Genomic DNA, 46,845 nt, shown 5'->3' with positions numbered 1-46,845 from the left:
GATGGTCTTCGGGTGAACGCGTACGGCGATCTCGTCCAGCGCGACGGCGAGTTCCTGCCGCCTGCGGATGATGTCCGCCTCGATGTCCGCGGGGGTCCTGGCTTCCGGCACCGAGCTGCCTCCGTCGCTGTCAGTCCTGCGTCCTACCGTGTGTCAGCGGCCATCCTGTCAGCTCGCCGGGGCCGCTGCCCCACGGCACCCCCGATCGACGGCCTCCGGCTACGCTCGGGCAGGGTCGGCCCCGCCGCCACCGCGGAGACGTACCGCATGTGCAGGTGCGTACCGCGGCGGCCGCCGGAGGAAACCCACAGGAGACGAAGGAGCCCCGATGAGCGCACGACTCGAGCCCGGCGACACCGCCCCCGACTTCACGCTGCCGGACGCCGACGGCAAGGAGGTCTCGCTGTCCGGCCACCGGGGCCGCAAGGTGATCGTCTACTTCTACCCGGCGGCGCTGACCCCCGGCTGCACCAAGCAGGCCTGCGACTTCACCGACAACCTCGAACTGCTGGCCGGTCAGGGCTACGACGTCATCGGCGTCTCCCCCGACAAGCCGGAGAAGCTGGCGAAGTTCCGCGAGCAGGAGTCGCTGAAGGTCACCCTCGTCGGCGACCCCGGCAAGGAGACGATGGAGGCGTACGGCGCCTTCGGCGAGAAGAAGCTCTACGGCAAGACCGTCACCGGCGTCATCCGCTCCACCGTCGTCCTGGACGAGGAGGGCCGGGTCGAGCGGGCGCTGTACAACGTGAAGGCCACCGGGCACGTCGCCAAGCTGCTCAGGGACCTGGGGCTGGCTTCGGAGTGATCGTGCGCCGCCTCCGGAACGGGTCCGTATAGGGAGGTGGAGCGGGTGGTACCCATGGGGAATGAAGCACGAAGACCAGCCCCCGGATCCGGCCGCGCTCAAGCGGCACCGGTACCTCTTCCGCGCCGTGCGCCGCAGACGGGATCCGAAAGTCCGCCTCAGCGACATCACCGTGACGGACGAGCCGACGGTCAAACGTGCCACCAAGGCCGCCGCTGTCGGTAATGCCATGGAGTGGTTCGACTTCGGGATCTACGCCTATCTCGCGGTCACCATCGGCAAAGTCTTCTTCCCCGGCGGCGGCAGCACCCAACTGCTCGCCTCGTTCACCGCCTTCGCGGCCTCCTTCCTGGTGCGGCCGCTGGGCGGACTGTTCTTCGGTCCGCTCGGCGACCGCATCGGGCGCAAGAAGGTGCTCGCCCTGACGATGGTGCTGATGGCGGCGGGCACCTTCTGCATCGGGCTGATCCCCTCCTACTCCTCCATCGGCCTCGCCTCGCCGGTACTGCTGCTGCTGTGCCGGCTGGTGCAGGGCTTCTCCACCGGCGGCGAGTACGGCGGCGCCGCCACCTTCATCGCGGAGTACGCGCCGGACAGACGGCGCGGCTATTTCGGCAGCTTCCTGGAGCTGGGCACTCTCACCGGCTACACCGGGGCCGCCGCACTGGTGCTGGTGCTGAACACCGCGCTGGGCGACGACGCGATGCTGCGCTGGGGCTGGCGCATCCCGTTCCTGGTGGGCGGGCCGATCGGGGTCGTGGGGCTGTATCTGCGGATGAAGCTGGACGAGACCCCGGCCTTCCGGAAGCGCGCCGAGCAGTTCGCGCCCGCCCCCGAGGCGGGCGCGGCGGAAGCGGGCGAGCCGCGGCTCTCGGAGAACGTGCCGCAGAAGGAACTGCGGTCCATCTTCTCCGAGCAGTGGCGCACCCTGCTGCTGTGCATCTGTCTGGTGGCCGCCTACAACGTCACGGACTACATGCTGCTCTCGTACATGCCGGCCTATCTGACCGACTCCCTCGGCTACGAGAACTCGATGGAGCTGGTCGCGGCCATCATCACGATGGTGGCGATGGCGGCCGTCATCCAGCGGATCGGGCACCTCAACGACCGCTTCGGACGCAAGCCCGTCCTGATGACGGGCATGGTCGGCTTCTTCGTGCTGACCGTCCCGGTCTTCGCCCTCTTCCAGCAGGGCAGCTTCGCCGCGGTGCTGGTCGGGCTGCTGGTGCTCGGCGCCTGCCTGGTGTGCCTGCTGGGCACGATGTCGGCCACGCTGCCCGCGCTCTTCCCCACCGATGTGCGCTACGGCTCGCTCTCCATCGGCTACAACGTGGCGACCTCGCTGTTCGGCGGCACCGCGCCCGGTGTGATGACCTACCTGGTGGACAGCACCGGGGACAACCTCGCCCCGGCCTACTACGCCTCCGGCGCGGCGCTGCTCGGCATCATCGCGGTGGCCATGATGAAGGAGACGGCCCAAAGACCGCTGGCCGGCTCGCCACCCTCGGTCAGCACCGCGGAGGAGGCCCGCGCACTGGCCCGGGCCGAGAACCACGAGCCCACGTTCTGACCCGTCGCACCCCGTCCCCCCCCCGGCGCGCGGGAAGGCATCCGCCCTCCGCCCCGCTCCGGGCCCGCGCCGGTGCGCCCGCCCCCGCCCCGGTGCGCGGCCACACCGGCGCAGTACGATACGTGCGCGCGCGAGTGCCGGAATTGGTAGACGGGACGGCTTTAGGTGCCGGTGTCTTCGGACGTGGGGGTTCGAGTCCCCCCTCGCGCACCCTGAGGGGCTTCAGTCCGAGCCGAGCAGCTCCCGCACGGCGGGGGCCAGCGCGCGGAACGCCTCGCCGCGGTGGCTGATCGCGTTCTTCTCCTCCGGTTCGAGTTCCGCGCAGGTCCGGGACTCGCCCTCGGGCTGCAGGATCGGGTCGTAGCCGAACCCGCCGGCGCCCGCGGGGGCGTGCCGGAGGGTGCCGCGCAGCCGTCCGCTGACGACGCGTTCGGTGCCGTCGGGCAGCGCGAGGGCCGCCGCGCACTCGAAGTGGGCGGCGCGGTGTGCGGTGTCGATGTCGGCGAGCTGGGCCAGCAGCAGGTCCAGGTTGGCGCCGTCGTCCCCGTGCCGGCCGGCCCAGCGTGCGGAGAAGATGCCGGGTGCTCCGCCGAGTACGTCCACGCAGAGCCCGGAGTCGTCCGCGACGGCGGGCAGCCCGGTGGCCCGGGCGAGGGCGTGCGCCTTGAGGAGCGCGTTCTCCGCGAACGTCACCCCCGTCTCCTTGACGTCGGGCACCTCGGGGAAGGCGTCCGCGCCCACCAGGTCCGGTTCGAGGCCCGCGTCGGCGAGGATCGCCTTCAGCTCGACGACCTTGTGGGCGTTGCGGGTGGCGAGGATCAGGCGCTGGGTGCTCATGGCCACCCAGTATCTCCCCACCCGGGGGGTGGTTCAGCCGGGGGTGCAGACCTGTGTCAGTTCGTCGGCCGCGTCGGTCACCGGCCCGGTCCGCGGGGTGCGTCCGGCCTCCACGTCGGAGCGGACGCTGTCGGCCGCCTGCTGCAGCCGGGAGACGGACTCGGCGATGTCGCCGTCGTCGGTCTCCTCGGATATCGCGGCGAGGTTCTTGTCGATCCGGTCCAGGGCCTGCTTCGCCTGGGCCGGGTCCTCGCCGGCGTCGGAGACGGCCTGCCGGAGGTCGTCCACGGAGCGGGCGACGGTCACCGCCGTACCGGCGCAGTCCAGTGTCCGGTCGACGGCCGAGCAGCCCGCCACCGCCGGTACGGTCAGCACGACGGCCGTGACGGCAGCCGCTGTCAGAGCAGTTCTCCTGCGTGACACCTCAGCGTCCCCTCCCCGAGACTGGTCGGGCCGCACGGTTCGACACGTGCGGCCCGCACCCCGTCAGACGCGTAAAGCGGGAGCAAAGTTCCCCGGACCGCCCGGAATTCCGGGCCGCGACCGCTGCGGTTCAGTGCCCCAGTGCCGTGCGCTGCGCACCGTCGAGCTGGGCGCAGCCGGCGACCGCGAGATCGAGCAGCCCGTTGAGCTCCTCGCGCGCGAAGGGCTCGCCCTCGGCGGTGCCCTGCACCTCCACGAAGCGGCCGTCGCCGGTGCAGACGACGTTCATGTCGGTCTCGGCGCGCACGTCCTCCTCGTAGCGCAGGTCGAGCATCGGGACTCCGTCGACGATACCGACGCTCACGGCGGCGACGGTGCCGGTCAGCGGCTTCGCCTTGGCCTTGACGAGCTTGCGCTCCTGGGCCCAGGCCACCGCGTCGGCCAGTGCGACGTAGGCGCCGGTGATGGCCGCGGTGCGGGTGCCGCCGTCCGCCTGGAGGACGTCGCAGTCGAGCACGATGGTGTTCTCGCCCAGCGCCTTGTAGTCCACGACGGCACGCAGCGAGCGGCCGACGAGGCGGGAGATCTCGTGGGTGCGGCCGCCGATCCGGCCGCGCACGGACTCGCGGTCGCCACGCGTGTTGGTGGCGCGCGGCAGCATGGCGTACTCGGCGGTGACCCAGCCCTCGCCGCTGCCCTTGCGCCAGCGGGGCACGCCCTCGGTGAGGCTGGCGGTGCACAGCACCCGGGTGTCGCCGAAGGAGACCAGGACGGAGCCTTCGGCGTGCTTGCTCCAACCGCGCTCGATCGTGACGGGGCGCAGCTCCTCGGCCGTACGGCCGTCGATACGTGACATGGGGGCGAGCGTATCCCCGGCCGGGGGCGCGGGCCGAACGCGGGCCCGGGCCGCCGGACGGCGGACGGGCCCGGCCGGGGGTCGGCTCACATCATGTCTTCGATCTCCGCCGCGATGGGGTCCGCGTCGGTGCCGATGACGACCTGGATCGCGGTCCCCATCTTGACCACGCCGTGGGCGCCCGCGCTCTTGAGGGCGGCCTCGTCGACGAGGGAGGGGTCGCCGACCTCGGTGCGGAGGCGGGTGATGCAGCCCTCGACCTCTTCGATGTTCTCGAGCCCGCCGAGTCCGGCGACGATCTTCTCAGCCTTGCTGGCCATGTCCTTCTCCTGTGTTCCCGCCCGGTGGACGCTGTGGCGTTGCTGGCATCGGTGGATCTTTTGTCACGTTAGCCCACGATCAGCCCAGCTTTGCGCGCGCCGGTGCGCTGTCTGGCGAATGATGACGCTTACTGGTGGCGCGAGGGCGTCGGCCGCCGCACGGCGGACGCCCCGCATCCAGTAGTGGTCTACACCAGTATGCGTCAGTCGCCCGGTCGGCGGACGAGCGGCCGACCAGTCAGGAGGGGCCGTGAGCGCCAACGCCGCAGCCGGGCCGGGGAGGAAGTGGACCTCCGGATTCTTCCAGGGCCTGCAGAAGATGGGCCGCAGCCTCCAGCTCCCCATCGCCGTCCTCCCGGCCGCCGGCATCCTCAACCGGCTCGGCCAGCCGGACATCTTCGGCGACGACGGGCTGGGCTGGACGGATGTGGCCAAGGTCTTCCTCGGGGCGGGGAGCGCGCTGCTGGACTCGGCGCTCGGGCTGCCGCTGCTGTTCTGCGTGGGCGTGGCCATCGGCATGGCCAAGAAGGCGGACGGCTCGACCGCGCTCGCCGCCGTCGCCGGCTTCCTCGTCTACTACAACATCCTCCAGCAGTTCCCCGACTGCCCCTCCGGCACCAGCTACGACGCCGAACTGGGCACCTGCCTGGCCAAGGACAGCACCGCCGCCGGTGCCGCCTCCTTCCAGAACCCGGGGGTGTTCGGCGGCATCATCGTCGGGCTGCTGACCGCGTGGTTCTGGCAGCGCTTCCACCGGGTGAAGCTCGTGGACTGGCTGGGCTTCTTCAACGGCCGCCGGCTGGTGCCGATCATCATGGCCTTCGTCGCGCTGGTCTTCGCGGTGCTGTGCCAGTGGGTGTGGCCGCCCGTCGGTGACGGGCTCACCAGCTTCTCGAAGTGGATGTCGGACCTGGGCGCCTGGGGTGCGGGGATCTTCGGCATCGCCAACCGGGCACTGATCCCGATCGGGATGCACCAGTTCCTGAACACCTTCATGTGGTTCCAGTTCGGCAGCTACAAGAAGCCGGACGGCGAGATCGTGCACGGCGACATCAACCGCTTCCTGGCCGGCGACCCGGACGCCGGGCAGTTCCTCACCGGGTTCTTCCCGATCATGATGTTCGCGCTGCCCGCCGCCGCACTGGCCATCACGCACGCGGCCCGGCCGGAGCGCCGCAAGGTCGTCGGCGGCCTGATGCTCTCGACGGCGCTGACCTCGTTCGTCACCGGGGTGACCGAGCCGATCGAGTTCTCCTTCCTCTTCGTGGCCCCGGTGCTCTACGTCATCCACGTCCTGCTGACGGGCGTCTCGATGGCCCTCACCTGGGGGCTCGGCGTGCACGACGGCTTCAGCTTCTCCGCGGGGCTGATCGACTACGTCATCAACTGGAGCCTGGCCACCAAGCCCTGGCTGATCATCCCGATCGGACTGTGCTTCGCGGTGGTCTACTACGTGATCTTCCGGGTCGTGATCTCCGTGTTCGACCTCAAGACTCCCGGGCGGGAGCCGGAGGAGATCGCGGAGGAGATCGAGAACGACATCACCCGGTAGCGGCGCTCCGCGCGAGCCGGGCCTGCCCGGCGCCGGCACCTGCCCGCCGTCGGCTCCGACGGCCGCGGGCAGCAGCCGGACGTTGCCCAGATCACCCGGAAGAGACCGTTCCGCCGTGCGCGGGGGCCGTGCTACTAATGGTCTACACCACTACGTGGACTAGACCACCAGCGGGCTGCCTCCTCCCTGTGCAGCGCCCGCTCCACCTGGAGGAACACCCCCATGAGTACGGACACCGCTGCTCCCGCGAAGAAGCGGGGCTCCGGACTGTTCCAAGGACTGCAGAAGGTCGGACGCAGCCTGCAGCTGCCCATCGCAGTCCTCCCCGCCGCAGGCATCCTCAACCGGCTCGGCCAGCCCGACGTCTTCGGCGACGAGGGGCTGAAGTGGCACGACGTCGCCGCCGCGTTCGCCGGCGCGGGCGGCGCCATCTTCGACAACCTGCCGCTGCTGTTCTGCATCGGCGTCGCCATCGGCTTCGCCAAGAAGTCCGACGGCTCCACGGCGCTCGCCGCGCTCGTCGGCTTCCTCGTCTACAAGAACGTCCTGGAAGCCTTCCCCGTCCACGAGGCCGTGGTCAAGGCGGGCGAGGACACCCCGGCCGTCTACAACGACCCCGGAGTGCTCGGCGGCGTCCTGATGGGGCTGATAGCCGCGGTCGTCTGGCAGCGCTACCACCGCACCAAACTGGTGGACTGGCTGGGCTTCTTCAACGGCCGCCGGCTGGTGCCGATCATCATGGCCTTCGTCGGCCTCGTCGTCGGCGTGGCCTTCACCCTGATATGGGGGCCGATCGGGGACGCCATCACCGCGTTCGGCGAGTGGATGACCGGGCTCGGCGCCACCGGCGCGGGCATCTTCGGTCTGATCAACCGGGCGCTGATCCCGGTGGGCATGCACCAGTTCCTCAACACGGTCGCCTGGTTCCAGCTCGGTGACTTCACGAACGCCTCCGGGGACGTCGTGCACGGCGACATCGCCCGGTTCTTCGCGGGCGACCCGAGCGCGGGCCAGTTCATGTCCGGCTTCTTCCCGATCATGATGTTCGGACTGCCCGCCGCCGCGCTGGCGATCGCGCACTGCGCCAAGCCGCACCGCCGCAAGGCCGTGACCGGCATGATGGTCTCGCTCGCGCTGACCTCGTTCGTCACGGGCATCACCGAACCGATCGAGTTCACCTTCATGTTCATCGCACCGGTGCTGTACGTGGTGCACGCGGTGCTCACGGCCCTCTCGATGGCGGTGACCTGGATGCTCGGGGTCCACCACGGCTTCAGCTTCTCGGCGGGCTTCATCGACTACGCCATCAACTGGAGCCTGGCCACCAAACCCTGGCTGATCATCCCGATCGGACTGTGCTTCGCGGCGGTCTACTACGTGATCTTCCGCTTCCTGATCGTGAAGCTGGACATCAAGACCCCGGGCCGCGAACCGGACGACGAGGTCGAGGACCTGACCAAGTGACAAGCGCCGGCGTGCCGCGCGGCCTCCGCCGCCGCGGCACGCCGGCCGGTCTTCAGACCTCGTACACCGCGCCGGCCCGGGCCATCTCCACCGGCCCGGCGAAGACCGCCTTCGCATCCCGCAGGTTGATCTGCGGATCCGTCCACGGCGGTACATGGGTGAGCACCAGCCGCGCGGCGCCGGCCCGTGCCGCGACCTCCCCGGCCTCCCGCCCGTTCAGATGGAGACCCGGGATCTGCTCCTTGCCGTCCGTGAACGACGCCTCGCACAGGAACAGATCGGCGTCCCGCGCCGCCAGTTCGAGCGCCGGACAGGGCCCGGTGTCACCCGAATACGTGAGGACCCGGCCGCTCTCCTCGTGCTCGACGCGGAACGCGTACGCCTCGACCGGGTGCTCGACCCGCTCCGTGCGCACCCGGAAGGGGCCCGCCTCGAAGCTGCCGCCGGGCGTCAGCGTGCGGAAGGTGAAGACCTCGCTCATCGAGGACTCGGACGGGGTGTCGGCGTAGGCGGTGGTGAGCCGCTGCTCGGTGCCGGGCGGGCCGTACACCGGGAGGGGCGCGCAACGGCCGCCCTCGTGGCGGTAGTAGCGGGCCACGAAGTAGCCGCACATGTCGATGCAGTGGTCCGCGTGCAGATGGCTGAGCGCGATCGCGTCGAGGTCGTAGAGCCCGCAGTGGCGCTGCAGCTCACCGAGCGCGCCGTTGCCCATGTCCAGGAGCAGTCGGAAGCCGTCGGCCTCGACGAGATAGCTCGAACAGGGCGATTCCGTGGACGGGAACGACCCGGAACAGCCGACGACGGTGAGCTTCATGGAGCGGGAACCTCCGTTGACGGCTGCGGGAGAAGTCCCCATCTGGTTGACGAGGGGACTTCCGAGCGTAAGCCGCGCGGGTCGGGTCGGCTCCTCGATGCGGCGGTGGTGTGGGCGGAATCACCAGCCCGGGGTAGCGTCGTTCCCCGGGCGGTCCCCGCGCAAACGCCGCACGGTGTCGGGAGGGACACCCCGGACACCTCGCAGGCGCGGCGGAGGCGGAACGGAATGGACACCAGGTGGTGGCTGGCGCTCGGCGGCGTCGTGCTGCTCGCGTTCGTGGCGGCGCTCGTGGACGGCCGGGGCCGGCTGGGACCCCGCCGCCCCGCGGGCCCGGGCGGGCGGGGCAGGAAGCCGCGGGCCGGGCCGGCGGCACCGCGCCCCCGGCCCGGGGAGATCTGGCGGACCAGCCTCCCGGACGGCAGCGAGCCGCTCTTCCTCGTCCTGGCGGTGCGCACGGACGGCGCCCGGCTGGCCCGGCTCACGCCGGAGCCCACCGCGTTTCCGGTGCTTCCCGAGGACGCCGCGGCCGGTCCCGCCTATCTGGAGCCGCAGATCCTGGCCGAGGCCGGGCTCGGCCGGCTCCTCACCCGCTGCGGCGAGGTCGACCCGGACACCTGGGAGCGGGTCCGGCACCTGGCTGACTGACCGGGTGCCGGAACCGGAACCGGCCCCGGACCGCCGGGGACCGTGCCGCTACGCCCAGAGCTGGCCCTGGACGGCGGCGACCGCGTCCTCGTCGGACTCGGCGGTGTACAGGCCGGTCGACAGGTACTTCCAGCCGCCGTCCGCCACCAGGAAGACGATGTCGGCGCTCTCCCCCGCCTTCAGGGACCGGCGGCCCACCCCGAGCGCGGCATGCAGCGCGGCGCCGGTGGAGACTCCGGCGAAGATGCCCTCCTGCGCGAGGAGTTCCCTGGTGCGGGTCACCGCGTCCGCGGAGCCGACCGAGAAGCGCGTGGTGAGCACCGACTCGTCGTAGAGCTCGGGCACGAAACCCTCGTCGAGGTTGCGCAGCCCGTACACCAGGTCGTCGTAGCGCGGCTCGGCTGCGACGATCTTCACGTCCGGACGGTGCTCGCGCAGATAGCGGCCCGCTCCCATCAGGGTGCCGGTGGTGCCCAGGCCCGCCACGAAGTGGGTGACGGACGGCAGGTCGGCGAGGATCTCGGGGCCGGTGGTGGCGTAGTGCGCACCCGCGTTGTCCGGGTTCCCGTACTGGTAGAGCATCACCCAGTCCGGGTGCTCGGCGGCCAGTTCCTTGGCCACCCGGACCGCCGTGTTGGAGCCGCCCGCCGCGGGCGAGGAGATGATCTCGGCGCCCCACATGGCCAGCAGCTGGCGGCGCTCCTCGCTGGTGTTCTCCGGCATGACGCAGACTATGTGGTAGCCCTTGAGCCGGGCCGCCATGGCCAGGGAGATGCCGGTGTTGCCGGAGGTCGGCTCCAGGATGGTGCAGCCGGGCCGCAACCGGCCGTCCTTCTCGGCCTGTTCGACCATGTGCAGCGCCGGACGGTCCTTGACGGAGCCCGTGGGGTTGCGGTCCTCCAGCTTCGCCCAGATCCGCACCTCGTCGGAGGGCGAGAGGCGGGCCAGCCGCACCAGAGGCGTGTTGCCGACCGCCTCGAGCGGGGAGTCGTAGCGCATCAGCGCATGCCCAGGCGTCGGCCGGCCGGCCGCGCACCGGAGCCCCCGGCGACGGCCGGGAGGATCGTGACGCTGTCGCCGTCGCCGAGCCGGGTCGAGATGCCGTCGAGGAAGCGCACGTCCTCGTCGTTGAGGTAGACGTTCACGAACCGGCGCAGCTCGCCGCCGTCCACCAGGCGCGCCTGGATGCCGGTGTGGCGGCTCTCCAGGTCGGTGAAGAGCTCACCGATGGTGGCGCCCGTGCCCTCGACGACCTTCTGGTCGCCGGTGTAGGTGCGGAGGATGGTCGGAATGCGGACCTCGATGGCCATGAGAGAGCTCCCGTCGGAGAGGAAAGAGGGCTGGCTGTTCGGCGGGCGGGCTGCGCAGATGCCCCGTACCGCGGGCAGGGGGACTGACGGGGCCCGGGCGCGCAGCGCGGCACCCGAGGGGGCGCACGTCAGGACAGCGGACAGATCGCGCTGGCGAGGCGGCACAGATCGACGTGCAGGCGCGCCACGAGCACACTGCCCGGGGCCTTCTCGAATGCGCTCACGTCGGGGACAACCATGGGCTCATCGTAACGATTCCCGGACGGGAAATCGGATGCCGGTTTCATGATGCGGACGGAACCGTCTCAGAATGCTGGGTGACAGGTCGCTGAGCAGGCGCTCAGTAGCTTTCGACGACCGCGACCTCTTCCTCGGTCACCTCGCCGTCCACGATGCGGAACGAGCGGAACGAGAAGGGCCCCTCGTCGTTGCCGCACTCGGCGGTGGAGACGAGCACGTAGTGCGCACCGGGCTCGTTGGCGTAGGAGATGTCCGTCCGGGACGGGTACGCCTCGGTCGCGGTGTGCGAGTGGTAGATCACGACCGGTTCCTCGTCCCGGTCGTCCATCTCGCGGTAGAGCTTGAGCAGGTCCGAGGAGTCGAACTCGTAGAAGGTCGGCGAGCGCGCGGCGTTCAGCATCGGGACGAAGCGCTCCGGACGGCCCTTGCCGACCGGTCCGGCGAGCACGCCGCACGCCTCGTCCGGGTGGTCCGCGCGGGCGTGGGCGACGATCCGGTCGTGCAGCTCCTGGGTGATGGTCAGCATGGGGGCAAGGATAAGCACGCGCCCGGCACCGCCCGCCGGAGAGGGCCGTCCGGTCGGTACCGCCCGGACGGGCCGGAGGCAGGGGCGGACGCGGCAGCGGTGCCCGGGGCGGTCAGCGGCGGTGTCCGGCGCCGGGGCGGCTCAGGGCTGCTCCGGCTGCTCGGCCGGGGGCGTGGGTGGCACCGGCCGGGCGAAGACGTGCGGGGTGCGGGCCTTGACCACGAAGTACGAGACGGTCAGCAGCAGCGCCCAGATCGGTGCGGCGTAGAGCGAGACCCGGGCGTCCGGGTCGAAGCCCATCAGCGCGATCACCAGGAAGATGAAGGCCAGGGCCGCGATGCCGGTCCAGGGCGCGCCGGGCATCCGGAAGTCCGAGCGGCGCAGCTCGCCCCGGTCGGACCTGGCCCGGTAGCGGAGCTGCGAGCAGAGGATCATGATCCAGGCCCACATGCCGGAGATGGTGGCGAAGGAGACGACGTAGTCGAACGCCTTGGACGGCCACTCGTAGTTGATCCACACGCCGACCGACATCAGCGCGGCCGAGGCGGTGGTCCCGACGAACGGCAGGCCGGTGCCGGAGAGCCGGGTGAAGAGCCCCGGGCCCTGGCCGTTGAGCGCCAGGTCGCGCAGCATCCGGCCGGTGGAGTACATCCCCGAGTTGCAGGAGGAGAGCGCCGCGGTCAGCACCACGAAGTTGACGACGGCCGCGCCCGCGGGCAGCCCGATGCGCTGGAACGCGGCGACGAACGGGCTGGTGCCCGGCTCGAACGCGGTCCAGGAGACGACCGAGAGGATGACGACCAGCGACCCGATGTAGAACAGCGCGATCCGCCAGGGCACGGTGCGGATCGCCCGGGGCAGCACCTTGGCCGGGTCGGCTGCCTCGCCCGCGGTGACGCCGACCAGTTCGACGGCGAGGAACGAGAACATCACGATCTGCAGCGTCATCAGGGTGCTGCCGACGCCGTTGGGGAAGATCCCGTCGTGCTGGTAGAGGTTGCCGACCGACGCGGTGTCACCGGCCTGCGAGAAGCCCAGCGTGAGCACCCCGAGGCCGATCAGGATCATGCCGACGATCGCGGTCACCTTGATCATCGAGAACCAGAACTCCAGCTCCCCGAAGAGCTTCACGGAGATCAGATTGATGCCGTAGAGGGCGACGGTGAACACCAGTGCGGAGATCCACGGCTGGATGTTCCACCAGTAGTTCACATAGGTCGCGGCGGCGGTCACCTCGGTGATGCCGGTGACGACCCAGAAGAGCCAGTAGGTCCAGCCCGTGACGAACCCCCAGTAGGGCCCGAGCAGTTCGCGCGCGTACTCGGAGAACGAGCCGGAGACCGGGCGGTACATCAGCAGTTCGCCCAGCGCGCGCATGATCACGTAGATGACGGCGCCCGCGACGAGGTACGCCAGGATGATGCTGGGTCCGGCCTTGTGGATGGACTTGCCCGCCCCCAGGAAGAGCCCGGTCCCGATGGCCCCGCCGATGGCGATCATCTGGATCTGCCGGCCGCCCAGCCCCCGCCGGTAGCCCTCCGGCGAGCCGCCGCGGGCCGCGTCGGCGGCGCCTTCCGCCGCGGTGCCGGACGCCGGGTCCGGTACCGGATCGTGGTCCTCGACCTCGGAGGTCATCTGGTGCGCCTTTCGCCGTACCGGTCCGGCCCGCTCCGGATCGCGCCCGATCCCCGGCCGGAGTCGTCCGGGCAGGCGGCCGGCCCGCGGTGCGCGGCCGTGCGGCCGGTGCGGCACCCGGGGCCGCAGCCGGACGTGGGGAGACGTACCACGCGGAGCGCCCGGCGACGCAGGACGCACGGCGCGGAGGCGGCGCAGCCGGCGGCCGCACGGGGGGCGGCGCGGCGGAACATCCCGGAGGTCGGCCCAGCAGGCGCGCCGCGGCGGCGTGCGGCGCGGGGGCCGTATGGCACCGCGCACGAATACCCGACCGGGTGAACGGCACCGGAGCGGCGCGGACCCCGGACACCGGGGCGCGCCCGTCATGGCGGTGCCGTGCCGAGGGGACGCTGCTCCCGCACCGCGCCGCGCGGGGTCGGGAGCCGGCCGGGATTCCGCGTCGGGGACCCGGCCGAGGCCCCTGCGGCGACCCCGTGCGGGGCCGCCGGGGCGGGTGGCTCCGCCGGAGCGGCTCAGTCGGCGCCGGTGCCCGGCAGCAGCGTCTCCACCAGGGTCTCCTGCAGACCGCCCAGCCACAGGTAGGCCATCACCATGGGCTTGCGCTCGTCGGTGTCGGGCAGCCGGTAGAGCTCGTCGTCACTGTCGTCGCTCACCTCCAGCCGGGTGCCGATGGCCAGCCGCAGGTCGTTGAGCGCGCCCAGCCACTGCTGGGACTGCTCCGGGGTCAGGGTGAGCACGGCACCCCGCTCCCCCGGCGTCAGTCCGTCCAGCGCCCGCACCATCGCGAGCCCGGCCTCCCGCTTGTGGGCCCGCAGGTCGTTCTCGGTGTAGCGGCGGAACTCCGCGGAGGCGGCCCGGTCCTGCTTGGCCCGCGCGGCCTCGTCGCTGCCGGGCGCCAGGTCCTCGGCGGGCGCGGCGTCCGGCCCGGGGCCGTAGGCGTCGGGGAAGAGCCGGGCCAGCACGGGGTCGGCGGGCGGTTCGCTGGGCCCCTCGGAGAACGGCGGCCAGGAGACCGCCTCGATGCCCGCCAGCTCCTCCTCCATGCTCGTGCCGCCCGCCGGGCCGGAGGATCCGGCGTCCTGCGGGGGCTGCGGCGGGTCGGCGGGTTCGCTGCCCGGACCGATCAGCTCCAGGAGCTGCACCGCGAGGCTGCGCAGGATCGAGATCTCCACCTCGTCCAGCGCGATGGCGGCGCCGCCGTCCCCGGTCGGCTCGAAGTGTCCGGCCATCAGCGGTCCTGGGTGAGCGTGGCCCACAGGCCGTAGCCGTGCATGGCCTGCACGTCGCGCTCCATCTCCTCGCGGGTCCCGCTGGAGACGATGGCGCGCCCCTTGTGGTGCACGTCGAGCATCAGTTTCTTCGCCTTCTCCTTCGAATAGCCGAAGTACGCCTGGAACACGTACGTCACGTAGCTCATGAGGTTGACCGGATCGTTGTGCACGACGGTCACCCAGGGCACATCCGGCTCGGGAACCTCTACGGGTTCCTCGGTGGTCTCCGGGCGCTCGATCTCCGTGGGGGCGACACTCACGGGTCCCATGCTGCCACTCGGCACCCGGGGGCGCCCAAACAGCTCCCCCGAGCCCCGTATATCGTCAAGATGACGAGATCCGGGGTACGCTCGCAGCGACCGGCCCGAACACACGAGGTGAGGCAGCAGTGCTGGATTCCCCAGGGGGGCAGCCCCCGCACGACCCCCGGCAGGAACACGCCCGGCGGATGGAGACGGGGCTGCCGGTGGAGGTACCGTCCACCGCGCTCTTCACCGACCAGTACGAGCTGACCATGCTGCAGGCCGCGCTGCGCGCCGGGACGGCCGAACGCCGCTCCGCCTTCGAGGTCTTCACCCGCCGGCTGCCCGAGGGCCGCCGCTACGGTGTCGTCGCGGGCACCGGACGGGTGCTGGACGCGGTGGAGAACTTCCGCTTCGACAGCCGGCTGCTCGACTTCCTGCGCGAGACCCGGGTGGTGGACGAGCCGACCCTCGAACGGCTGGCCGACTACCGCTTCGGCGGCGACATCCTGGGCTACCCGGAGGGCGAGGTCTACTTCCCCGGCTCCCCGATCCTGCGGGTGGAGGGCACGTTCGCCGAGTGCGTGCTGCTGGAGACGGTGATCCTCTCCATCCTCAACCACGACTCCGCCGTCGCGGCCGCGGCCTCCCGGATGGCGGTGGCCGCGGCCGACCGCCCGCTGATCGAGATGGGCGCCCGCCGCACCCACGAACTCGGCGCCGTGGCCGCCGCCCGGGCGGCCTACGTCGGAGGCTTCGACACCACCTCCGACCTGGCCGCGGGCTTCCGCTACCGCATCCCCACCGTCGGCACCAGCGCCCACGCCTTCACGCTGCTGCACGACACCGAGCGGGACGCCTTCACCGCGCAGGTCGACTCCCTGGGCAGCGGTACGACCCTGCTGGTGGACACCTACGACGTGGCCGAGGCGGTGCGCACCGCGGTCGAGGTCGCCGGCCCGGAGCTGGGCGCCGTCCGGATCGACTCCGGGGACCTGCTGCTGGTGGCCCACCGGGTACGCCAGCAGCTCGACGAGCTGGGCGCGGACCGGACCCGGATCGTGGTCACCAGCGACCTGGACGAGTACGCCATCGCCTCGCTGGCCGCGGCCCCGGTGGACGCCTACGGCGTGGGCACCCAGCTGGTCACCGGCAGCGGCCACCCGACCTGCTCGATGGTCTACAAACTGGTGGCCCGGGCCGACTCCGACACCCCCGGGGCGCCGCTCCGCCCGGTGGCCAAGCGGTCGACCGGCGGCAAGACCTCCATCGGCGGCGCCAAGTGGGCGGCCCGGCCGGTGGACGCGGACGGGGTCGCCACGGCGGAGATCGTGGGCACCGGCGAGGTGCCACCCGAGCTGGCCGAGCACCTGCTCCAGGTGAAGCTGGTCGACCGGGGCACAGTCGTCGGCCGCGAGCCCCTGGACGCCGCCCGCGACCGCCACCGCGCGGCCCGTGCCCGGCTGCCGATGTCCGCGACCCAGCTCTCCCGGGGCGAGCCGGTACTCCCCGTCGAGCACGTGTGACCCCCGGTACGGCGCGCTGCTGCGGCGGCGTCCGCACACTGCCGCCGGGCCCCGCGAGTGTCTAGTCTCGGAGGTGACGGGCGGCGGCTCCCGCGCACGTCCGCCGAGGACGCGGCGGCCCGCCGCTCCCCGGCTCGCCTCTGCCAGCCGACCCACCAGCCGAAAGGTGTGCACCATGCACCGGGCACTGATCGTCGTGGACGTCCAGAACGACTTCTGCGAAGGCGGCAGCCTCGCCGTCGCGGGCGGCGCCGACGTCGCGGCCGCCATCACCGACCTGGTCGGCAACGCCTCGGCCGGCTACCGCCATGTCGTCGCGACCCGGGACGCGCACATCGACCCCGGCGACCACTTCTCCGCCGACCCGGACTACCGGCACTCCTGGCCGCCGCACTGCGTGGCGGGCACCGAGGGCGTGGGCTTCCACCCGAACTTCACGCCGGCCGTCGCCTCCGGCGCCATCGAGGCGGTCTTCGACAAGGGCGCCCACACCGCCGCCTACAGCGGTTTCGAGGGGGCCGACGAGAACGGCGTCGGGCTGGCGGACTGGCTGCGCCGGCGGCAGGTGACCGAGGTCGACGTCGTCGGCATCGCCACCGACCACTGCGTACGCGAGACGGCGCTGGACGCGGCCCGCGAGGGGTTCCGCACCCAGGTGCTGCTCGACCTGACCGCGGGCGTCGCCGAGGAGACCGTCCAGCGGGCGCTGGAGGAGCTGCGCGAGGAGGGCGTGGAGCTGACCGGCAAGCCCGTGGTCGCTCCCGCCTAGAGCCGCTCCCGGCTGGAGCCGCTCCGGCTGGAGCCGCCCGCGCCGCTTCTCCCGCCCACGGCCGCGCGGCCGCCTCCGGTTCGGGGAGCCCGCCCTCGCACGGCTGCCTCCGGCCCCGCGAAGGAGCCGGAGGCAGGGGTCCGCCGTCGAGGGACGCGGTCAGGCCGGGGTGACGCGCAGCAGGGCCGCGATGGGGCGCCAGGAGTTGCGGTCGTCGTCCGGGACGGCCCGCCAGACCAGCCCCTCGGGGTGGTGCAGCACGGCCGTGACCTCGTCCGCGGTGGGCGGTTCCGCGTTGCCGCGCAGATAGATCGCGCGCAGGCCGAGGTTCCGCAGCCGGGTCAGCGCGCGGGCACGGTTGCCGGCGTGCACCAACACCCGGACGCGCTGCTCCTCGCTGGGTCTGCGCGCCGCGGCCTCACGCACCGTGTGCGGTTCGTCCGCGAACGCCGACCAGCGCCGCGAGGCCGGCAGCAGCCCGGGGCGTCCCGGGGCGGGAGCGGCGGCGGAGCGACGGGCTCCGCCTCCGCTGCCGCTCCGCGCGCCCGGGGCGGCGGCACCGGCGGCGGCAGTGTGCGGCTCGCGCGGCACCGGAAGCGTCAGCGCGACGATCACGCTGCCGTCCGGAAGCCTGACGAATCCGCCTCCTGACATGATCACCATCTCCCCCGTGAGACTCGTTCGGGTCGGTCGATACGGGGCCGCCGTGAGGCATCCCCACCATGCATCTAAACGCGATCGAGCGCCGATCGCCAGGGGGTAACGGATGATCATGTTTTGACCTGCAACGATGCAAACAAATTCATACCTGGGTTGCACGGCCGTCGATCACCTGTACCCGACCACCCGTTTGTGGATCTTCAGACCCCCCTGACCGTCCGTAACTGTGCCATCTTGTTGACCGCTTTGCACCATTTTACGTGTTTTGTCGTAGCTGATTGAAAGGGCTACTACTTTCGACGTCGCCATTGGCCCAACCGCTGGCAATGCGGGGAACCGGCCGGAACGTCCAGCTAAACGGAATCCCCAACTCCCCATCAGATAGCGGGTGCGAACACTGGTGCGGGAGCATGCGCCGCGCACCGGTCCGCCCTCCGCCGCCCGCGCCCGCCACGGGCGGCGTGCGACCCTCGCAAGACCCCTCCGCCGTCCGCCAGTTGGGACAACCGGAGTGTTGTGCGCCGGTGCGCCCCCCATGCAACTACGGCGTGGGTCAGCTCACGCTTGCCGCGCTTTCCGCAGGGGCATGCCGGACCGTAGAGTCGTTCGATGGCGCCCCGTTTGTACCGAGGCAACCCGTCGCGCACACCGACCTGTTCACCCGTTCAGACCGTGCCCACTCCCCCGAGGACGGATCCGCCATGCCGCGTCCGCACCCCGCCCAACTCGTCTACGGCTCGGCCACCGTCAGCTGCGCCACGCTCGCCATGCTGCTGCTCTTCGAGACGCGTTCGGGCGCCTGGATCGCCGTGATCGCTCTCGTGTCCCTCGCACTCGGCCTGCTGGTGGCCCTGGCCGTCCCCACCGCCGGACCAACGCTGCGGCGGCGCCGGACCGTTGCCCGCGTCCCCGCCGCCGTCGGCTCCCGCGCACCGGCAGCCCGGCCCGAGCCCGCTCCCGCCACGCGGACGGCCGCCGCCCCGGCCCCGGCCCCGGCCCCGGCCGCGACAGCGGGCCTGGGGGCCCGCAACTGACCGTGCCCGCCGCCCCCTCCCGGGCTCCCCGGCCGCCGCGCCGGGGGGCTCCCGGCGCGCACCGGCCCCGGTCCGGACCGCGGAGCGCGCCGGGGAGGCGGAACCGTCAGTCCGCCGCGACCACCACCGTGCGGGCCGCCTTGTCGTGCAGGCACTGCTGATAGGGCTTGTCCCAGGTGCAGAAGAGCACGTTCACCAGCCAGAACAGCGAACCCACGCAGGGCACCAGCGGAGGGATCTGGTAGACGGCCGCCCGCAGCCAGCCCGGACCACCCGCCGGTACGGCACCGTTCTGCAGCATCGCGACCCGGACGCGCATCAGCTTCTTGCCGACCGTCTGCCCCGAGTTCGTCAGCATCAGCCCCTCGTAGAGGAAGTAGACGAGGGTGTAGCTGAGCTGCGGCCAGTAGTCGATTCCGGTGTCGGTCGAATAGCCGCCCTCGACCACGCCCGCGATGATGCCGACCGGGATGGCGACCAGCAGCGCGTCGATGATCCGGGCCACCAGGCGCTTGCCCCGCGACGCCAGCGGCGCCATCCCCGCCAGCGGGTCCGCGGCGCCCGCCGGTCCCCCGTAGGGGTTGTCGTAGGGGCTTCCGCCACCGCTGCCCGGCCCGCCGGGGCCGCCCGGGCCACCGCCGTAACCACCGCCGTAGCTCTCTCCGGGGCCGCCGCCGGCGGGCGGCGGCGGCGGATTGCCGTACGGCGTACCCGGTCCGCCCGGCGGCGGAGCCCCGGCGCCGGGCGGTTCCTGCCCCGGCGGCTGCCCGCCCGTGGCGGGGCGCTGCGGCTCCTGCCCCGGCTCCTGCGGCTTCCGGAACGGATCGTTCTCCGGCTGGTCCGTACTCATGGCCCGAGTGCACCGCCTGCGGGAGCCCTCCGCATCCGGGGCGGGCTGTTCGGGGGACGGGCAGGTGCGTTCGCCTCCCGTCCCCGAGGCGAACGCACCTCACGGCGGCCGCTACCTCAGTGGGTGCCGCGGCTCGGCGGGCGCCGTGCCGGGCGGGTCCCCGCACCGGCACGCGCCGCACCGGCGGCACCCGCGGTCACAGCCGCAGCTCGCCGCCGCCCGCGCGCCCCTTGGCGACGAACGTACCGGCCGCCTTGTCGTGCCAGCACTGCCGCCAGGGCCGGTCGAAGAGGCACCACGCGGCGTTGACCACGCCCACCACCAGCAGCCCGAGCACACCGTGCACCAGCCAGCGCAGCACGGCCTTGCCGAACGAGGGCTTTCCGTAGCCCTCGATGTTCACCACCGAGAGCCCGAACAGCTTCTTGCCCAGCGTGCGGCCCCACCGGGCGGTCGGCAGCACCTCGTAGACCAGTCCGAAGACCAGCACGACCCCCAGGACCAGCGCCAGATAGCCGCCCGTCGTGCCGTCGACGAGCCACACCCGCTGGGTGACGCCCGCCCGCTCCACGGCCTCCACCTTGGCGTCGATGTGGTCGATCGTCCGGTCCACGAACGGGAACGCGGCCCCGGCGGCCACCCCGAGCGTCAGCACGAGATCGACCAGACGCGCACCGAGTCGCATGCCCAGCGCCCCGGGCCGCGCCTCCTGCTGTGCGACCCGCGCGAACGGGTCGTCGGCGGGCGGCCGCCACGGGGTGACGGCGTCCTGCCCCGCGGACTGCGGCTGGGCGGGCGCCCCCGTCGGCTGCGACCAGGAGGGCGCCGCCGGCTCCGGGAGCCCACCCGACTGCTGGGCGGGCGGGAGCCCGGCCGGGTCCTGCCCCGGCCCGGGCACCGGAGCGAGCCCGGCGGGAGGTCCCTGCTGCGCGGGGAGCGCCACCGGGCCCGCGCCGAGCGCCGTCTGCTGCCCGGGCCGCTCCGCCACGGCCCCGGCGGCCCCCCTGCGCGGGGGCCGGTCGGCCGGGCCCGGACGTCCGGCCCGGGACGGGCGCGGGAGTGCCGCCGGTACCGGACGGATCCGACTCGCCCCGGTCCGGCGCGTATCCGCCCGGAGAGGGGCGGCCGTTCTCCGGTGCCCGGCTCTGTGCCGGGCTCTGTGCCCGGCTCTGCGGCTGGCTCTGCGGCTGGCTCTGTGCCGGGATCGCCGCCGCACCGCCCGGCGGTGCGGACGCCGCGGCGGGGGCGGACTGCTCGGGCGGGTTCACGGCCGTCGGCACCGGAACGGCGCCGGGTGCCCCGCTCTCCGCCGACGGGCCGCCGGGACCGGCGGCGTCCGGTGCCGGGCGGGCGGGCGCCCCGGCCTGCGGGGTCCGGTCACCGGTACGGAGCACCTCGGAGCGGCGCAGGCCGACCGTCTTCTCCCGGCCGCCCGGCTGCGGAGCCTCGGGTGCGGGGCCCGGTTCGCGTTCGGTGCGCTCCGCCGCGCGCGCGTCAGCGCCCCAGTCGCCCCGGGGGTCGGCAGCGGGCGGTCCGAAGCCGCCCTGCGGCGGACCGGACTGTCCCGGGCCGGACTGCGGCCGGGCCGGGGCCGGTCCGGGCGATGCGCCGGACGCCGCGGGCTCCGGGCCCGGGGCCGGCCGCTGCGGACCGGGCCCACCACCGTCGCCGCCCTCGTCCAGGAAGACCGGCCCGGTCTCGTCCGCCGTCGAACGGCGGGGGCTCGGCGGGCCCGCGGGGCCCTCCTGGCCGCCGGTGGCGGGCGGGGCGGGAGCCGCCGCGGGCGAGGACGCCACGGGCGGCGGCGCGGGCATGGGTTCACCCTCACGTGGCTCGGGGCGGCTGGTCCCGGGCACCCAGGACGAGCCGTTCCAGTAGCGGATGTATCCGGGGATGGACGGATCCGGATAGTACCCAGCACGGGGCACCTCACCATGAGTACCGGAGGGTCCCACAGCCCCCAACTCCCCTCACGCACGAAGCATTCGACCGGGCCGCGGTGGTGCGGCCGCACGGCCCGCCGCTCGCGGCGCGGCGGGCTCCTCCTCACCGTCCGGGAAGGACGGTAAGGAGGACAGTAACGAAGAAGACCGCGCGGGGCGGAAGCAGTCGCCGGGTGGCCCGCCTTCGAGGGACCCGCCGGCACCTCGCCGACACCCCGTCGCCCGCGCCCCGACCAGGCGGAATCGCACCCGGTGGGTCGGCCGGAGCGCCCCCGGCGGCCACCTGGAGACCACCTGGAGGTCACCCGCGCGGGGTGCCCGGCGAAAAACTTCCGCGAACCCGTGTAAGAAACCGCGTCCTGCCGCCTCTTGTCCGGTGCGGGCCCCTTCCCGGCGGCCCGCACCGGGGATCCGGGGATCCGGGGAGCACACGAAAGGGCGCACACCATGCACACAGTCGTCGAACGCGAAGTGGAGACGAGGCTCGTCCTCGCGCCGGAGCTCAGCGTGGCCGTACCGGCCCGGCTCAGCTACCGCACGGACGATCCCTACGCCGTCCACATGACGTTCCATATCCACTCCGACACGCCCGTCCGCTGGACGTTCGCCCGCGAACTGCTGGTCGAGGGGGTGGCGCAGCCGTGCGGGGACGGTGACGTACGGGTGTGGCCGACCACCGTGGCGGGCCGCGACGTGCTCTGCCTGGCGCTGAGTTCGCCCAACGGGGACGCACTGCTGGAGGCGCCGAACCAGGTGGTGGCCGACTGGCTGGAGCGGGTGCTGCGGGCGGTGCCGCCGGGCAGCGAGTCGGAGGCGCTGGGCCTGGACGAACAGTTGACCGGGCTGCTGGAGCAGTGACCGGGCTGCCGGGGTGACCGGCGCGGCGGCTGCCGCCCGCCCGGCGGGTGTTCCGCGGGGTGGGCGGCTGCCGGGGGTCCGGGCCCCGGGGAGCCGGGGCTCAGGCGGTGGGCTCCGCGGACCGGGCCGCCGGACCGGCCGGCCCGGCGGGGGCCGCGGGCTCCGCGACGGCCGGTGCCGGGGCCTCCGGACGGGCGGGGGCGGCCGGGGAGCGCCGCGTGCGGCACAGCAGAGCGGCCAGCGCGCCCGTGAGCATCAGTGCGGCTGCCACGTACAGGGCACGGTCGGCGCCGTGGGCGAGGGCCTGCGCGGGGCCGGCCCCGGGTGCGGTGGTGGACACCGCGAGGGTGAGCGAGAGTCCCAGGGACGAACCGAGGTAGCGCGCCGTGTTGTTGGCCCCGGAGCCCATGGCGGTCCGGTCCGCGGGGACGCTCTCGACGGCGAGCCGGGGCAGCGCCGCGTTGAGCAGTCCGCTGCCGACACCCGCGACGAAGAAGCCGGGCACGGTGCGGGCCCAGGAGCCCGCGGCCAGCGCGCCCAGCATGGTCAGCGCGCCGGCGGCGGAGAGTGCGAAGCCGAGGGCGAGTTGGTGGCGGGCGGCGAACCGGACCGGCAGCCGGCGCACCTGGAGGGCCGCGAGCAGCGCCGTGCCGGACCACAGCAGGAAGAGCCAGGAGGTGTCCAGTTCGGACATGCCGAGGGACTGCTGCAGCAGCGCGGGCAGGTAGCTGAACAGGCCGATGACGCCGAGACCGGTGAACAGGGCGCCGCTGGTCGCGGCGAGGAAGGCCGGGCGGCGGAAGAGCGCGGGGTCCAGCAGGGGTGCGCCGGCTCTGGTCTCCACCGCGGCGAAGGCGGCGAACAGGGCGAGGGCCGCGGCGGCCGGGCCCAGGACCTGCGGACGCAGCCAGCCCGCCCGGCCCAGCGTGAGGGCGGCGAGCAGTGCGGTCAGCGCGGGCCCGAGCAGCAGGGCACCGGCCAGGTCCGGGCGGCCGGGGCGGGGGTGGCGGGACTCGGTGAGGACGCGGGCCGAGAAGAGGGTGAGCAGGAGCGCGGCGGCGGCGAAGACCGCGTAGCACAGGCGCCAGTCGACGGTGCCGAGTGCGGCGGCGACCACCGGGCCGATGGCGATGCCGCCGCTGAGGGCCGCTCCCCATGTTCCGGTGGCCCGGATGCGTGCCGGTCCCGCCGGGAAGGCGTGGGCGAGCAGTCCGAGGCTGCTGGCGAGGACGGCGGCTCCGGCGGCTCCCTGGGCGATCCGGGCCAGGGTGAAGCCGAGGGTGCCGGTGGCGAGGGCGCCCAGCGCGACGGTGACCGTCAGCGCGCCGAGGCCGCCGACGAAGACCCGTTTGCGCCCGTGGTCGTCGGCGAAGCTGCCCGCGACCAGGAGCACGGCGGCGAGGCCGAGCGGGGTGCCGTTGAGCAGCCAGGGGCGGCCGGTGAGCGAGGTGCCGAGGTCGGCGGTCATGCCGGGGAGGGTGAGCATCGGCGCCGTGTAGTCCATGAGGACGACGAAGGTGGCCAGGCTGGTGGCGGCCAGCACGGCGCCGGGGCGGGCGGCGGACGGTCTCGGTGCGGTCGGCACGGGGAGGCTCCTCGCAGTGGGCAGGCGGGCGGGGTGGCGGACAGCGGCGGCCCCGTAAGTTCATTCATTGAACTCGGTGGGCCGAAGCAGACTAGCATCCAAAGTTCAATGAATGAATCGACTTCTTGGTAGGCTGACGGTCATGGCGCTCAAGAAGGACTACGCGGCCCAGGACTGCGCGCTCGCCCGCACCCTCGAACTCGTCGGCGAGCGGTGGACCATGCTGGTCGTGCGCGATGCCTTCTACGGCGTGCGCCGCTACAGCGACTTCCTCGCGCACCTGGACATCCCGCGCGCCGTGCTCTCCACCCGGCTGCGCACCCTCACCGAGTCCGGCGTCATGGAGCGGCGCCGGTACGAGGCGTCCCCGCCCCGGGACGAGTACGTCCTCACCGAGCCGGGCCGCCGCCTGTGGCCCGCGCTGTTCGCGCTGCTCAGCTGGGGGCAGCAGTTCGCCTCCCAGGGCGCCCCGGCCCGGCGGCTGTTCGTGCACGCCGGCTGCGGGCAGGAGCTGGATCCCGGCGGCGGATGCGCGGCCTGCGGAACGGCCGCGGTGCCGCCGCAGGACGTGGAGGTGCGCCCCGCCCGCGGCACCGACGGCCCCACGGCCCGCCAGGACCCCGTCAGCCGCGCCCTGCTGCGCCCGCACCGGCTGCTGGAGCCGCTGGAGCTCTAGACCGCCTCGTCAGGCCCTGTCCACCGTGTACACCGGCGGCACCCGCGCTGGAGGCCGGACCGCCCTCGGCAGGTCCTCAGAACAGCTTTCCCGGGTTCAGGATCCCGGTGGGGTCGAAGGCGGCCTTGACCGCCCGGTGGAGTTCGAGGCTCACCTCGCCCAGTTCCCGCGCCAGCCAGTCCTTCTTCAGCAGTCCGACGCCGTGTTCACCGGTGATCGTGCCGCCCAGCCGCAGACCCAGTTCCATGATCGCGTCGAAGGACTCCCGCGCCCGGCGGGCCTCGTCCTCGTCGGCGGCGTCGAAGCAGACGGTGGGGTGGGTGTTGCCGTCCCCGGCGTGCGCGCAGACGCCGATGGTCAGCCCGTACCGCTCGGCGATCTCCGCGGTCCCCTCCAGCATCTCGGCCAGCCGGCTGCGCGGTACGCACACGTCGTCGATCATCGAGGTGCCCTTGACCGCCTCCAGCGCGGTCAGCGCCGCCCGCCGCGCCTGCAGCAGCAGTTCGGACTCGGCGGGATCGGCGGCCGGTACCACCTCGCTCGCGCCCGCGGCCGTGCACAGCTCTCCCACGGCACGCAGCTCCGGGGCGGGGTCGGGGGTGTCGAAGGCGGCGAGCAGCAGCGCCTCGGTGGTCTCGGGGAGCCCCATTCCCGTCATCTCGTTGACGGCGCGCAGCGTGGTGCGGTCCATCAGCTCCAGCAGCGCGGGCGTGTGGCCCGCCGCCATGATCCGGCACACGGCGTCGCAGGCCGCGGCGGCCGAGGGGAACTCCGCCGCCAGCGCGAGCTGCCCGGGCGGCTGGGCGCGGAGTCCGAGGACGGCGCGCACGACGACGCCCAGGCTGCCCTCGGAGCCGACGATCAGCCGGGTGAGGTCGTAGCCGGCCACGCCCTTGGCGGTGCGGCGGCCGGTGGAGAGCAGCCGTCCGTCGGCGAGCACGACGTCGAGGCCCAGTACGTACTCGGCGGTGACGCCGTACTTCACACAGCACAGGCCGCCGGAACCGGTGCCGATGTTGCCGCCGATGGTGCACGTCTCCCAACTGGAGGGATCCGGCGGGTAGCTGAGGCCGTGCTCGGCCACCGCACGGGAGAGCCGGGCGTTGACGACGCCCGGCTCCACCACGGCGATCCGGTCGACGGGGTCGATCTCCAGGATGCGGTCCATCCGGACGAGGGAGAGCAGCAGACAGCCCTCCACCGCGTTGGCGGCCCCCGAGAGCCCCGTTCTGGCGCCCTGCGGCACCACCGGGACCTGCCGGGCGTGCGCGGTGCGCAGCACGTGCCGCACCTGCTCCACGGTGCGCGGCAGCACGAGCGCCGCCGGCCGGCCGGCGGGGCAGAACCCCGCGGTGTCGGCCGCGTACGAGCGCAGGACGTCGGGGTCGGTCCGCACCGCGTCGGCGGGGAGTGCGGACCGGAGCTGTTCGAGGAGCTCGCTCATCCTCTCAGCGTGGCAGCGCACTTGCGCCCGGGGAAGCCCCGCAGCCCCCTGTGCTGGGGGCTTCCCCGCCCACCCGGCGCCCGCACGGCGGGCTACAGGTTGCCGCGGCGTTCCTGCTCCCTCTCGATGGCCTCGAAGAGCGCCTTGAAGTTGCCCTTGCCGAAGCCCATCGAGCCGTGCCGCTCGATGATCTCGAAGAAGACGGTGGGCCGGTCCTGGACCGGCTTGGTGAAGATCTGCAGCAGGTAGCCGTCCTCGTCGCGGTCGACGAGGATCTTCAGTTCGCGCAGCGTCTCGACCGGCACCCGGGTCTCGCCCGCCCACTCCCCCAGCGTGTCGTAGTAGGTGTCGGGGGTGTCCAGGAACCGCACACCGGCAGCGCGCATGCTCCGCACGGCGGAGACGATGTCGTTGGTGGCCAGGGCGATGTGCTGGACACCGGAGCCGCCGTAGAACTCCAGGTACTCGTCGATCTGGGACTTCTTCTGGGCGACGGCGGGCTCGTTGATCGGGAACTTCACCTTGAGCGTGCCGTCGGCCACGACCTTGGACATGAGTGCGGAGTACTCGGTGGCGATGTCGTCGCCGACGAACTCCTTCATGTTGGTGAAGCCCATGACCCGGTTGTAGAACTCGACCCACTCGTTCATCCGGCCGAGTTCGACGTTGCCGACGCAGTGGTCGATGGCCTGGAAGAAGCGCCGCTCGGGGGGTTCGACGATCGGGTCCATGGCGGCGAAGCCGGGCAGGTAGGGGCCGTCGTACCCGGCGCGTTCGACCAGGGTGTGCCGGGTCTCGCCGTAGGTGGCGACGGCCGCCCGGACCACGACGCCGTGCTCGTCCTCGGTCTCGTAGGGCTCCTCCAGGCCGCGGGCGCCGTGTTCGACGGCGTACGCGTAGGCGGCCCGGGCGTCCGGGACCTCGATGGCCAGGTCGACGACGCCGTCGCCGTGCGCGGCGACATGGTCGGCCAGGAACCGGCCGCGCTCGCCGGTGGGGCGGATGACGGAGGTGAACACGAACCGCGCCGAGCCGGACTCCAGGACGTAACTGGCCGTCTCCCGGCTGCCGTTCTCCGGACCGGAGTAGGCGACGGCCCGCATGCCGAAGGCCGTGGAGTAGTAGTGCGCTGCCTGCTTCGCGTTGCCGACGGCGAAGACGACCGCGTCCATCCCCTTGACCGGGAAGGGATCTGCCTGCCGTGCGGTCTCGGGGGTTGCCGGGTCGGTGGTCTTTCCGGATGCAGCAGTCATGGCGGCAGCGTCCCGCCGGGCCACAAGGTGCGCAATAGTTTGCGTTTTGACTGGGCAGATTGTTCAATGGAACACGGGACTGGGCGGACGATGTGTGCAATGTGTGCAGCACCTCAGCGCACTACGCCGACACTCACGGAGAGGCAACCCATGGGCATCGACCGATTGGACGGACGGCTGCTCGAACTGCTCGCCGAAGAGCCCCGGATCGGCGTGCTGGAGCTCTCCCGGCGGCTCGGCGTCGCGCGCGGCACGGCGCAGGCCCGGCTGGACCGGCTCACCTCGAGCGGCGCCATCCGCGGCTTCGGCCCGCAGGTCGATCCGGCGGCGCTCGGCTACCCCGTCACGGCCTTCGCGACGCTGGAGATCAGGCAGGGCCAGGGCGCGGAGGTACGGGCGCACCTGGCCACCGTCCCCGAGGTGCTGGAGCTGCACACCACCACCGGCAGCGGCGACATGCTCGGCCGGCTGGTCGCCCGCTCCAACGCCGACCTCCAGCGGGTCATCGACCGGGTCGTGGGCATCGAGGGCATCGTCCGCGCCTCCACCGCCATCGTCATGGAGAACCCGGTACCGCTGCGCATCGTGCCGCTGGTGCGGCAGGCCGCACAGGACTCCGCCGGGCAGTGACAGCGCACCGGACCCCGCAGCCGCCCGCGGTCAGCAGGCGGGGACCTTGCCGTCGGTACGGATCTCCTCCAACGCGTCCAGCGCGCCCTGGAGCGAGCCGACCGGCACCAGCCGCAGCCCCGAGGGCAGCTGCGCACCGGCGTCGTCGCACTGCTCCTCGGGAACGAGGAACCAGGTCGCCCCGTCGCGCCGGGCCGCCTGCGTCTTGAGCGGGACGCCGCCCACGGGGCCCACCTTCCCGTCCGCGTCGATGGTGCCGGTACCGGCCACGGTGCGGCCGCCGGTCAGCCCGGCGCCGGCGCCGTCCCCGTCCAGCTTGTCGATGATGCCGAGCGCGAAGAACAGCCCCGCGCTCGGGCCGCCGACATCTCCCAGCCGCAGCTTCACGTGCACCTTCTCCGGGGAGCGGTGCAGCCGGCGCAGCGCGGCGGTGACGGCCTTGTGCTGCGAGTCCTTCATCTCCGCCGAGATGCGCTGCTCCGCGTCCTCGGTGTCCCCGCCACCCGGATAGACGGCGTCGCGGGGCATCACGGCCCGGTCGTCGCGGAACCAGGACCGCACCACACCGGGCAGCCGCACGGTGGCCTCGGGCCGGGTCGCGGCGATGGTGACCGACAGCAGCCGCCCCTGGTCGCTCCCGTGCGTCTCGGCGCCCTCGACGGTGATCACGGGTTTGCCGTCGCTGCGGCCGAGCACGTTCGCGGTCTCGCCGGGCTGCGCGAGCGAGAACGGCAGCGGAGCGGACAGCGCCACGACGAACAGCAGGACGACGGGCAGCACGCAGAGCGCGAGCGTGCGGCGGCGGGTACGGCGCGGGCCTTCGGTCCCCGGGGCGCGGGTGCTGGATGCGGACACCCCCGCAATCTACCGACCGGCGCGCGGGCCGGTACGCAGACCCCGCGCCGGGTCCCGTACCGGTCCGCACCCGGACCGCTCAGCGCAGCGCAGCGGCCGCCTCGTCGGCGGCCCGCACCACCCGGTGGCCGACCTGTTCGGGCACCGTCTCGGACAGCATCACCACGCCCACACTGCCCTCGATCCCGTTCACGCCCAGCACCGGCGCCGCGGCACCGCTGGCACCCGCCTCCAGCTCCCCGTGGGTGAGCACGAAGCCGGGACCGCACTCGCCGTCGACACCGCGCCCGGCGAGTATCGCGCGGCCCGCGGCGCCCTTGTCGAGCGGATGGCGGAACCCCGTGCGGTAGGCGACGTGGTAGTCCGTCCAGCTCGGTTCGACCACCGCGACGGCCAGTGCCTCGGTGCCGTCGACGAGGGTGAGGTGCGCGGTGGCGCCCACGTCCTCGGCCAGCGAGCGCAGCGCGGGCAGCGCCGCCTCCCGTACCAGCGGATGGACTTGGCGCCCCAGGCGCAGCACCCCGAGCCCGACCCGCGCCCGGCCGCCGAGGTCGCGGCGGACGAGGGCGTGCTGCTCCAGAGTGGCCAGCAGCCGGTAGACCACGGTGCGGTTGACGCCGAGCTTGTTGGACAGCTCGGTGACGGTGAGGCCGTGGTCGGTGTCGGCCAGTAATTTGAGGACACGCAGCCCTCGGTCGAGCGTCTGAGAGGTTTCCGCGGTCACGACGCCCCCCTCCCTCGGGTGAGTGACGGCAGCCGCGAGGGCGGACGCGTTCGAAAGCCACCTCCCCCGGCCCCCGGCCTGGGTCGGCGCCCCGAGCGCAGCGCTGGAGGCCGCCGGTCGCGGTGGCACTGGAAAGAGCTGTTGCGCAGCGAGCTGGGCAAACTGAGTGTCAACGGGATAACCGGCCGCCCGCGGCACCTCGCCACGGGCTGTGTGTCCGGGAAATTTAGCGAGCAGCACCGCTGACCGGAAGAGTCTGTCCAGAATCCGGGCGCCGCCTGACCGCCTTCGCCGCAAACGTCCCGAAGGTACGGTCTCGTATTCCTTTCGGAACTCCTTCTCCCGCCCGAAGGGCCTTCCGAGCGAATTTCCGTGGAATTTCCGAACGGTTGCCGAATGAATTCCTGTTCTCCGGCCGGACCGCAGGACGGCCGACATACCGAACGGATTCTCCCGGAGGCTCCGGGGACGGCGGCGCACGCCGGGACCCGCCCACCGCGCGCCGGGGGCCGCCCGCACCGGGCCCGGTCAGCTCATCCGGGTGGCCCACTCCCGCACCTTGGCGATACGGGCCTCGATCTGGTGCGCGGTCGCCTCCGCGCTGGGCGGCCCGCCGCACACCCGCCGCAGCTCGGTGTGGACGACCCCGTGCGGCTTCCCGCTCTGGTGCACGTAGGCACCCACCAGATTGTTCAGCGTGCGGCGCTTCTCCAGCAGTTCCTTGTGGGTGACCACGGGCCGCTTGTCGGCGGGCGTCTCCAGCAGATCGGCCTCGCTGTCCGGCCGCTTCCTGCTGTGCGCGATCTGCCGGGCCTGCCGCTTCTGGAGCAGCATCTGCACCTGGTCGGGCTCCAGCAGCCCCGGGATGCCGAGGTAGTCCTGCTCCTCCTCGCTGCCCGGGTGGGCCTGCATGCCGAACTCGGCACCGTCGTACATCACCCGGTCGAAGACCGCGTCCGACTCCAGCGCCTCGAAGGGCAGCTGGTCCCCGTCGGCGCCCTCCTCGTCCTGCTCCCGCTCCGCCTCCTCGAGCAGGTCGGCCTCCTCGGCGTACGGATCGTCCTCGCCACCCTTCTTCGGCTTGTCGAGGACGTGGTCGCGCTCGACCTCCATCTCGTTGGCGAAGGTCAGCAGGGTGGGGATCGTCGGCAGGAAGACCGACGCCGTCTCGCCGCGCCGCCGGGAGCGGACGAAGCGGCCGACGGCCTGCGCGAAGAAGAGCGGGGTGGAGACGGTGGTCGCATACACCCCGACGGCCAGCCGTGGCACGTCCACGCCCTCGGAGACCATGCGGACGGCGACCATCCAGCGGTCGGCAGGATTCTCCGAGGTCCGAAATTCCTCGATGCGCTGCGAGGCGCCGGTGTCGTCGGAGAGCACCACGGTCGGACCGGTACCGGTGATCTCGCGGAGCAGTTTGGCGTAGGCGCGGGCCGAGTCCTGGTCGGAGGCGATGACCAGGCCGCCCGCGTCGGGCACCGCCTTGCGCACCTCCGTCAGCCGGTGGTCGGCCGCGCGCAGCACGGCGGGCATCCACTCGCCGCGCGGCGCCAGCGCCGTCCGCCACGCCTGGGAGATGGCGTCCTTGGTCATCGGCTCGCCGAGCCGGGCCTCGATCTCATCCCCGGCCTTGGTCCGCCAGCGCATGTTGCCGCTGTAGGAGAGGAAGATGACGGGCCGCACGACGCCGTTGGCGAGCGCGTCTCCGTACCCGTAGGTGTAGTCCGCGACCGACCTGCGGATGCCCTCGCCGTCCTCGGCGTACTCCACGAAAGGGATCGGGTTGGTGTCCGAGCGGAACGGCGTGCCGGTCAGCGCGAGCCGCCGGGTGGCGGGCTCGAACGCCTCCTGGCACGCCTCGCCCCAGGAGCGGCTGTCCCCGGCGTGGTGGATCTCGTCGAGGATGACGAGGGTCTTGCGCTGCTCGACCCGGTTGCGGTGCAGCATCGGCCGGACACCCACGCCCGCGTAGGTGATCGCGACCCCCTGGTACTCCTTGCTCAGCGGGCCCGCGCTGTACTCCGGATCCAGCTTGATGCCCACCCGTGCCGCGGCCTCGGCCCACTGCTTCTTCAGATGCTCGGTCGGCGCGACGACGGTGACCTGCTGCACGACGTGATGGTGCAGCAGCCACGAGGCCAGGGTGAGCGCGAACGTCGTCTTGCCGGCGCCCGGCGTCGCGACGGCCAGGAAGTCGCGCGGCTGCCGCTCCAGGTACGCGTCCATCGCCGCCTGCTGCCAGGCCCGCAGCTTGCTGGCCGTGCCCCAGGGAGCGCGGCCGGGGAAGGCGGGCGACAGATGGTGGTTGTTGCTGGGGGTGGTGGGGGTGGTAGTCACGGTCTCCGGGACGACGGGATGACGACGGGATCAGGTACGGCGGCGGCCTGCCGGCACAGCTGCGCCAACCCTACCGGGGGCGCCGGGCGTCCGGAGCGGCGCCGGGTCGCTGCGCCCGGCCGCCCGCCGGATCACCGGGGCCGGGCCCGGGAGAACCGGTCCGGTCTGCCGTTGTCCCAGTCGAGCGTGAGGCTGCGGCCCCGTCGCCGAGCACCGCCCGTCCGGTCATCGCCCTGCCCCGGCAGCTTCCGCCGAGCCGCAGGCCGCGGCTGACGGTTCCGGAGCAGCGTGCCCCGACGCCCTGCACCGTGTAGGAGCCGCCGTTGACGGTGAAGGTGACGGCCCGGCCCCTGACGCGGTACGGGAAGTACCAGGTTCCCTGCACCGCGTCGATCCCCGCGCCGGATGCGGACCCGCGCTGCCGCGGGGTGCCGCTCCCGCCGGGCCGGGTGGCGCCGGTGGCGGACGCGGGAGGGGACGCCGAGCCCGCCGGGCGGCCGGTCGCGGCCGCGGAGTGTTCGTCCGCGGAGTCCTCCTCCGCTGGGGCCGCCCGGCCCGCGCGGGCGGCCGAGGACGCGGCGGAGTGCGCGGCGGAGGCGGCCGCGGAGTCCGAGGGGCCGGGCCGGGCGCCGGAGGGGCCGGCGCTCCTGCCGGCGCCGGCGGCCGGCCGGGTCCGTTCGGTGGCGCCGGGATTCTTTCCGTCCCCTTCACCCGCGCAGCCGGACAGTGCGAACACCAGAACCGCGGCGGCACCGGTGGCGCGTGAGAATCTTCCCCGCACGGGCATTCCTGCTTCCTCTCTGCCGATCTGCTGATCCGCTGATCCGCTGATCATCCGCGAAAAGGGGCTGCCGCCCGGAACGGAATCCTCCCCGCGGAGAGCGCCGCGGCGGCCCTGACAGTGCCGTCGCACCCGGACGGAATTCCGCGGAGTGCTCCGGATGGACGGCACGGTCCGGCATCTCCGGTGCTCGGCGCAGGCGGCTCCCGCACGGCGGCCGGCCGGGTCCGCGGCACGGCGTACGACCGGGCCGGCGAGGCGGCCACCCGATGGCCGCCCGGTGGCTGTCCGATGGCCGCCCGGCAACGAACCGGCTGCCGCGGGGCAACCCTTCACCCGCCTCGCGGGTCTCACGGACGACTGACCAAAGCCCCGGTCCCGGTCCGCCCCCGCAGGCTCAACTCCATTTGCTCTCCCTGCCGCTGGAGTCCGGAGCACAACGACTCAGGAGGACGAGTGCGTCATCTCGACCGTGCCACCCCCCGCACCACACCCGGTCGCACAGCAACAGCAAGCGCCACCGCCGTGGCCGCCCGCGCCGTCGGCGTGACGGCCGCGCTGGCCGCCGGTCTGCTCTGCGCCACCCCGTCGGTGGCGGCACCGGCGAAGAGCGCCGCAGCGCCCGGCGCCACCACGGCGGCCCGGAGCGCCGCCGCGCCGAAGGCCGACTTCGACGGCGACGGATACGCCGAGACCGTCGCGGCGGCCCCCACGGCAACCGTCTCGGGCAAGTCGTACGCGGGGTACCTCACCGTCACCTACGGCTCGGCGAAGGGCGCGGACGTCTCGCGCCGCCAGCTCTTCAGCGCCAACTCCGCGGGCGTGCCCGGCAGCGCGGAGACCTACGGGGCCTTCGGCCGCAACACCGCGGCCCGTGACTTCGACGGGGACGGCGTCGCCGACCTGGCCGTCAGCGGCAACAAGGGCGTCGTCATCCTGTGGGGCGAGAAGGGCAAGGGCCTCACCAGCGCCACACAGATCTCCGGGGTGAAGAGCGTCACCAGGCTCGTCGCGGGCGACTTCGACGGCGACGAGAAGCCCGACCTCGCCGTGGGCACCGGCGACTTCGACCAGGGGCTGACGGTGCTGTACGGCGGCTTCGGCCGGGACGGCGAGGCGGCCAGGAGCGACACCCGCGAGACCGGCCACCTGTTCGGGCCGACGTCGCTGACGGCGGGCGACGTCACCGGCGACGGCGTCGACGACCTCGTCACCACGCACGCCTTCGAGGAGATGTCGGAGAGCAGCGAGTTCTTCCAGGGTTCGGCCGACGGGCTGGCCACCTCCTCCGAGCACGTCACCGACGCCGAGACCGGCGTCATCGCCGACGTGGACAAGGACGGCTTCGGCGACCTGGTGATCCGCACCGTTCCGGGCGGGGTCGTGGAGGACCTGCCGCACGACCACGGCACGCTCAAGGTGCTCTACGGCTCGGCCGACGGCCCGGGCGCGCACCGCACGAGCACGCTGACCCAGAACAGCCCGGGGGTGCCCGGCGTCAACGAGGAGGGCGACGAGTTCGGCAAGGCCCTCGCCGCGGGCGACGTCAACGGCGACGGCTACGCCGACATCGCGGTCGGTGTGCCGGGCGAGGACATCGGCAGCGGTGCCTCCGGCAAGGACGCCGGTGCCGTCGTCCAGCTCCTCGGCGGCAAGAACGGGCTGACCGGGACGGGCGCGAAGAACTGGGACCAGGGCAGCGCAGGTGTGCCCGGAGTGGTCGAGGCCGGGGACCGCTTCGGCGCGGCCCTGACCATGACCGACACCGACCGGGACGGCCGGGACGACCTGGCTGTCGGCGCGCCCACCGAGGACGGCGGCGCCGACGCCGTGGACGCGGGCGCGGTGTGGGTGCTGCGGGGCACCACGGGCGGACTGACGGCCGACGGCGTCGTCTCCTACGGGCCCAAGGCCCTGGGCGCCCCGGAGGCGGGCTCCCACCTGGGCTCCAGCTTCGCCCGCTGATCCGGCGAGGGCCCGGCGGAACCCGCCGGCCCTGCGGACGGCGCCGGTGCCGCGGTGGGGGCCGCGGCACCGGCGCCGGTGCGTCGGAGGGCCCGACTCGCGTGCAGCGGTGAGGGCGCCACCGGGTCGGGACCCGCCACCCGGAGCGCCGACCATCCGGACGCCGCATGGGTTCCGGCCATGGGTTCCGGCCGGCCCGGCCCACTACGCCGAGGGCCACAGCGAGGCCCCCCCGGCAACGACCACACCGACCCCGGGAAGCACCGGGACCGGGACCGGTACATGAAACTGGTCGAGGGCTGACGCGACGGCCGCTCGCAGACCGGCGCCCCGGGCGGCCCCGGGCCGGAACCGCGGCCGGGACCAGGACCTGCGGCCGAGTGGCAACTCCCACCACAGTAGGTGTCCCCCTCCCAGGGCGGCGCTTACCGTGGTGGCATGTCAGCGACCGAGCCCGGCCCCGCGGCCGTACCGCCGGACGATCCCGCCACCCGCCGCCGGGAGACCGTGCTCAGCAGCACCCACCGGCCGCTGACCTTCGGCATCGTCTCCGTCGTCCTCCTCATCGCCTTCGAGGCGACCGCCGTCGGTACCGCCATGCCGCTGGCGGCCGACGAACTGGACGGCATCCCGCTCTACGCGTACGCCTTCTCCGCCTTCTTCACCACGTCCGTGGTCGGCATGGTCGCCTCGGGCCAGTGGTGCGACCGCCGAGGCCCGCTGCCCCCGCTGACCACCGGCATCGCACTGTTCGCCGGTGGCCTCCTGCTGTCCGGGACCGCCGGGAGCATGTGGCTGTTCATCCTCGGCCGCGCCGTGCAGGGCGTGGGCGGCGGACTGGTGATCGTGGCGCTGTACGTCACCGTCAGCCGCGCCTTCCCCGAGCAGCTGCGGCCCACCGTGATGGCCGCGTTCGCCGCCTCCTGGGTGGTGCCCTCCGTGGTGGGGCCGCTGATCTCCGGCACGGTCGCCGAGCAACTGGGCTGGCGCTGGGTGTTCCTGGGCATCCCGGCACTGGTGGCGCTGCCGCTGCTGGTGATGCTGCCGCCGCTGAGGCGCCGTGCCTCCGGACCGCCCCCGGCCTCCGGTACCGCCGGGGACGGTAGCGGCGAGCGGGGCGAGGGTGCGCGGCGGATCCGGCTCGCGGTCGCCGCCGCACTCGGCGCCGGACTGCTCCAGTACGCCGGTCAGGACCTGCGCTGGAGCGCGCTGCCGCCCGCCGCGGCGGGGCTCGTCCTGCTGGCCCGGTCGCTGCGGGTGCTGCTGCCCCGCGGGACCCTGCGCGCGGCCCGCGGGCTGCCCTCCGTCGTGCTGCTGCGCGGAATGGCGGCCGGCTCCTTCATCGTCGCGGAGAGCTTCGTCCCGCTGATGCTGGTGACCCAGCGCGGGCTGTCGGTCACCCTCGCCGGGCTCACCCTCGCCGCCGGGGGCGCGCTGTGGGCGCTGGGCTCCTTCGCCCAGTCGCGGCCCCGGCTGGAACCGCACCGCGAACGGCTCGTCGTCCTCGGCATGTCCCTGGTCACCGTCGCGGTCGGCTGCACGCCGCTGGTGCTGGTGGAGTCGGTACCCGTCTGGTGCCTCGCCCTGGCCATGGGCATCGGCTGCTTCGGCATGGGCCTGACCATCTCCTCGCTCAGCGTCCTGCTGCTGCGGCTCTCGGCACCGCAGGCGGCCGGACGCAACTCCGCCGCGCTCCAGTTGTGCGACGGGCTCTCCAACGTGCTGCTGCTCGCGCTGACCGGCGCCCTGTTCGCCGCGCTGGGCGGCGGCGCGGTCACCGTCACCGGTGCCGGCGGCGCGGACGCCACGGGCGCGGGCGGCCCGGACGCCGCGCAGCCGACGGCGTTCGCGGCCGTGTACGCCGTCTCGGCGGTCGTCGCCCTCGCCGGCGTCGCGGTGGCCCGACGGCTGCGACCTGAACTCCCCGCCGGCCCGGAACCGGCGAAGCGCCGGACGCCCGTTACGGAAGCGACGCAGGAGCCCACCGAGGCGGCAGTGCCGACGGAGTGATCCAGAAGCGGAGAACCCCGCCTCCCGCACCGACCCAAAATCTGCTTATGGTTCTGCCATGTTCGACTCGCGGCACATCAAGACCTTCCACGAAGTGGTGCGCGCGGGTTCCTACTCCGCGGCGGCCCGGGCGCTGGGCTACACCCAGCCCGCGATCACCCAGCAGATGAAGGCGCTGGAGCGGTCCGTGGGCACCCCGCTGTTCGTGCGCGTCGGCCGCCGGATGCGGCTCACCGAAGCGGGAGAGGCCCTGGCCCGGCACTCCGAGGTGATCCTGGAGAGCATCAGCACCGCACGGCAGCAGATGGAGTCCCTCACCCGGCTGCGGGCGGGCAAGGTCACCGTCTGCGCCTTCCCCAGCGCGGGCGCCACCCTGGTGCCCGAGGCCCTCGCCGAACTCGCCGCCGAACACCCCGGCATACGCGTCGAACTCCAGGAGGACGAGCCGCCCGAATCGCTGCGCCGGGTCGTACGCGGCGAGTGCGACATCACCCTCGCCTTCACCTACCCCGGACTGCGCGAACAGGTACCCGAGGAACTGGTGGAGATCCCGCTGCTGGAGGACCAGCTCACCGTGCTGCTGCCCACCGGCCACCCCATGGCCCGGCGCCGCGCCGTGCAGTTGCGCGAGCTGGCCGACGAACGGTGGATCGCCGGCTGCCTGCGCTGCCGGGCCAACTTCCTGCACGAATGCGCCGAACTGGGCTTCGCGCCCGAGATCGCCTTCACCACCGACGACAACCTGGTGGTGCAGAGCCTGGTCGCCGAAGGGCTCGGCGTCGCCATGGTGCCCGGACTGGTGCTCTCCTTCCTCGTCCACCGGAAGGTCACCGGCCGCGCACTCGACCCCGCCTCCCGCCGCCAGGTCTCCGCGTACGTGCTGCGCGAACACCTGGAGATACCCGCCACGGCACGCGTACTGGCGGCGCTGCGCACGGTCGCGGAGCGCCGCGTCGGCTGCTGACCGCAGCCGTGGAAACCGCGCCCGTACGGGGCCGGCTCCCCTCCGCCCGCGCCGAACCCCGGACGGAACGGGCCCGGCCGCCGGAGGCCGACCGGGCCGCCCTCCCATAAGCAGATACGGGGGAGGGGCCAAGGAACCGTCGTTGGACGTGATACGTGCCCGCCGCGACGCTGCCCGTATGACTGCGACGACGACCACCCCATCCGCCGCCCGGACGGCCGGGCGGCTGCCCGCCCTCGTCGAGGACGTGCGCGAGGCCGTCGGCCGAGGGCTGCCGCCGGACGTGACCGCGTACCTGGTCGGCGAGAAGCTGGCACCGCACCTGGGCGCCGATGACCTGCTGACCGACGCCCAGTGCGCACCCGACCCCGAGCGCTACCGCCAGCACATCCTGCACGCGGAGAGCGACGGCAGCTTCTCCGTCGTCGCCCTGGTGTGGCTGCCCGGACAGGGCACCTCGATCCACGACCACGTCTCCTGGTGCGTGACCGGCGTGCACCAGGGCGAGGAGCACGAGCGCCGCTACCGGCTGCTGCCCGCGGAGGCCGCGGGCAGCAGCGCACGCCTCGTCGCCACCGAGGACGTGGTCAACCCGCGAGGAGCCGTCTGCGGCTTCGCCCCGCCCGGCGACATCCACCGGGTGTGGAACGGCTGCGAAGGCCCGGCCGTCTCCCTGCACATCTACGGAGCGGACATCTCACGGCTGGGCAGCAGCGTCCGCCGGGTCTACGACCTTCCGGCCGACGCCTGATGGCACTTCTCGGCAGCCGCGCACGGGAGACCCCCGGCACCGCCGACCGGCCCGCGGCGAACGGCGCCACCACACCCGCGCCCACACGGAAGCCGAGCCCGCTGCCCGGCCTCGCGTTCACCGCGCTCGGCGTGGCCGCGGCATCCGCCGTGCACCTCCTGGTGCCCGCCGTTCCGATGCTGACGGCCGCAGTCGTGCTCGGCATCGCGGCCGCGCACCTGCCGGGGCTGCGCACCCTGGTCCGCGGCGCCGCCCGCCCCGGGCTCACCCTGGCCGGCAAGCGGCTGATGCGGCTCGGCATCGTGCTGCTCGGGCTCAAACTCGCGCTCGGCGACGTGCTCGAACTGGGCTGGGCCACCGTGGCGATGGTCGCCTGCGTCGTCGTCGCCACCTTCTTCGGCACCGTCTGGCTCGGGCGCAGGCTCGGACTCCCCGGCGACCAGCCCGTACTCGTCGCCACCGGCTACTCGATCTGCGGAGCCTCCGCGATCGGGGCGGTCAGCGAGGTGCGGGGCAGCGAGGAGGAGGACGTCGCCACCTCGGTCGCGCTGGTGACCCTGTGCGGCACCCTCGCCATCCTCGTGCTGCCCCTTCTCCACGGGCCCCTGGGGCTGGACGCCTCGCAGTTCGGACGCTGGGTCGGCGCCGGGGTCCACGACGTCGGCCAGGTCGTCGCCACCGCCCAGACCGGCGGCCCGCAGGCCCTGAACGAGGCCGTCCTGGTCAAACTCCTCCGCGTGCTGATGCTGGCGCCCCTCGTCGCGGCCATGGTCCTCGCCGTACGACAACGCCACGGCGCCGGCCGCGCACCACGAGGCCGGCGCCCTCCCCTCGTACCGCTGTTCGTGCTGGGCTTTCTGGGCATGGTGGCCCTGCGGACCACTGCGTGGCTGCCCGGCGCCGCACTCGACGGCGCCGCCACCGCACAGGAGATCCTGCTGGCCGCCGCGTTGTTCGGACTCGGCAGTGCGGTGCACCTGCCGTCGCTGACCCGCACCGGCATGCGGGTGGCCGGACTCGGCCTCTCCGCCTGGCTCGTCATCGCCGGCGCCTCCTACGGCGGCGTCCTCCTCACCACCTGACCCCTCCCGCAACCCCGGTTCCGGCGGGGTGTTCGCGGGGTCCACCGAATGCGGGTGCGTTCCGGACGCCGACCGGTCGCCTATGGTCGCGGCGTGCTGTCCGCGTCGCGTACCAGGAGCGCGATCTGTACCCGGTTGCGAAGCTCCAGCTTCGCGAAGAGGCTGCTGGTGTGCGCTTTGACCGTGGCGACGCTGATGTCGAGGCGCCGTGCGATGTCCGGATTGTCCAGCCCGTCGGCGATGGCTCTGGCCGTTTCGCGTTCCCGCTCGGTCAGCACGGACATCTTCTCCCGTACCGCTTCGCGGCGGACGTCACGGGCGTGGGCGGAGTCCGTCGCGGTGGCCGCGGCGATCACGCGTGTCATGGCTGCCGGGGAGAGTACGGGCTTGCCGTCCGCGACCGTTCGCACCGCCTCGACGATGCGGGCGGGCGGGGTGTCCTTGAGGACGAACCCGAGTGCGCCGGCGCGCAGCGCACCCAATACCAGACTGTCGGAGTCGAACGTGGTCAGTACCAGGACCCGGGGTGGCGTCGGCCTGCCGAGAAGTTCACGAGTGGCGCTGAGGCCGTCGCGGCCGGGCATGCGTACGTCCATCAGCACGACGTCCGGCCGCCACCGGTCCACCGCGGCGATCGCGGCGTCCCCGTCGGCGGCCTCCGCCACGACGCTGAGGTCGGGTTCGCCGTCCACGACGAGCCGCAACGCCATCCGCACGAGTTGTTCGTCGTCGGCGATGACGACACGTACCGGTTCGCGGTCGCTCTCCACTGAGGTGCTCTTTTCTCGGTGCGGTCAGGGCCAGGGCAGTCGTGCGGTCAGGAGGTACCCGTTCCCGGATGTGGGATGGTGGGCGAGCCGGCCACCCACCAGAGCGATGCGCTCACCGAGGCCGAGCAGCCCGGATCCCGACGACGGTGCTCCCACCGGCCTCTCGGTGGCCCGGGTGTTGTGCACAACGACCTCGAGGGTGCCGCCGGGCCGGCCGTCGAGAGTGACGCGTACGCGGGCACCCGGGGCATGCTTGACGACGTTGGTGAGTCCTTCCTGGACGAGGCGATAGCAGGTGCGCCCGACGGCCGTCGAGGGCGACCCCGTCACCGAGTCGACGAGCGTGACGTCCAGTCCGGACGCGGAGGCGTCAGCGACCAGTTCCGGGATGCGGTCGAGGGAGGGCTGCGGTGCCTCCGGCTGGTCGGGATCGGTCCGGAGCACACCGAGGACGTCGCGGAGCTCCTCCAGCGCCTGGTGGGAGCTGTCGGCGATACCGCGGATCAGCACACCGCTGTCCTCGGCGGTCAGATCGCCGCGGTGGCCCAGCACCGAAGCCTGCATGGCGACCAGGGATATCCGGTGGGCGAGCACGTCGTGCATCTCGCGCGCGATCCGGTTGCGCTCCTGCGCCCGCGCCTGCGCCGCGCGGGCGGACTGTTCGCGTTCCGCGCTCTCGGCACGCTCCCGCAGGGAGCGCACTTCGACGCGTCTCGCCCCGATGGCCGTGCCCACGGCCACCGCGAGACCCGCGGTCATTGCCGAGAACGCGAGTCCGGCCCACCACCAGGTCGCCGTGGAGGCGGGGACCGAGTAGAGCCCTGGGACGAACTGTGACGCCGTGACGTGGGCCAGCGCGATCGCCCCGGTCTCCACCGGACGGCGCCGGGCGGACAGCGAGACCATGGCCAGCAGCGCGGCCCCGGTGGCGAGGGCCGAGACGGTCGCCACGAAGGTGACGGTGAAGCCGACGGCCCGCGGGAACCGCCCGCGCCACCACAGGAGGGCCAGACAGCCGAGGGCCACCAGCGGATCGCCGATGAGGAACCAGGAGTCCGGCGCGGAAACCTCCTCGTGGTGCAGCAGCACACCGGTGACGATCCAGACCGGCATGCCCACGGCGGCCGCCGCTGCCAGCCGCCAGACCTGCTGAGGTCCCGTGAGCCGCGGCACGAGGTCTGTCGTCATCCCGCGCATTATCGCGGACTCACCTGCCCGACGTCTCAGACCACAGGTGGAGGCCCCCTCGACCGAAGTTCGACCAGAGGGTCACCCACGGTCGAAGCCGGATGCGACCGCGGGGACGATGCGGCGGCACGGGCAGCGGGCGAGAGTCGTGTCATGCCGAAATCTCGGGAGACACAGCAGGCATGGCGAGCCGTTGTTGCGGCCGGTCGGCGGAAGGGGACCGATTCGGCACGGACTGCTCCCCCACCATTCCGCCGCCGTCGCGCGCCCCTGCCGAAGGACAGCCGGACGCGCGGGAAGTCGCCGTTGTCCCGCGTTCTTGTCGGCGCGATGGTTCTCGCCACCACGGTGGCGTGCACGTCGGCGTCCGCAGGCGAGGAAGAGGGCAACGAGGCCGCGTCGCCGGCCCTGCGATGGGGCCCGTGCACGAAGGAGTCCGAAGGGGACACGAAGAAGTCCGAGGGGAAGAAGCGGGCCGGCCCGCAGAAGGGCGGCGCGGGGGCCACGTTGCAGTGCGCCACGCTGAAGGTTCCGCTCGACTACCGGAAACCGGACGGCCGGCAGATCGAGATCGCGGTCTCCCGGCTGGCGAGCAGGAAGCCCGCACAGCGCCGTGGCGTACTGCTGACCAATCCGGGCGGCCCCGGACAGTCCGGGCTCGGCTACCCGGCCGCCCTCGCGGGAGCCGGATTGCCCCAGAAGGTGCTCGACTCCTACGACGTGATCGGCTTCGACCCCCGCGGCATGGGGCGCAGCTCCCCGGTGACCTGCGACCTGACACCGGAGCAGCAGGCGCGCGGCAACTTCCCGGCCTATGCGCACTCCGGGGGCGACGTCGCGCGCGAGGCGAAGTTCGCACGGACCGTCGCACGGCAGTGCGCCTCGTCGGAGAGCGCCTGGATGCTGCCGCACACCACCACCGCGAACACGGCCCGCGACATGGACCGGATCCGTGCGGCACTGGGCGAGTCCGAGATCTCCTACCTGGGCACCTCCTACGGCACCTGGCTCGGCGCGGTCTACGCCACGCTGTTCCCCGAGCGCGGTGACCGGATCGTGCTGGACAGCAGCCTGGGGCCCGGCGGGTACGACGCCACCGCCTTCCGGCTGCTGGCCCGCGGCATGAAGGACCGCTTCCCGGATTTCGCCGCCTTCGCGGCCGGAAAACCGGAGTACGGGCTCGGCAGCACCCCCCGGCAGGTGAAGGCGAAGTTCCACGAGTTGGCCGAACGGCTGGACAGGAAGCCCGTCGGCGGCGTGGACGGCACGCTGTTTCGCGCGATCACGCTGGAGGAGATGTTCGTCGAGGGGAAGCTGCCCGAACTGGCCGAGATCTGGCAGGCGCTCGACAAGGGCAAACCTCCGTCCGGCGGCCCGCCTGCGGCCGAGAACGACAACGCGTCGGCCGGCCGCCACTACGTCATCTGCGCGGATTCCCGCTGGTCGAAGAAGATCGGCCACTACCAGCGCACCGCGGCGCACGACCGGCGCCGGTACCCGATGCTGGGCGGTTCCACGGGAAGCATCACGCCGTGCGCGTTCTGGCCGCGCAAGGGGATCGAGAAGCCGGTGCAGGTGAGCGACCGGGGCCCGGAGAACGTGCTCATGGTCCAGAACGCACGCGACCCGGGCACGCCGTTGGCCGGAGCGAGGAAACTGCGGCAGGCGCTGGGTGACCGGGCCAGGATGGTCCTGGTCGACCAAGGCGGCCACGGCGTCTACCCCTTCGGCGGCAGCACCTGTGCCAACGACGCCACCACAGCATTCCTGACCACCGGCAAGCGCCCGGCCGAGGACCGGACCTGTCCGGCAGGGTGACCGGAGGAGCACGCGCGTTCGAGGAGTGGCGGCACCGTCGGGCGGTGCGTCGTGTCGAACCCGGAGACGGGCGGCCCCTCAAACCGTTCCGCTGGTGGCAGACGATGTTCCGGGGGCTCTTCCACCTCCGGCTGCCCGACGGCGACGGTGGGCGGACGCGCTACTCCGTGGACGTGCGGCACTGGATGAACCAGTCGTCCGGTGACGTCAAGGCCCAGCTCCACAGGGACCGCGGATCGCAGCACCGCACCGAGCACTCACAGCCGCCGGGCACCCCAGGGGTGCCCGGCGGCACCGGGATGGGGCCCGTGTGGCCGAAGCCGCCCCGCGGCGGGGAGCAGGCGCCCCCGCGAGGGGGCGCCCGGTTCAGGAGGAGCTGACCGCGGCCTGCGGGCGGATCGGCATCCGATTGACGGGCCGCCCCGTCGCGGCCCGCACCGCCGCCGCAACCGCGGACGGCGTGGTGACGACCGGCGCGGACGACGCGGCCTTCGCCCCGAACGGCGCCACCACATCCCGTTCCTCGACGAGCTTCACGATGCGGATGTCCGGCGCGTCCAGCGCCGTCGGCAGGGCGTAGGCGGTGAAGTCGGCGTGCCGCACGACGCCTTTGGCGACCCGCAGATGTTCGGTGAGAGCGGTGCCGATGCCCTGGGTGATGCCGGCTTCGAGGCGGGCCCGCAGCTGGCGGGGGTTGAGGACGGCGCCGACGTCCTGGGCGAGGGCGACCTCGACGACGCGTACGGAGCCGAGTTCGATGTCGACGTCGACCACGGCGCGCACGGCGGCGAAGGCCAGTCCGACGAAGGCGTCGCCCTGGCCCCATTCGTCGAGCGGCTCGGTGGGGTGGGGGCGGCACTGCGCGGTGGCCCACAGTTCCTTGCCCTCCAGGGCTTCGGCGACTGTCGTGGAGAGCACGCCGTCGTAGGAGGTGATCTTGCCCTCGGAGATGGTGAGCAGTTCGGTGGACATGCCGAACTTCGCGGCGAGGGGCTGCAGGAGCTGGGTGCGGACCATCTTCGCGGCCCGTTCCACCGCGCCGCCGGACACCCAGGTGTGCCGGCCGCGGCCGCTGGCGCCGGAGGGCGGCTGGTCGGTGTCGACGGAGGCGACGTGCACCTCGTCGATGCCGAGCGTTTCCTGGACGATCTGCCGGGCGAGGGTGTCGAAGCCCTGACCGGACTCGACGGCGGCGCACATCACGGTGGCGACGGGGCCGCTGACTTTGACGGTGGCGGTGGAGACCTCGTCGGTGCCCTCGGCGCCGAGCATGTGGACCATGCCGAGCGCGTAGCCCACACCGCGCCGCACGGCCGAGGGGTCGCCGGCGCCTTCGGGGCCGCCGGGCAGCAGCCAGTCGTCCTCGGGCGCGTCCTTGGGCAGTGGGGGGAGCGGCGCCTCGTGGACGGCGGTGAGGAGTTCGGCGACGGGCGCCGGGCAGGTGACGGTCTGGCCGGTGGGCAGCAGGTCGCCGGTGGCCATGGCGTTGCGCCGGCGCACCTCGACGGGGTCGAGGCCGAGCCGTTCGGCGAGTTTGTCCATCTGGCCCTCGTAGGCGGCGCACACCTGGAGGGCGCCTTCGCCGCGCACATGGCCGGAGGGCGGGTTGTTGGTGCGGACGACCCAGCCGTCGATCACGGCGTGCGGGACGACGTAGGGCCCGCAGGCGAAGGAGACGGCGGCGGCGAGCGCGTCGGACGAGGTGTCCGCGTAGGCGCCGCCGTCCAGCAGGATCTGCGCCTCGACCTTGACCAGGTTGCCCGCGCTGTCCGCGTGGTGGCGGTAGCGCAGCAGGGTGGGGTGGCGGTGTGCGTGTCCGAGGAAGGATTCCTCGCGGGTGAGCGCGATCTTGACGGGGCAGCCGGTGCGCATCGCCAGCAGTCCCAGCGGGATCTGGAGCGCCGCGTCCTCGCGGTCGCCCATGGAGCCGGGCACCCCGGTGACGACGATCTTGACTTGTTCGGGCGGGAGTCCGAAGCAGGCGGCTGCCAGGTCGCGGTCGGTGTGCGGGTCGGTGGAGGCGGTGTAGATCTCCACGCCGCCGTCCGGGCGCGGTACGGCGAGTGCGGCCTCGGCTCCGATCGGCGCCGGGTCCTGGCGGCCGATCCGGTAGAGGCCCTCGACGACCACGTCGCCGGTGGCTTCGGGGTCGCCGTAGCGCAGCGGGATGTGCCGCAGCAGGTTGCCGTCCGGGTGCAGCGGTTCGGCCTCGAACGCCTTCTCCGGGTCGGTGACGGCTTCCTGCACCTCGTACTCGACGGCGATGGCCGCGGCGGCCAGCCGCGCCGTGTCCGGGTGGTCGGCGGCGACGGCGGCGATCGGCTCGCCGAAGTAGCGCACCACGTCGCGGGCGAAGGCGGGCTGGTCGGCGATCCTGCGTCCGTGCGCGGAGTCGCCGGGGACGTCCTCGTGGGTGATGACGGCCAGCACACCGGGCATCTTGGCGGCTTCCGCCGTGTCGATGGAGACGATCCGCGCGTGCGGGTACGGCGAGCGGTGCACCGCGGCCCACAGCAGCCCTTCGGCCCACAGGTCCGCCGCGTAGGGGAAGGTGCCCTGCGCTTTGGCGTAGGAGTCGGTGGGGAGGACGGAGACGCCCAGGCCGTGCGGGTCGGGCTCACCGCGGGGGCCCGGCAGCGGGGCGGCGCCTCCGGCGCCGGTGTGCCCGTCAGCCGTTTCCGTCATGCCGCCGCCTTTCTGTGCAGGGTGCGTGCGCGGTGCACCCGGGTGTGGGGGACGCTGCCGCGGGGGCCGGGGGCATCAGGACGTGCCGCCGTTCCCGGGGTACCGGCTCTGGTGCGGGATGTGGGCGCCGTAGCCGCCCTCGTCCCACGTTCCGCTGCCGTGGGTGCCGGGTGCCTCGGGCGGGCCCGGGTACCCGGGTGCAGCCGGGTCGGGCCCGTAACCTGGCGCGCCGCCGTAGCCGTCGGTGCCGGGGGGCGCCGGGTGCCCGCCGGGGCCGGGGCCGTCCTGCTGGTGGCCGGCCGGCTCGTAGCCGCCGGGGGCCCAGGGGCCGGGCCCGTGGCCGCCGGGCTGCTGCCCGTACCCGGCGGCTTCGTAGCCGCCTTGCGGGTCGGGACCGGGGGCGTGGGGCTGCCCGCCGGGCGCCGGGTGCGCCTCCGGCGCCTCGTGCTCGTGCTCGGCCCGGGCCGCGCGCCGCTCCACCACGGTGCGGACGGCGTCCACCACCCCGCGGTATCCCGAACAGCGGCACAGGTTGCCGCTGATCGCCTTGCGGGTCTCCAGGTCGGTGGGCGCGTGGTTGCCCTCCAGCAGATCGTGCACCGTCATCGCGAGTCCGGGTACGCAGAACCCGCACTGCACGGAGCCGCTCTCGGCGAGCGCGCACTGCACGTCCGACGGGGCGCCGTCGACCGACAGACCCTCGACGGTGCGGACCTCGCTGCCGGCGGCGGTGGCGGCGGGCACCAGGCAGGCGGCCACGAGCCGCCCGTCCACCTGCACCGAGCAGGCTCCGCACTCGCCTTGCGAACAGCCGTCCTTGGCTCCGGCGAGGCCCAACCGCTCGCGCAGCACGTACAGCAGCGACTCACCGATCCAGGCGCTGGCGACGGGGCGGTCGACCCCGTTGACCCGCAGCTCGTACGAGACGTGCGGGTGCTCGTCCTCGGTCCGGACGGCCTCGGGGACCGGAGCCGCTTCCTCTCCGGCCGCGGGGGCGGTGCCGTCCCCGGCCGCCTCCGGGGTGCCGTCCCCCGACGGGTGGACCGGTTCCGGGCCGCCGTCGGGCGCGGCCGCGGCGGGGCCGTCCGCCGGGTCGCCCAGGGGTTCCGGGTAGCCACCGGCGGGCTCCGCGGCGGGGGCTGCAACCCCGGCGTCCGCGGTCTCCACCGGCTCG

44 protein-coding genes, 1 tRNA gene and 1 pseudogene are annotated in these 46,845 nt (G+C 73.2%); 19 read left to right on the top strand and 27 right to left on the bottom strand.

Features of this window, described 5'->3' with window-relative positions:
- Positions 1-111 (bottom strand): DUF3618 domain-containing protein (locus A949_RS36565; protein ID WP_019357034.1); only part of this gene is annotated, 111 nt, incomplete at its 3' end.
- A gap of 217 nt (positions 112-328) precedes the next feature.
- Here A949_RS36565 and bcp point away from each other — a divergent pair.
- The 3 genes from bcp to A949_RS0116015 all read left to right on the top strand — a co-directional run bounded on the left by bcp (position 329) and on the right by A949_RS0116015 (position 2,585).
- Positions 329-805: a thioredoxin-dependent thiol peroxidase gene (gene bcp, locus A949_RS0116025; protein WP_019357033.1), complete on the top strand. Its 477-nt coding sequence runs from the start codon at positions 329-331 to the stop codon at positions 803-805.
- A 61-nt stretch (positions 806-866) separates the two neighbouring features.
- A complete protein-coding gene (locus tag A949_RS0116020) occupies positions 867-2,375 on the top strand; it encodes an MFS transporter (RefSeq protein ID WP_019357032.1) in 1,509 nt (502 codons plus the stop codon).
- Positions 2,376-2,503: 128 nt separating this feature from the next.
- A tRNA-Leu gene (locus A949_RS0116015) sits at positions 2,504-2,585 on the top strand.
- Positions 2,586-2,597: 12 nt separating this feature from the next.
- Here A949_RS0116015 and rdgB read toward each other — a convergent pair.
- From rdgB to A949_RS0115995, 4 genes are all read right to left on the bottom strand, one after another.
- Positions 2,598-3,212 (bottom strand): RdgB/HAM1 family non-canonical purine NTP pyrophosphatase, encoded by a 615-nt coding sequence (rdgB, locus tag A949_RS0116010; protein ID WP_019357031.1) that lies wholly within the window; start codon positions 3,210-3,212, stop codon positions 2,598-2,600.
- A gap of 33 nt (positions 3,213-3,245) precedes the next feature.
- The gene (locus A949_RS0116005) at positions 3,246-3,635 is read right to left on the bottom strand and encodes a hypothetical protein (RefSeq protein ID WP_026004692.1); all 390 of its coding nucleotides are present in this window, start codon (positions 3,633-3,635) and stop codon (positions 3,246-3,248) included.
- A 130-nt stretch (positions 3,636-3,765) separates the two neighbouring features.
- Positions 3,766-4,491 carry a ribonuclease PH gene (rph, locus tag A949_RS0116000; protein ID WP_019357029.1) on the bottom strand — a complete coding sequence of 242 codons (726 nt, stop codon included), beginning with the start codon at positions 4,489-4,491 and terminating at the stop codon, positions 3,766-3,768.
- 86 nt (positions 4,492-4,577) lie between these two features.
- The gene (locus A949_RS0115995) at positions 4,578-4,868 is read right to left on the bottom strand and encodes a PTS glucose/sucrose transporter subunit IIB (protein ID WP_272944204.1); all 291 of its coding nucleotides are present in this window, start codon (positions 4,866-4,868) and stop codon (positions 4,578-4,580) included.
- A 193-nt stretch (positions 4,869-5,061) separates the two neighbouring features.
- Here A949_RS0115995 and A949_RS0115990 point away from each other — a divergent pair, with 193 nt between their 5' ends.
- Positions 5,062-6,363, top strand: coding sequence for a PTS transporter subunit EIIC (locus A949_RS0115990; protein ID WP_019357027.1), 1,302 nt, complete (start codon positions 5,062-5,064; stop codon positions 6,361-6,363).
- Positions 6,364-6,585: 222 nt separating this feature from the next.
- On the top strand, positions 6,586-7,827 hold the full coding sequence (locus A949_RS0115985; protein ID WP_019357026.1) for a PTS transporter subunit EIIC: 1,242 nt from the start codon (positions 6,586-6,588) through the stop codon (positions 7,825-7,827).
- Between the two features lie 52 nt (positions 7,828-7,879).
- On the opposite strand, the gene A949_RS0115980 is transcribed toward A949_RS0115985, so the two are convergent.
- Positions 7,880-8,641, bottom strand: coding sequence for an MBL fold metallo-hydrolase (locus A949_RS0115980; RefSeq protein WP_019357025.1), 762 nt, complete (start codon positions 8,639-8,641; stop codon positions 7,880-7,882).
- 228 nt (positions 8,642-8,869) lie between these two features.
- On the opposite strand from A949_RS0115980, the gene A949_RS0115975 reads away from it, so the two are divergent.
- Positions 8,870-9,289 (top strand): hypothetical protein, encoded by a 420-nt coding sequence (locus A949_RS0115975; RefSeq protein ID WP_019357024.1) that lies wholly within the window; start codon positions 8,870-8,872, stop codon positions 9,287-9,289.
- A 48-nt stretch (positions 9,290-9,337) separates the two neighbouring features.
- Here A949_RS0115975 and A949_RS0115970 read toward each other — a convergent pair whose 3' ends face one another.
- From A949_RS0115970 to clpS, 7 genes are all read right to left on the bottom strand, one after another.
- A complete protein-coding gene (locus A949_RS0115970; protein ID WP_019357023.1) occupies positions 9,338-10,288 on the bottom strand; it encodes a PLP-dependent cysteine synthase family protein in 951 nt (316 codons plus the stop codon).
- Positions 10,288-10,599 carry a MoaD/ThiS family protein gene (locus A949_RS0115965; protein WP_019357022.1) on the bottom strand — a complete coding sequence of 104 codons (312 nt, stop codon included), beginning with the start codon at positions 10,597-10,599 and terminating at the stop codon, positions 10,288-10,290. Before A949_RS0115965 ends, A949_RS0115970 begins: the two co-directional genes overlap by 1 nt.
- 128 nt (positions 10,600-10,727) lie before the next feature.
- On the bottom strand, positions 10,728-10,838 hold the full coding sequence (locus A949_RS39635) for a putative leader peptide (protein WP_019357021.1): 111 nt from the start codon (positions 10,836-10,838) through the stop codon (positions 10,728-10,730).
- A gap of 101 nt (positions 10,839-10,939) precedes the next feature.
- Complete coding sequence (locus A949_RS0115955; RefSeq protein ID WP_019357020.1) at positions 10,940-11,365, bottom strand: Mov34/MPN/PAD-1 family protein; 426 nt, start codon at positions 11,363-11,365, stop codon at positions 10,940-10,942.
- 141 nt (positions 11,366-11,506) lie between these two features.
- Positions 11,507-13,000, bottom strand: coding sequence for an amino acid permease (locus A949_RS0115950; RefSeq protein ID WP_019357019.1), 1,494 nt, complete (start codon positions 12,998-13,000; stop codon positions 11,507-11,509).
- Between the two features lie 512 nt (positions 13,001-13,512).
- On the bottom strand, positions 13,513-14,229 hold the full coding sequence (locus A949_RS0115945; RefSeq protein WP_019357018.1) for a DUF2017 domain-containing protein: 717 nt from the start codon (positions 14,227-14,229) through the stop codon (positions 13,513-13,515).
- Positions 14,229-14,540, bottom strand: a complete 312-nt coding sequence (gene clpS, locus A949_RS0115940) for an ATP-dependent Clp protease adapter ClpS (protein WP_019357017.1) — start codon at positions 14,538-14,540, stop codon at positions 14,229-14,231. Before clpS ends, A949_RS0115945 begins: the two co-directional genes overlap by 1 nt.
- Positions 14,541-14,719: 179 nt before the next feature.
- Between clpS and A949_RS0115935 the strand changes: the two genes are divergently transcribed.
- Both A949_RS0115935 and A949_RS0115930 read left to right on the top strand, forming a co-directional pair.
- The gene (locus A949_RS0115935) at positions 14,720-16,039 is read left to right on the top strand and encodes a nicotinate phosphoribosyltransferase (protein ID WP_019357016.1); all 1,320 of its coding nucleotides are present in this window, start codon (positions 14,720-14,722) and stop codon (positions 16,037-16,039) included.
- A gap of 175 nt (positions 16,040-16,214) precedes the next feature.
- A complete protein-coding gene (locus tag A949_RS0115930) occupies positions 16,215-16,808 on the top strand; it encodes an isochorismatase family protein (RefSeq protein ID WP_019357015.1) in 594 nt (197 codons plus the stop codon).
- 159 nt (positions 16,809-16,967) lie between these two features.
- Here A949_RS0115930 and A949_RS39105 read toward each other — a convergent pair whose 3' ends face one another.
- Positions 16,968-17,234: a hypothetical protein gene (locus tag A949_RS39105; protein ID WP_051019513.1), complete on the bottom strand. Its 267-nt coding sequence runs from the start codon at positions 17,232-17,234 to the stop codon at positions 16,968-16,970.
- A 935-nt stretch (positions 17,235-18,169) separates the two neighbouring features.
- Between A949_RS39105 and A949_RS0115920 the strand changes: the two genes are divergently transcribed.
- A complete protein-coding gene (locus tag A949_RS0115920; protein WP_019357013.1) occupies positions 18,170-18,502 on the top strand; it encodes a hypothetical protein in 333 nt (110 codons plus the stop codon).
- A 106-nt stretch (positions 18,503-18,608) separates the two neighbouring features.
- Here the strand turns inward: A949_RS0115920 and A949_RS0115915 are convergent, their stop codons facing one another.
- The 3 genes and pseudogenes from A949_RS0115915 to A949_RS39095 form a co-directional block, all read right to left on the bottom strand.
- Positions 18,609-19,352: an RDD family protein gene (locus tag A949_RS0115915; protein ID WP_019357012.1), complete on the bottom strand. Its 744-nt coding sequence runs from the start codon at positions 19,350-19,352 to the stop codon at positions 18,609-18,611.
- A gap of 196 nt (positions 19,353-19,548) precedes the next feature.
- Positions 19,549-20,340, bottom strand: coding sequence for an RDD family protein (locus A949_RS39100; RefSeq protein WP_019357011.1), 792 nt, complete (start codon positions 20,338-20,340; stop codon positions 19,549-19,551).
- 880 nt (positions 20,341-21,220) lie between these two features.
- Positions 21,221-21,280, bottom strand: a pseudogene (locus tag A949_RS39095) (DUF2510 domain-containing protein); the annotation flags it as partial.
- Positions 21,281-21,742: 462 nt separating this feature from the next.
- Here A949_RS39095 and A949_RS0115900 point away from each other — a divergent pair.
- The gene (locus A949_RS0115900) at positions 21,743-22,153 is read left to right on the top strand and encodes an SsgA family sporulation/cell division regulator (protein WP_019357010.1); all 411 of its coding nucleotides are present in this window, start codon (positions 21,743-21,745) and stop codon (positions 22,151-22,153) included.
- Positions 22,154-22,253: 100 nt separating this feature from the next.
- Here the strand turns inward: A949_RS0115900 and A949_RS33610 are convergent, their stop codons facing one another.
- Positions 22,254-23,738 (bottom strand): MFS transporter, encoded by a 1,485-nt coding sequence (locus tag A949_RS33610; RefSeq protein WP_019357009.1) that lies wholly within the window; start codon positions 23,736-23,738, stop codon positions 22,254-22,256.
- A 142-nt stretch (positions 23,739-23,880) separates the two neighbouring features.
- Here A949_RS33610 and A949_RS0115890 point away from each other — a divergent pair, with 142 nt between their 5' ends.
- The gene (locus A949_RS0115890) at positions 23,881-24,414 is read left to right on the top strand and encodes a winged helix-turn-helix transcriptional regulator (RefSeq protein WP_019357008.1); all 534 of its coding nucleotides are present in this window, start codon (positions 23,881-23,883) and stop codon (positions 24,412-24,414) included.
- Positions 24,415-24,490: 76 nt separating this feature from the next.
- Here A949_RS0115890 and A949_RS0115885 read toward each other — a convergent pair whose 3' ends face one another.
- Positions 24,491-25,858, bottom strand: a complete 1,368-nt coding sequence (locus A949_RS0115885; RefSeq protein WP_019357007.1) for an FAD-binding oxidoreductase — start codon at positions 25,856-25,858, stop codon at positions 24,491-24,493.
- A 92-nt stretch (positions 25,859-25,950) separates the two neighbouring features.
- Positions 25,951-27,111, bottom strand: a complete 1,161-nt coding sequence (gene hppD, locus A949_RS0115880) for a 4-hydroxyphenylpyruvate dioxygenase (RefSeq protein ID WP_019357006.1) — start codon at positions 27,109-27,111, stop codon at positions 25,951-25,953.
- Positions 27,112-27,261: 150 nt separating this feature from the next.
- On the opposite strand from hppD, the gene A949_RS0115875 reads away from it, so the two are divergent.
- Complete coding sequence (locus A949_RS0115875; protein WP_019357005.1) at positions 27,262-27,741, top strand: Lrp/AsnC family transcriptional regulator; 480 nt, start codon at positions 27,262-27,264, stop codon at positions 27,739-27,741.
- Positions 27,742-27,771: 30 nt separating this feature from the next.
- Here A949_RS0115875 and A949_RS0115870 read toward each other — a convergent pair whose 3' ends face one another.
- The 3 genes from A949_RS0115870 to A949_RS0115860 form a co-directional block, all read right to left on the bottom strand.
- Positions 27,772-28,596, bottom strand: coding sequence for a S16 family serine protease (locus tag A949_RS0115870; protein WP_019357004.1), 825 nt, complete (start codon positions 28,594-28,596; stop codon positions 27,772-27,774).
- Between the two features lie 79 nt (positions 28,597-28,675).
- The gene (locus A949_RS0115865; protein ID WP_019357003.1) at positions 28,676-29,320 is read right to left on the bottom strand and encodes an IclR family transcriptional regulator; all 645 of its coding nucleotides are present in this window, start codon (positions 29,318-29,320) and stop codon (positions 28,676-28,678) included.
- Positions 29,321-29,848: 528 nt separating this feature from the next.
- A complete protein-coding gene (locus tag A949_RS0115860) occupies positions 29,849-31,657 on the bottom strand; it encodes a DEAD/DEAH box helicase (RefSeq protein ID WP_019357002.1) in 1,809 nt (602 codons plus the stop codon).
- Between the two features lie 1,306 nt (positions 31,658-32,963).
- Here A949_RS0115860 and A949_RS0115850 point away from each other — a divergent pair.
- The 5 genes from A949_RS0115850 (at position 32,964) to A949_RS0115830 (ending at position 39,210) form a co-directional block, all read left to right on the top strand.
- Positions 32,964-34,403 (top strand): FG-GAP repeat domain-containing protein, encoded by a 1,440-nt coding sequence (locus A949_RS0115850; protein WP_019357001.1) that lies wholly within the window; start codon positions 32,964-32,966, stop codon positions 34,401-34,403.
- A 438-nt stretch (positions 34,404-34,841) separates the two neighbouring features.
- A complete protein-coding gene (locus tag A949_RS0115845) occupies positions 34,842-36,413 on the top strand; it encodes an MFS transporter (protein ID WP_019357000.1) in 1,572 nt (523 codons plus the stop codon).
- A 58-nt stretch (positions 36,414-36,471) separates the two neighbouring features.
- Positions 36,472-37,377, top strand: coding sequence for a LysR family transcriptional regulator (locus tag A949_RS0115840; protein ID WP_019356999.1), 906 nt, complete (start codon positions 36,472-36,474; stop codon positions 37,375-37,377).
- Positions 37,378-37,555: 178 nt separating this feature from the next.
- A complete protein-coding gene (locus A949_RS0115835; protein WP_026004688.1) occupies positions 37,556-38,128 on the top strand; it encodes a cysteine dioxygenase family protein in 573 nt (190 codons plus the stop codon).
- Positions 38,128-39,210, top strand: coding sequence for a YeiH family protein (locus A949_RS0115830; RefSeq protein WP_019356997.1), 1,083 nt, complete (start codon positions 38,128-38,130; stop codon positions 39,208-39,210). The genes A949_RS0115835 and A949_RS0115830 overlap by 1 nt, the downstream gene beginning before the upstream one ends.
- Positions 39,211-39,290: 80 nt before the next feature.
- On the opposite strand, the gene A949_RS0115825 is transcribed toward A949_RS0115830, so the two are convergent.
- Together A949_RS0115825 and A949_RS0115820 are read right to left on the bottom strand one after the other, a co-directional pair.
- Positions 39,291-39,980: a response regulator gene (locus A949_RS0115825; protein WP_019356996.1), complete on the bottom strand. Its 690-nt coding sequence runs from the start codon at positions 39,978-39,980 to the stop codon at positions 39,291-39,293.
- 24 nt (positions 39,981-40,004) lie between these two features.
- Positions 40,005-41,168, bottom strand: a complete 1,164-nt coding sequence (locus tag A949_RS0115820; protein WP_019356995.1) for a sensor histidine kinase — start codon at positions 41,166-41,168, stop codon at positions 40,005-40,007.
- Positions 41,169-41,498: 330 nt separating this feature from the next.
- Here A949_RS0115820 and A949_RS0115815 point away from each other — a divergent pair, with 330 nt between their 5' ends.
- Together A949_RS0115815 and A949_RS35585 are read left to right on the top strand one after the other, a co-directional pair.
- The gene (locus A949_RS0115815; protein ID WP_019356994.1) at positions 41,499-42,986 is read left to right on the top strand and encodes an alpha/beta hydrolase; all 1,488 of its coding nucleotides are present in this window, start codon (positions 41,499-41,501) and stop codon (positions 42,984-42,986) included.
- Positions 42,987-43,030: 44 nt separating this feature from the next.
- Positions 43,031-43,366: a hypothetical protein gene (locus tag A949_RS35585; protein WP_158687591.1), complete on the top strand. Its 336-nt coding sequence runs from the start codon at positions 43,031-43,033 to the stop codon at positions 43,364-43,366.
- On the opposite strand, the gene A949_RS0115805 is transcribed toward A949_RS35585, so the two are convergent.
- Together A949_RS0115805 and A949_RS35900 are read right to left on the bottom strand one after the other, a co-directional pair.
- Positions 43,353-45,671 carry a molybdopterin cofactor-binding domain-containing protein gene (locus tag A949_RS0115805; protein WP_019356992.1) on the bottom strand — a complete coding sequence of 773 codons (2,319 nt, stop codon included), beginning with the start codon at positions 45,669-45,671 and terminating at the stop codon, positions 43,353-43,355. The genes A949_RS35585 and A949_RS0115805 overlap by 14 nt on opposite strands.
- 75 nt (positions 45,672-45,746) lie before the next feature.
- A partial coding sequence (locus A949_RS35900; protein ID WP_019356991.1) for a (2Fe-2S)-binding protein occupies positions 45,747-46,845 on the bottom strand: 1,099 nt, incomplete at its 5' end.

This window comes from Streptomyces sp. AA1529, assembly GCF_000280905.1.
GTDB lineage: Bacteria > Actinomycetota > Actinomycetes > Streptomycetales > Streptomycetaceae > Streptomyces.
Note: the sequence above shows the minus strand (reverse complement) of the source record. Positions and strands in the feature narration are given on the sequence as shown.

Coding starts and splice junctions, on each gene's coding strand:
- A949_RS0115820 (WP_019356995.1), bottom strand. CDS start 41,168: ATGACGACAGACCTCGTGCCGCGGCTCACGGGACCTCAGCAGGTCTGG.
- A949_RS0115875 (WP_019357005.1), top strand. CDS start 27,262: ATGGGCATCGACCGATTGGACGGACGGCTGCTCGAACTGCTCGCCGAA.
- A949_RS0115815 (WP_019356994.1), top strand. CDS start 41,499: ATGGTTCTCGCCACCACGGTGGCGTGCACGTCGGCGTCCGCAGGCGAG.
- A949_RS0115970 (WP_019357023.1), bottom strand. CDS start 10,288: ATGCGCTACGACTCCCCGCTCGAGGCGGTCGGCAACACGCCTCTGGTG.
- A949_RS0115830 (WP_019356997.1), top strand. CDS start 38,128: ATGGCACTTCTCGGCAGCCGCGCACGGGAGACCCCCGGCACCGCCGAC.
- A949_RS0115985 (WP_019357026.1), top strand. CDS start 6,586: ATGAGTACGGACACCGCTGCTCCCGCGAAGAAGCGGGGCTCCGGACTG.
- A949_RS0115975 (WP_019357024.1), top strand. CDS start 8,870: ATGGACACCAGGTGGTGGCTGGCGCTCGGCGGCGTCGTGCTGCTCGCG.
- A949_RS0115885 (WP_019357007.1), bottom strand. CDS start 25,858: ATGAGCGAGCTCCTCGAACAGCTCCGGTCCGCACTCCCCGCCGACGCG.
- A949_RS0116020 (WP_019357032.1), top strand. CDS start 867: ATGAAGCACGAAGACCAGCCCCCGGATCCGGCCGCGCTCAAGCGGCAC.
- A949_RS0115920 (WP_019357013.1), top strand. CDS start 18,170: ATGCCGCGTCCGCACCCCGCCCAACTCGTCTACGGCTCGGCCACCGTC.
- A949_RS0115950 (WP_019357019.1), bottom strand. CDS start 13,000: ATGACCTCCGAGGTCGAGGACCACGATCCGGTACCGGACCCGGCGTCC.
- A949_RS0115980 (WP_019357025.1), bottom strand. CDS start 8,641: ATGAAGCTCACCGTCGTCGGCTGTTCCGGGTCGTTCCCGTCCACGGAA.
- A949_RS0115845 (WP_019357000.1), top strand. CDS start 34,842: ATGTCAGCGACCGAGCCCGGCCCCGCGGCCGTACCGCCGGACGATCCC.
- A949_RS0115915 (WP_019357012.1), bottom strand. CDS start 19,352: ATGAGTACGGACCAGCCGGAGAACGATCCGTTCCGGAAGCCGCAGGAG.
- clpS (WP_019357017.1), bottom strand. CDS start 14,540: ATGGGACCCGTGAGTGTCGCCCCCACGGAGATCGAGCGCCCGGAGACC.
- hppD (WP_019357006.1), bottom strand. CDS start 27,111: ATGACTGCTGCATCCGGAAAGACCACCGACCCGGCAACCCCCGAGACC.
- A949_RS0115805 (WP_019356992.1), bottom strand. CDS start 45,671: ATGACGGAAACGGCTGACGGGCACACCGGCGCCGGAGGCGCCGCCCCG.
- A949_RS0115900 (WP_019357010.1), top strand. CDS start 21,743: ATGCACACAGTCGTCGAACGCGAAGTGGAGACGAGGCTCGTCCTCGCG.
- rph (WP_019357029.1), bottom strand. CDS start 4,491: ATGTCACGTATCGACGGCCGTACGGCCGAGGAGCTGCGCCCCGTCACG.
- rdgB (WP_019357031.1), bottom strand. CDS start 3,212: ATGAGCACCCAGCGCCTGATCCTCGCCACCCGCAACGCCCACAAGGTC.
- A949_RS0115935 (WP_019357016.1), top strand. CDS start 14,720: ATGGAGACGGGGCTGCCGGTGGAGGTACCGTCCACCGCGCTCTTCACC.
- A949_RS0115835 (WP_026004688.1), top strand. CDS start 37,556: ATGACTGCGACGACGACCACCCCATCCGCCGCCCGGACGGCCGGGCGG.
- A949_RS39635 (WP_019357021.1), bottom strand. CDS start 10,838: ATGGTTGTCCCCGACGTGAGCGCATTCGAGAAGGCCCCGGGCAGTGTG.
- A949_RS0115945 (WP_019357018.1), bottom strand. CDS start 14,229: ATGGCCGGACACTTCGAGCCGACCGGGGACGGCGGCGCCGCCATCGCG.
- A949_RS0115840 (WP_019356999.1), top strand. CDS start 36,472: ATGTTCGACTCGCGGCACATCAAGACCTTCCACGAAGTGGTGCGCGCG.
- A949_RS0115930 (WP_019357015.1), top strand. CDS start 16,215: ATGCACCGGGCACTGATCGTCGTGGACGTCCAGAACGACTTCTGCGAA.
- bcp (WP_019357033.1), top strand. CDS start 329: ATGAGCGCACGACTCGAGCCCGGCGACACCGCCCCCGACTTCACGCTG.
- A949_RS0115955 (WP_019357020.1), bottom strand. CDS start 11,365: ATGCTGACCATCACCCAGGAGCTGCACGACCGGATCGTCGCCCACGCC.
- A949_RS0115965 (WP_019357022.1), bottom strand. CDS start 10,599: ATGGCCATCGAGGTCCGCATTCCGACCATCCTCCGCACCTACACCGGC.
- A949_RS0115890 (WP_019357008.1), top strand. CDS start 23,881: ATGGCGCTCAAGAAGGACTACGCGGCCCAGGACTGCGCGCTCGCCCGC.